A 57,671-nucleotide genomic window follows, 5' to 3' on the forward strand; every position below is an offset into this window, starting at 1 on the left:
AGCTATATCAAGTACAACACTCCAAGCATCAAATCCAAAGTTACTTCCAATAACGGTTTGTGAATCTGGAACTAAATTTGTTTGCGAAGTAATTATGGCTCCAGGAGCGCCAGAACCATCGTCTGCGTAAATAAATACATCAACATTATCAGCATTAACTCCAGAACCTTCAGCTCCAATAAATGCTGTTATTGTAATTGACTCTAAAGTCATATTCTCACCGTCAACAACAGTTAAGTCATGAGCAACAATACGTCCTAGGTTTTTAAGGAAACTCTTTCCATTTTCAAAACCATTGCTTGGCCCTGTAGTAGCACAAGGACCTCCTGTTCCACCACCACCTGCAGCAGTTACATTAATAGTATAATCTTCGGCTTGTCCGTAGTTTGAACCTGGATCACAAGAATCTGTAGCATAACTAGAGAGAAATTTCTTTATAACTCGCATTCTAGTTGGTCCTTCAAGAACCCCTGCAGGAACATCAATTGTGCCAGTAGCTTGTTGTCCGTCTGTACCAGTAGAACCACTTATTGTTCCAATTTCATATCGTTCACTCGCATTATCCAAAATTCCATCTTGATTCCAATCTATAAATACAGTAAAACTATTTGTAAAAGTACCACCTGTATTACCCTCTAAGGCAATTGGATAAGACATTCCTTCTTCCATATCACCGCTAATTGCTGTAAAATCTTCGTGCGCAGGAGACCCATCAATCGTAGCATCAGAAACATTACTAATTCCTGCTACCTCAACCAAGGTAATAGGTTCTACAGCATTGTTAAATTCTATAGGCCCACAATATGGAGCAGGGAAAGATCCTCCACCTCCACCAGAAAGAACTTCAACTTCCCATCCACAAGTATTAACTACTGAAGTGGCATAAAATTCAAAAGTTAAAGCACCAGTTGTAGATGTAAATACAGCTGATCCATTTGCAGCTATCATCCCTGCAAGTTCATCTGTATCGCTATTTAAATTGCTATCGTAAATTTGAGGTGAACTTGTGTCTGGACCATCATAAATATTTAAGTAATCAAAATTCCCAAATACTCTAAACGATAAAAATTCTACAGAAAGATCAGTACCTGTCAATGTCGTAATTGTAGCACAACCACAGTTAGGATAATCACCAGGGTCTCCTGAGGATGTAGTAGAACAATCCCCACCCGGTCCTCCAGTCGTACCATCAGATGGATCATAAAAGAAATCCCCTGGTACTACTGCAAAAGTTTCAGTTGCACCTGCAGTAGGTACAATTTGAGATAAAACTCTATTTTGAGTAGCCTGGTTTTGAACGTTAAAGTTAGGAGTACCTCTTTGCTGTGCAGCAGCTTCAGCGGCTAAAATCTCTGCTTGCTCTAAAGACGTAAGACCAATAGCGTTTTGATACCTTGGATTACTGTTAACATATCCATTTGCAATGGCCTGTTCTGAAAGTGTTAGTGGCGCATCCGATATTCTTGCAGAATTACCGTTATTAGAAGATCTTTGGTAAAATGGGTTCGTATTTACCGTACCATTTAACCGTGAATATTCTAAAAGACTATTCGGTGCGTCAGAATTGATAGTTGAGTTTACACCTCTTACACTATTTGTAGTGCTATTTTGAGCTTTAAAATAGGATCGCAACATTTGCTGCTCCTCTGCCGTAAAATGATCGGAAATAGAACCATTATACTTCCCGACATTATTATACCTTACCAACAAATCCTGTATGGAGGAGTTGGATTTCTTCTGGACTTCTGTCTTCGTGGTACCGGTAATGGTCGTGGAAGTAGAAGGCTGAGTAACCTGGGCATTCATCGTAAGTGCAAGCAAGCCGATGAAGCACCCAATGAGAGTACTTTTCTTCATAATTTGATAAGTATTTAGTTAATAATACTTTAAATGTATTTAAAATATTGTTAACAAACAAAAGATACAATAACAAATTTGATGATAAAAAGAAAATCCTGTACAGTAAACTGCACAGGATTGATAATTTCGTAAAAAAATTAGAATTTTTAATTCCCTTCAACAAAAGCTTCCATTACCGCATCGCTTACTCCCATATTAGAGAATCCTCCATCGTTATACAAGTTCTGTAAGGTTACTCTTTTAGTAAGATCACTAAACATTGCTACCGTATAATTTGCACAGTCAAGAGCAGTTGCATTTCCTAGTGGCGACATTTTATCAGCATAGCTCATAAAGCCATCAAAACCTTTCACTCCTTGTCCAGCTGTAGTTGGAGTTGGAGATTGAGAAATTGTGTTTACACGCACCTTTTTATCACGCCCAAAGAAATACCCAAAGCTACGCGCAATGCTCTCTAAATACGCTTTATTGTCGGCCATATCATTATAGTCTGGAAACACACGCTGGGATGCCATATAGGTTAGCGCAATAATACTACCCCACTCATTCATAGCATCTTTCTGATATAACACTTGCATAGTTTTGTGAAATGAACCTGCCGAAATATCCCATCCTTTATGCGTAAAGTTGTAATTCTGATTTGTATAATGGTTACCTTTTCGAACGTTTACCGACATCCCTATTGAATGCAATACGAAATCTAATTTACCCCCTAAAATTTCAGTTGCCTTAGTAACTAGATTCTCAAGGTCTTCCAAGTTTGTTGCATCTGCCGGAATAACTTCAGAATTTGTTTTTTCAGCAAGTTTTTTTATTTGACCCATACGCAGAGCGATAGGCGCGTTAGTAAGCACAAAGCTCCCACCTTCTTCATGTACGCGTTCAGCAGTTTTCCATGCTATAGAATTTTCGTCAAGAGCTCCAAAGATGATTCCACGCTTTCCTTTAAGTAAATTATAAGACATATTTTAAATGTTAATAGTTATCAATATATTATAGTGTTATACCAATATAAAAGTACACACTTTGAATCGTAAAGATACATTTTAATTCAATAATTCTTTGGCATTAGCCATCGCTGCTTCGGTTACTTTTTTGCCACCAAGCATTTGGGCAATTTCTAGAATTCGTTCATCTGTATTTAATACCTTAAGATGAGTAGATGTTATATTTTGTACATCTTCCTTGTAAATCTTAATATGCTGCTGGCCCTTTGCTGCTATTTGTGGTAAATGCGTAATACTAATCAATTGCATTTTATCACCCATATTTCGCATTATAACAGCCATTTTGTTTGCTACTTCTCCCGAAACCCCTGTATCTATTTCATCAAAAACAATAGTTGGTAGTTTTTTATATGAAGCAAGCACTGCTTTTATGGCAAGCATTATTCTACTCATTTCACCACCGGAAGCAACTTTTCTTAAGGGGCCAAATGCTAAACCTTTATTTGCAGTAAACAACAACTGCAATGAATCGGTACCATTCCCTTTAAAAGTTTCTGAAGCCACAAGTTCAAATTTAAATTGTGCATTCGGCATACCTAAAGGAACTAGTGTTTCTTCAAGCTTTTTCTTTAAAACCGGAATAGCCTTTTCTCTTTTAGTATGGAGCGAATTTGCAGTTTGTAAAGCCTTAGACCGTAGCGTAGATATTTGCTTTTCTAAGTCTTCAATTTCAGCATCTAAGCCTAAAGTTGTATTTACTTTTTCTTCAAGATTTTTTTCTATCACAAGTAATTCTGCGACTGTAGCAACAGCATGTTTTTGCTGAAGTTTATATAGAGTTTGTAATTTTTCATTTATCCTAAAAAGTTCTTCAGGATTAGCTTCAATTTTCTCTGAAGTATTTGCTGCTTCAACTCCGATATCTTCAAGTTCGAGAATAACGCTGTTTAAACGCTCCCATAAACTTTCAAATGCTGTTGAAAACCCTTTAATCTTCCCTAATACTACTCGAGCTTCTTTGGCCGTAGAAATTGAACCAATTTGCTCTTGGTCTAACAACTGATTTACAGTGACAAATGCTTCTTTAATAGATTCGGCATTATTAAGAGTTTCGTACTCTTCTTCCAATTCCGTTTGATCGATTTTATCAAGCCCTGCTTGCTGTAATTCGTTATAGAGAAAACTATTGTAATCTAATTCTTTAGCAGCTTCTTCTTTTTGGTGTTTTAGACCAGTTAGTTTTTCTGAAACATTTTTATAATCTAAAAACTGTGATTGGTAAGTGCTTAATAATTCATCATTACCAGCCAAAGCATCAATCACCTCCATCTGAAAACTTTCAGAAACCACTTCCAAAGTTTCATGCTGACTATGAATATCTATTAAAAACGGTGCTAAGGCCTGAAGTTGAGATAAAGCCACTGGAGTATCATTTACGAATGCTCTTGATTTACCACTAGGCAAAATCTCTCTTCGAATAATAGTATGAGCGTCGTAATCTAAATCATTTTCTTCAAAAATGGATTGTAAATCATAATTTACAATTGAAAAATGACCTTCAATTATACATTTTTTTGAAGAATCTTTTATATTGCTTAGGTCTGCTCTTTTACCAAGAAGCATAGCTAAAGCACCTAGAAGTATCGACTTTCCTGCTCCAGTTTCACCGGTAATAATAGTTAATCCCTTTTGAAGATCTACACGTATATCTTCAATAAGCGCATAGTTTTTTATGGCAAGGGTAGTTAACATATTTTAAATGTATGACATTAAAATTAAGTGGTGAGAGTTTAAGAAGTTAGATTAAGTAAGAATTAAAATTCTCGCGTTTAACCGTATGTAGCTTAACGTTGAAATTAATACTTAATCTCGGACCAATTACTGCGTTTTGTAGGAGCAAGTCTATTTAAGTTTTCTACTAGTTTAGTAATATCAACTTTGGGCCCTCCACTGAAAACAGCTTGAATTTCATCAGTTTTTGCATCAAAGAAAGTACGAACTAAATATGAATTTGGACGTCTATCGCTAATTCCTTTTAATCTGTTAATAGCATCGGCTATAACTTTTTTACCTTCTAATTGATTAGACTCCATTTTATCCATTCCTTCACGGTGATACATATACATTGCATCGTGAAAATCTTTATAAACAGAAGATAATAAGGCATCGTTATAACTATATCTTGTTTGGTTACCATCAGTAGCTTTCCAACCAGAATAACTACTAGAAGCCGCAGTACTCGTTATTTGTTTAGCGATTTCAAAATAAGGCCTTCCCCCTTCAGGACTAAACGTATCGGCATCAAGCCCAATTACTGTATAAACGTGAAATGCAATAACCGAAATAAGATTAGAATCGAATGAGTTAAGATTAAGCGCTAATGGTTCAAACTCCTTATATCTAAATGTAACCTGCTTGTCGTAATAGTTGTAAACAGGAGAGTCATATGTAGAGCCATAAACAGGTCTAGAAGATTGTATTTGAAGTGTTCCGCTAAAAGTTTCACCTTCGTAACTATTGACTACCAAGGTCATATTACAATCAATTCTTTCTTGATTTTTATAAACTTTATCTGTCCATTTTGTATTGTTTATAAACTCAAGTAATTGACTCTGTAGTGTACTAAAAACCTGTAGGTTTGGTTGTCCCGTTTTTTCAGCATCAACAGTTACCGTACAATTTAATTCTTGCGCGGTTGCAGGAACTATAATTGCGGTGCATAGTATAAAAAATAATAGTTTACGCATGGATGTTTTCTATAATATATTCTAAAATATCTTTAGCTACTTCTATTTTAGGTTTAACAGGGAAAGGCAACATTTTATTGTCTTTAGCTATTAAAGTAACTTTATTGGTGTCCGATTTAAAACCAGCACCTTTATCTCGTAGCGAATTTAGCACAATTAAATCTAAATTCTTTTTTTTGAGTTTCGATTTTGCATTTTCTTCCTCGTTTTGAGTTTCCAATGCGAATCCAACTAGAAATTGCTTTTTCTTAATCGCACCTAGTGAAGCAAGTATATCTTTTGTTTTTGTAAGCTCTATTGTAAGATTATCCGTTTTCTTTTTAATCTTTTCTGAAGAAACCTCTGCAGGTCTGTAATCTGCAACTGCTGCACTTAGTATTGCGATATCACTTGCATCGAAATATTTATGAGCCGCTTGATACATTTCTTCGGCCGAAGTAATGCGAATTAATTTTACAAAATCATTTTCCAGCTTTAAGGAAGATGGTCCTGAAATTAGAACAACCTCAGCACCTAATTCCGCTGCTGTTTCGGCAATGGAATATCCCATTTTCCCGCTAGAGTGATTTCCAATAAACCGAACAGGATCGATTGCTTCGTAGGTTGGGCCAGCTGTGATTAATATTTTCTTAGCTCGAAGTGGAAGCTTACCAAGAATATCATTTTCTAAGAAAGAAACAATTTTCTCAGGCTCTGCCATTCTTCCTTGGCCTACTAACCCACTCGCAAGTTCACCAAAAGCCGCAGGAATCTGAATATTCCCAAAGCTTTCTAATTTTTCAAATGTTTGATTTGTAGTTGGATGCTGATACATATCCAAATCCATTGCCGGAGCATAATAAACAGGACATTTTGCAGAAAGATAACAAGCGAGTAACAAATTATCGCAGCCACCATTTGCCATTTTAGAAAGCGTATTTGCAGTAGCTGGAGCAATCAACATTAAATCTGCCCAAAGTGCTAACTCAACATGGTTATTCCATTGTGCCTCACGGTTGCCTTCGCTGTCAGTATCTTCAATTGTAAAAGATGAAAATACTTCGTTTTTAGAAAGCGTGGCAAGCGTTAAAGGTGTAACAAAATCTTTGGCAGAAGAAGTCATTACAACTTTTACGTTAGCTCCTTTTTTAACAAGAAGCCTAACTAAAAAAGCTGCTTTGTACGCGGCAATCCCGCCGGTAATGCCAAGCAAGATATTTTTCCGGTTCAAAACAGACATTATCTAATTTTTCAAATTATAAATATATAGCTCAAAGCTAAAATAATTTTCAACTTTGAGCTATTTTCTTTAAACTTTTACTCTACTACTTCGTCAGCTGTATTTCTGTAGTAAATTTTATTTTCTAACCATTCTTGCACTGCTAAAGCGTGTGGTTTTGGTAATCTTTCGTAGAATTTTGAAACTTCTATTTGTTCTTTGTTTTCAAAAATCTCCTCTAAACTATCGTTATAAGTTGCAAACTCATCTAGTTTTTCTAAAAGCTCTTTCTTAATATCGGCATTTATTTGCGTCGCTCTTTTCGAAATAATAGAAATAGCTTCGTAAATGTTGTTTGTTGGAGCATCAATTAAGTTTTTGTCTAAAGTGACAGTGTTAACAGGTGCTTCTGAGTTTTTAATATCCATAGTAAATTAATTAAATAGTAGGTGTTGTTTCTTCGGTTACAGTTCTGCGCTCTATATCTTCATATATTTCAACAGCTTCAGAGGCTAAATCTGTATCCTTGTAATATTTCATGAAATTTTTATAATGTCCTTTTGCAATATCTAATCGCTCTTGCACCAAACTTGGAATACTATTTATTGCAAGTTTATAAGCTGAAACGAAACGATTAAAAAACGCTTCTCTTCTATAAATAGATCCAGGATTATCTGTTATAAAATTATCAAAAGCTTCAATTGCAGACTTGTAATCCTCTACATGCAGATATTGTACTGCAGTTTTAAATTCTTTTTTCTCAAGTTTTTCACGCAATTCAGCCACAAGTTCGTTAGCTTCCATTCTCTTATCAGAGTTTGGATATGTGTTTATAAATTCCTGAAGTTTTTCCAAACCTTTATGAGTATCTCTTTGGTCTAATGAAAACCTAGGAGAAAGTTCGTAAAAACTTTTTGCCGATTTAAACGACGCTACCTCAACACTATCACTTTGTGGATAAGCTTGTGTAAAACGCTCAAACTGATAACCAGCAAGGTAATAATCTTCTAAATTGTAGTACGTATTGGCATAGATAAACATTAGTTTTTCACCTTGTGGTTTACCTCTGTATAACGGAACAATTTGTTCCATCAATTTTAACCCTTTACGATATTTACCCATTTGATAGAGCGAATCTGCAAAAGCGTATTTCTTACCAATGTCATCCTTACGCAACACCTCTTGGTATTGACTACAAGATGAAAGTAAAATTGTAAGACAAAGTATTATAAAAAAAGGTAATCTCATAGGCTTAAAAAACATCGTGCAAAAATAGGCAATTAAACGGGATTCAACAAAACTTATTATTACGCTAAATTATTGCCCTAAAAGCTATTATTTACACACCTTTTGAAAAATTTAACGCAATATCGAATTCTTATAGATCTAGAACTCCTGAATGAAAGAATCTATTTTAGCTCTCAATCCATCACTTACACCAACCAGAGGTAGCCTTACAGTATCATTACAAATTCTTAGTTTTTTGAATACAGCTTTAATTCCAGCTGGATTTCCTTCTGCAAAAATATAATCGATTGCAGGGGCAATTTTATAGTGAATTTCATAAGCTTCATCTACTTTTTTATCAAGACCAAGCATTACCATTTTTGAAAATTCTTTTGGAAATCCTTCTCCTATAACCGATATAACTCCAGCACCACCCGCAAGCACCATAGGCAAGGTAATCATATCGTCGCCAGAAATAACTAAGAAATCTTTTGGGCAGCCAGAAATCAATTTCATAGCCTGAACAATATCTCCTGCAGCTTCTTTAATACCCACAATTTTATCAAAATCATTTGCTAAACGAATTACAGTTTCAGGCAACATATTTGATGCTGTTCTACCAGGTACATTATATAAAACCACAGGAAGTGGAGCTTCTTTTGCTACGGCAGCAAAATGCCGATATATTCCTTCCTGCGTTGGTTTGTTGTAAAAAGGAGACACTGAAAGTATTGCAGTAAAAGCAGAAAGATCACGTTGATTCATCTCAGCAATAACCTCTTTAGTGTTGTTACCTCCAATACCTATTACCAAAGGGAGCCTTCCACTATTTGTAGAAACTACGGTGTCAATAACCAACTGTTTCTCTTCTTTAGACAAGGTCGCACTTTCTGCTGTAGTTCCTAGAACTACTAAGTAATCAATACCATTATCAATATTGAAGTTTACTACATTTTTAAGTCCTTCTACATCAATCGAAAAATCACTCTTAAATGGGGTAATTAATGCAACTCCAGTCCCTATTAATTCTTTCATGTTAGTATTTTATTATTTATTAAGATCACAATGTAATCTATATTTTTTTTAAGACTTTTAAATATTTAGTTACCTCAGTTTTAAAGTCAGCTATATTTTTAGGATCTACAGCCAACATCAAGTCAAAAAGTCTTTCATCTGCTCCATTAAATCCTATTTTAAACTTTGCTTTGCTTTGTGCAATTAAGGCATCTAAAAAATCATTTTCCGTATTTGTAAATCCAATTAATACATCAAAATCGAAATCCAAAAATTCTCTAGCTATTTGATTATTAATATTACCTCTCCAGTTAAACTCTTTGTTGGTAATTTGGTTTTGCCTTAAAGTGGGCAGCTTTTTTCGGGTTTCCATAAAAGTAAAGACTTTGATATCTTTTCTTTGCAAACCTAGGGAGGCTCCAAAATCGTAAAACCTTTGAAGGTCGTCAAAATACGACTCATCAACCAAAAAACCTAAGGACCTTAAAGGCGTATTTCTCTGAGAAAAATCGCGTGATTCTAAGCTTTTAGCAGTTTGATTTTTTAAAGATTTAAGTTTGATTTTTTTCAGCATCGAAAGCATAATTTTGCCTCTCAAAAATAATATAATAAAGGATTATTAGACCTTGAAATTGAAATACATTTTTGAAGTTTTGAATTCCAAATTTAACACGATTTATTTATAAAAGCTTTTATTCTATATTTCCTATTAGAAATTAATCATTTCAAGAAATTCGTCTTCAGAGATAATTGCCACTCCTAGGTTTTCGGCTTTGGTTCTTTTACTAGGGCCCATATTGTCTCCCGCTACTACAAAATTTGTTTTAGAAGAGATAGCGCTTGAAACTTTCCCTCCATTATCCTCAATTAGCTTTTTGAGTTCATTACGCGAAACCTTTGTGAAAACACCAGAAACCACAAAAATCTGTCCGCTTAAAGTGTCTGTTTGATTGGCAAGCTCATCGGCAGAAATTTCTAGCTGAACGCCGTAGCTCTTCAATCTTTCAATGGTAGTAAGGTTCTCTTCTGAAGCGAAAAACGACACTACACTTTGAGCAATTCGCTCTCCAATTTCATCTACAGTAACTAAATCTGCTTCCGAAGCGTTAATTAGAGCATCAATCGTTTTGTAGTGTTTTGTTAGTTTTTTAGCCACTGTTTCTCCAACGTAGCGAATTCCTAAACCGAATAGAACTCTTTCAAAAGGTATTTGTTTTGAAGCTTCAATCCCGTTTACAATATTCTCGGCACTTTTTTGTGCCATTCGCTCTAACGGAATAATCTGTTCAGCTTTTAAAAGATATAGATCTGCGTAGTTATTAATCAATCCATTGTTTACCAACAATGCAACTGTTTCACCTCCTAGCCCTTCTATATCCATCGCTTTTCGCGAAATAAAATGTTGAATTCGACCAATAATTTGAGGTGGGCAACCTTCGGTATTAGGACAATAATGTTGCGCTTCACCTTCTGTACGCACTAACGGTGTACTACATTCTGGACACTCAATTATATATTGAGTGGACTGCGAATTAGGATCTCTTTTGGTAAAATCTACACCAATTATCTTCGGAATAATCTCTCCTCCTTTTTCTACAAAAACTGTATCGCCTTCTCGAACATCGAGTTTTTCAATCTGATCTGCATTGTGAAGCGAAGCTCTTTTTACAATAGTTCCAGCCAATTCAACCGCCTCTAAGTTTGCAACAGGAGTAATTGCTCCCGTTCGTCCAACTTGATAAGTAATTTGATTTAAAACCGTGGAAACCTGCTCTGCTTTAAATTTGTAGGCCATTGCCCAACGTGGAGATTTTGCTGTATAACCTAACTCTTCTTGTTGTTGAAGATTGTTAACTTTTACAACCACCCCATCTGTTTCATAAGGTAATTCATGACGGTGAATATCCCAATAATTAATAAAAGTCAACACCTCATCCAAACTTTTTGCCAGCTTGGCTTCATTTGGCACTTTAAAACCCCATAGTCTTGCTTTTTCTAAACTCTCAAATTGGGTTTTTATAGGAAGCCTTTCCCCCACTAAACTATACAACAAACACTCTAACGGACGTTTTGCCACTTCGGCACTATCTTGAAGTTTTAAACTACCCGATGCAGTGTTTCGCGGATTTCTATAAGGTTCCTCTCCTGCTTCAACTCTTTCAGCATTCATTTTTGTAAAACCCTCAAAGGGCAAAACAATTTCACCTCGAATTTCAAATAATGACGGATAATCTCCTTTTAATTGTAAAGGAACTGAACGTATGGTTTTTACATTTGCCGTAACATCATCCCCCTGAAAACCATCACCACGAGTAACCGCTTTTACAAGCTTACCATTTTCATAAGTAAGACTTATTGAAGCTCCATCGTACTTTAGCTCACAAGTGAATTCCACATTGCCATCCACCATTTTTGCAATACGCTTTTCCCAGTCTTCTAAATCTTCTTTTGAGTAAGAATTATCCAAAGAATACATTCTAAAAGTATGCGGAATGGTTTTAAAATTTTTAGTGATTTCACCACCAACTCTTAATGTTGGCGAATTTGGATCGTGAAATTCTGGATGTGCTTTTTCTAAATCTTGAAGTTGTTTCAGTTTTTGATCAAATTCAAAATCGGAAATAGTTGGATTATCAAGCACGTAGTAGTTGTAGTTATGCTCTCTTAATTCGTTGCGAAGCGATGTAATTTGCTGTTCAATATTCATACAACAAATATAAAACTAAAGGACTATTATAAAAGCGAAGAGACCTAATTTACATATCGAAAAAAGCAAAATTCCTCCAATTAATTCTTTAATCCTTAAATTAAAGAACAAATTTAATCTAAATGACTCTTACGTTCTATCTTCATTCAACCATTTTGGCTGTTCGGTAGGCTTAAATTTCTCCATTTTATCAAGAAGTTGCTGAGGATTAGAATCCACTAGAAGCAAATTGTAGTTATCCATAGACAGGAATCCCTTACGCACCATGGTTTCCAACATTTTTATAAGATCGTTATAAAAACCATTGACATTTAATAACCCAATAGGTTTTGAATGTAAACCAAGCTGAAGCCAAGTAATAATTTCAAAAAGCTCTTCTAAAGTTCCCATTCCACCAGGCAGTGCAATAAAGCCATCGCTATTTTCCTGCATTTTTAATTTGCGTTGATGCATATTATCAGTAGTTATGAGCTCAGTAAGTCCTAGGTGAACAACTTCCTTTTTTTTCAAAAAGCTTGGAATAATCCCTATAACCTTTCCTTTGTTTTCCAAAACGCTTTTTGCTATAACTCCCATCACGCCAATCTTCGCAGCTCCATATACCAATGTTATATTTCTTTCAACAAATATTTTTCCTAGTTTTTCAGCAGCAGCAGTTATTGCAAGGTCATTACCTTCACTGCTTCCACAGAAAACACATAATTTTTCAAGTTTATTCATAGTCAAATCTTTTTGCTCAGTTTTATTGGCTTTTTGTGCAACGGATATCGAATTTTAAGTAGACTACTTAAAACACTTCATCATGCGATCTTTCCCAAAAATATCCTTTTTCATCTCGATTTTTTTAAATCCTTCATCCTTTAAAAGCTGAATCATTTCATCAGCAAGGTACTCATTAATCTCGAAAAATAGTTTTCCACCAGGCTTTAAATGTATTTTTGCTAAGCGTGAAATTGATCTATAAAATAGCAATGGATCACTATCAGTCACGTATAACGCTGAATCCGGCTCATGCCTTAGAACATTTTCTTGCATCATTTCTTTTTCCAATTCCCGCACATAAGGTGGATTAGAAACTATAATATCGTAAAGTTTTGGAAGCGCTGTTACTTTTAAAATATCTGTTTGAAAAAAATCAACCCTAACATTATTAATTTCTGCATTCTCAGTTGCGACCTGTATTGCCTTTTCTGAAATATCCAACGCGGACACTTTAGCATATGAAAGATTTTTAGCCAAAGAGACAGCAATACAACCACTCCCAGTACCTATATCAAGTATAGAAACGGACTCAGAATGCTGAGTGGTAGATTTATGATTAGAAATTATATAATCTAATAACTCCTCTGTTTCTGATCGAGGAATTAAAGTGTATTTATTCACTTTAAATGGAAGCCCATAAAATTCTGTTTCTCCTATTATATACTGAATAGGCTCGTGATTATTCAGTTTAAACAATGCCACTTGAAACCTATCGTAATCGTTTGCTGAGACTTCTGTTTTGGGGTTTAAAGCAATATCAACCCGAGAAAGATTCAGGTATTCTTCAGCAAGTATATAGAAAAAAGCTTGAATTTCTTCCGAAGGATAAAGTCCTGAAAGTTGTTCGTGAAAGTAGTTCTTTAATTCTGAAATTTTCAAAAGCTGTCTTAATTTTTACTTGAAATTGATTTTTGATAATTATATAAAACTTACAACGTTTTCAGCATATGTATTTGGCAAGAATAATGCCCCGTGTCCCCCATTCTAGCCTTAATATATTTAAATCCCGATTGCTTGTAGAGTTTCTGAGCATGAGTCATATATTCCATAGTTTCGAGATATATCTTCTCATAACCAAAATCACGCGCTTTAGACAAACAAACTTCCATCATTTGCGCCCCAATACCTCTTCCTCTTGCTTCGGGTAAAAAATACATTTTTTGAAGTTCACAAACATTTCCATCAAAATTATCCAGTTTAGCAATTCCCGCGCCTCCTATTACTTTACTATTTACTTCAACTACAAAGTATGCAGTTTTGGGTTTCTTATAGGTTTCATACATACAATCTAATGCAGTATCAGCGTAGGCAGTACCAATTTTTGGCACGTTGAAATCCTCCAAAATACTACGTATTACTTTGGCAATTTGAAGATTATCACTCTTTTTAATAAGACGAATAATTGGTGTGTTCATTCTAATTAAAACCTTGTATTTTTACGCTGTGAAGATACACGAAAAATATATGTTGCGATGTATACAACTCGCTAAAAACGGATTAGGAACCACCTATCCAAATCCTTTGGTGGGAAGCGTTGTTGTACACAATAATATGATTATTGGCGAAGGTTGGCATTATCAAGCAGGACAACCACACGCTGAAGTTAACGCCTTAGAAAACGTAGAAAATCGAGAACTCTTAAAAGACGCTACAATATATGTAAGTTTAGAGCCTTGCAGTCATTTCGGAAAAACTCCACCCTGCGCCAATCTCATTGTTGAATCGGGGATTAAAAAAGTAGTAATTGGGAGCTTAGACCCTAACCCTCAAGTTGCCGGCCGTGGAATAAAAAGACTAATAGAAGCTGGATGCGAAGTGATTGTTGGAGTTTTAGATAAGGAATGTGACGAACTTAATAAGCGGTTTTTTACGTTTCACATGAAAAAAAGACCTTATATTTTCTTGAAATGGGCGCAAACATCGGATGGCTTTGTCGCCCCGAAGAGCGAAACACGAAATGAAAAAAAACCAGTCTGGATTACAAATACATTTTCACGACAAATTGTACATAAAATGCGAGCCGAAGAACAGGCAATTTTAGTCGGCACTAATACTGTTTTAGAAGACAATCCAACCCTCACAGTAAGAGATTGGTATGGCAAAAATCCAATACGAGTTATTATCGATAAAACCTTAAAAATTTCGCCAGAGGTTTCAGTTTTTGATGGGAGTGTAAAAACTATTGTTTTTAATAATAAAGAGAGCAAAATTTCAGATAATATTGAATTTGAGAAATTAGATTTCAAAAAGAATATTCCACAACAAATCTGTGATGTTCTTTTCAAAAACAATATTCAATCTATAATTATTGAAGGAGGATCAAAGACCTTACAATCTTTCATTGATACATCACTTTGGGATGAAGCGTATATTTTTACAGGTAAGAACACTTTTAGTGAAGGCATAAAGACTCCTATTTTTAAAGGTGATATTTTTTCGGAAAAAATGATAAAGGAAGACACATTAAAAATTTTTAAAAACCCTAGCATTTGATAGCACTTCTCTTTAGTATACTATCTTCCACAATGATTTTTGTGGTTTTTAAGCTCTTTTCACGGTTTAAAATCAATACTTTTCAAGCCCTTACCTTTAATTATGTTACTGCTTGTATCTGCGGAATCATACTTCAGGAAGATTCAATAAAATTTTCTGACGTACCACATTTTGAATGGTTTCCATTTGCCCTTGGTTTAGGTGGATTATTTATTTTGGTTTTTAACCTAATGGCGATAACAACACAGCGCAGTGGACTTTCGGTGGTTTCAGTAGCCACAAAAATGAGTGTAGTTATCCCAATTCTATTCGGGTTATTATACTATAAAGAAAGTCTAGGGCTTTTTAAAATTATTGGAATTATCCTCGCTTTGGTTGCTGTGTACCTGGCTTCTATTAAAACTAAAGAAGGAATTAAAATAAAATTATCAAATTTTATTTTTCCTGTTCTTGTATTTTTAGGGAGTGGCACTATTGACACGACTATCAAATATTTAGAAGGCGAGTTTATTGCCAAAAGCGATATCCCAATATTTTCAGCAACAATTTATGCAATGGCTGGCCTTATTGGATTTGGAATACTAATATTTCAACTAGTTAAAGGAAGTTTTACGTTTGAATTTAAAAACCTTGTTGGTGGAATTGCTTTAGGTATTCCAAACTATTTCTCGGTTTACTTTTTAGTTGAAGCCCTACGCAGCAATATACTAGAAAGCTCTGGAGTTTTTACCGTTAATAACGTTGCAATTGTAATGACTTCAACAATATTAGGTATTTTACTATTTAAGGAAAAACTATTGAGAAAAAACTGGATTGGAATTGGGTTGGCTGTGCTAAGTATATTATTTATAGCTTTGGAAAAATGGTAGTTTAAAAAATTAAATACACACTTTTGGAAACGGAAAAAGACACATACAAAACCATTTTAAAACCATCGAAAGAAGTTCTTTATAAAGAGAAAGGAAGTAAGTTTTTTGGCTATGCTTTTCCTGTTACTTCAGAAGAAAAAATTAAAGAGCATTTAGAAGACCTTAAAAAGCAACATTACAGTGCACGACATTGGTGTTATGCTTGGCAATTAGGAAAAAGTTACGAACAGTATCGCGCAAATGATGATGGAGAACCTTCAAATAGCGCTGGAATGCCAATTTACGGTCAGTTGCAATCTTTTGACGTTACTAATATATTGGTGGTGGTTGTGCGCTATTTTGGCGGAACAAAACTTGGCGTGGGCGGATTAATTCAAGCGTATAAAACTACTGCGCAAATGGCATTAGAAACTTGCAGAATTCACACTAAAACTATAGACGAAATCTTTTTCATACAATGTGAATATCCTGAAATGAATACTGTAATGCGAATTTTAAAAGACGAAAACATCAAAATCGTAAATCAGAAACTTGAACTGAGTTGTGAGTTCGAAATTTCTGTTAGAAAAAAAGATGCAGATAGAATTTTTGAACTTTTTGAAAACACTTACAAAGTAAAAATCATCAAGGAAGAAGATAAAAAAGAATAGTCTCAAAAAAGCTAACGTCTAATCCAAAATTAGATGATTTTTTAATTACAGCAACTTGGAATAGTCATGGAAAGTATTGCACTTTTCAACAACCTGTATCAACAATTTACAGCTTAAAAAGCTAATTGCAAATTTCATAAACCTACCTAAATGTCAATGTTTCTTTTTTTATAATTACGATTTAAATTTATCAATTTTAAAACAGTTTAGATTGATTATAAATTTTATAAAAAATTTGAAAACAGAAACTTTATTTTTTCAGAAAAAAGAAATTAATTTCGAATAATTTTTCCGCAAAAAATGTTTAACAATTGACTGAAAAACACAAACAGTTATCGCGCTTACAACCAGAAACTTAAAACACATCCCACTGCCTATAAGTCTTTACGTTTAATTCGTTTAAAACCTAAAACTTAACTGACTAAAATAAAACAAGCAACTAATTAATTTATTTCAAACGCTTTCTTATTTTTACAATTGTCTTCTTGCAAATATTTGGGTGTTTGATAAAAGTTTTTTGTAGCTTTATCGAAAGTGGAGTATGACGAAAAAAATTGAATATTTCAACCCCAAAGTGGTTTTTTTTATAACTATTTTGTTCACATATTTGCACTGTTAGGAAATAGGTCGGAAACTCTCCATCCGTTATTTTTTAGCCACATCTAAAATTAAAATAAATTATTCAAGATTAAATTATGAGCAAGACTGCGGAATCGGTTTGGAATAACTGCTTGGCTTTTATAGAGGACAACATTTCCTCTCAAGCATATAAAACATGGTTCGAACCAATTAAAGCCGTTAAACTAGCTGACTGCTCTCTCAGCATACAAGTGCCAAGTAAGTTTTTTTACGAATGGCTAGAAGAGCACTATGTGAAAATATTAAAAGTTGCTCTTACCAAAGAATTAGGTAAGAACGCAAAGTTGGTTTATATAATCCGTATGGAAAATACATATGGTAATAAGCAACCCTTTACTGAAAAAATTCCTAGTGCAAACCGCAGCAATTTACGATCACAAGAAATTGATGTACCATTAAAAAATAAAAGTCCTGAATTAAAAAATCCATTTGTAATTCCTGGAATTAGAAATGTTAAAATAGAATCTCAATTAAATCCTAATTACAACTTTGAAAACTTCCTAGAAGGAGAGTCTAATCGTTTGGCACGCTCTGCAGGTTTAGCAGTGGCAAACAAACCAGGGGGAACATCATTTAACCCATTGTTGATATTTGGAGGAGTTGGTTTAGGAAAAACTCACTTAGCCCACGCTATTGGCGTTGACATAAAAGATAAATATCCAGAAAAAACTGTTCTGTATATTTCTGCTGAAAAATTCACACAACAATATATAGAATCGGTTACTAAGAATAATAGAAACGACTTTATTCACTTCTATCAAATAATAGATGTGTTAATAGTTGATGACATTCAATTGCTTTCGGGTAAAGCTGGAACACAAGATGTTTTCTTCCATATTTTCAATCATTTACACCAAAATGGAAAGCAGGTTATATTAACAAGTGATAAAGCACCTGTAGATATGATCGATATCGAACAACGACTACTATCACGCTTTAAGTGGGGGTTATCTGCAGAATTGAATCACCCAGATTACGCCACAAGAATTGCAATTATAAAGAGTAAATTATACCGTGATGGTGTTGATATGCCTGAAGAAATTATAGAGTTTTTGGCAAACAACATCAAAACCAATATTCGTGAACTTGAAGGCGCTATTATTTCTTTAATAGCTCATTCATCATTTAACAAAAAGGAAATTACAATTGATCTTGCTCGTAAGATTGTAGATAACTATGTGAAACACACCAAACGTGAGGTTTCTATAGAATACATCCAAAAAGTAGTTAGTGATTATTTCCAAATGGACGTAAGCACGCTTCAGTCTAAAACGCGAAAAAGACATATTGTACAAGCTAGACAATTAGCGATGTTCTTTGCTAAAAAACTAACCAAAGCATCACTAGCTTCCATCGGCTCACAAATAGGTCAGCGAGATCACGCAACTGTATTACACGCATGTAAAACTGTTGATAATCTTTCTAGTACCGACAAGCAGTTCCGTAAATATGTTGAAGATCTAAACAAAAAGTTGACTTTATAATTTGGTTCTCATTTAGAATTAAACACATAATTGTTTACCTTATTTTAAAAATTTTTAAATTTTCATTTTGGCAAAAACAAAAATTTTAATGGTATGTTTAGGCAATATTTGCCGTTCGCCTTTAGCCGAAGGTATTTTAAAAGCTAAAGTTGATTCGTCAAAGGTAATTGTAGACTCAGCAGGTACTGGTAGCTGGCACGTAGGAAGTAAACCAGACAGCAGAAGTATTGCAGTGGCTAAAAAAAATAATTTAGACATAACCGATCAACGCGGAAGACAATTTAGCGTTAGTGATTTTGATGAGTTTGACCACATATACGTCATGGATAACTCCAACAAAGAAAATGTGTTGGATCTTGCGAAAAATGAAGAACATAGAGGTAAAGTAAAACTTATTTTAAACGAGATTTTCCCTGGAGAAAATGTAGATGTTCCAGATCCCTATTACGGAGGAGATTCAGGCTTTGATGATGTTTATAAGATGCTGGAAGAAGCCTGCGAAGTAATTGCTAATAAGCTTTAATGGATATTTATAGCTTTTTAGTAGTTATTAATATATAACGCTTATATGTATTAACACTCAATCTTACCTAATTTGAGGAATACATACTTTCAGATAACAAGGAAATAAAGGTATCAAGTTTAAGGTCTGGTATATACCTCACCAAAATAACTTCTGAAAAAGAACAAATTGTTGTCAAAAGATTAATAATTCAATAATATCAGTAATGAATCCCGAAAAAGGAAAATTATACCTTATCCCCTGTCCAATGGGAGATGTTCCTCCATTAGCTGTACTTCCTATTTCTATTAAAAATACTATTGAAAAAATAGATCATTATATTGTAGAGCATCAAAAAAACGCTAGAAGGTTTATAAAAAGTATTTCCCCAGAGAAAGAACAATTTTCTTTAAAGCTTCAAGAAATAAACAAATACACTCAGCCTGAGGAAATTCCAGCTATGCTCAATCCCTGCTTAGAAGGATTTGATGTGGGAGTTATAAGCGATGCTGGTTGCCCTGGTATTGCCGACCCTGGTGCAAGAGCGGTGCATTACGCTCACGATAAAGGTATAAAAGTAGTACCTCTAGTAGGACCATCTTCTATTTTACTAGCCATGATGGCTAGTGGATTGAACGGACAAAACTTCACCTTCAATGGATATTTGCCTATCGACAAAAGTGAAAGAAAATCTGAATTAAAGCGCCTTGAAAAGCTGTCTAAAGATTTCGATCAATCACAGCTTTTTATTGAAACGCCATATCGCAACAATCAGATGCTTCAAAGTTTGACAGACATCTTAAATCCACAAACTAGAATTTGTGTTGCTTGTGATATTACTTTGCCTTCAGAGTATATTAAAACAGCTCCAACGAGTGTGTGGAAAAAAATAAAGGTGGACCTTCATAAAAGACCCACCTTATTTATCATTCACGGATAGTATTTTATTACATTATCCTTGGTTTTCTGTTAGGCACAATATGTGAAGTATCATAACCTGAAAATTTTCGTAGATAGTAACGGATTGAAGTACCATTTGCATCTTCAAAACCAACCGCACCACCACTTCTAAGGAACTTTTTTACATTTCCTGCTCCTGCTAAATGCGCTGCAGCTAGGATACCAGATTCTGTAACTTTAACCCCTCCCACTACTTTACCTACAGTTCGTTTAATATCTTTACGTAAAATCCACTTGTTTAAAGAAGTGTAAGCCATAAAAGCTGCTTCTTGTTGACGAGTGTTATAAAGAAAGTTATCAGCATCTCTAAGTCCCATCATTTTCAGGGTATTTTTTGAAAACTGATATTTTCCCATATACCCATAAGGGTTAACCACGTGATAATCCCCTCTAGATTCTTTAAAACCAAGAGCTTCTTTAAATCCTAAGTAAGATTTTCCTAAGAATAAATAGTACTTAGGTTTCAGAGGAGCGTCTAATGGAATTACTTCCTCTTCGGTGGGCACATTGTAGTTCAACTCCATCCCTTCAGTACTAAAAACTGAAAGATCGTAGTTGCTTTCATTCGAATTAAAACCTGTCCCCACTATTACGGTAACAACAAGTAAAGTGATAATAAAATAATATCTTTTTTTCATTCATTCTAAAATTCAGAAGTACTGCTACCTCTTATTTTGAGGGCGCAAAGATAACGCTTTTTTTATTAACTTGATTTACAGCATGTTAAAATATTGATAATAAAAAAACCAGGCTTGTCAACCTGGTTTCTTCAATAATTATAATGTCGCTTTTGCGTTATTATCAGGAAGTATTTCAGAGATATCATAGCCTCCAAAGCGTTTCATGTACTTAGTGATTGGTACACGATTTGCATCTCTAAAGACAATCTCTCCCTTACTATCCAGAAATTTTTTAACATTTCCGGCACCTCCTAGATGAGCCGCAGCCACTAGGCCCGATTCGGATATTTTAATACCACTAATTGTTTGGCCCACATATTGGTCGATATAATCTCTCAAAACCCATTTGTTTTTAGAAATTAAAGCCTTAAAAGCTCTTTCTTGTAACAATGGGCTATTCAAAAATTGAGTAGTATTATAAATTCCTACCCAATTAAGAGTTGAACGGCCAAACTGGTATTTGCCCATATATCCTAATCTGTTTACGGCTTTGTAATTTCCACTGCTTTCACTAAAGCCGAGGTCATAACAGAACCCAAGGAACGACTTGCCAAGATAGGGAATCCTATCTTGAGAATTCAAATTCACTTCATATTCGTAGGGAACATGGGCTACGTCACCTACAATATCTGTAGTGAATATAGAACTGCTATAATCTTCTTTCTTAGAAGAGAAAGCCATAGCAACAAAAATTGCAACAGCTAGCAGCGCAGACAATTTCATAAAACGTTTCGTCATGTTTTATTTAGTTTTAAATTATAATTATTGCGTCATCGCCGTGTGCGAGACGAAATAAACTTTTTAAAAACAAACATTGTGATCGACAAAATTTGTTCGTCGCGTATTATGAAAATATTGTGCCAAATATCATCGCAAACAATTCAACCATACCTGATGGTCAATTGATTACATCAAAAAAGTTACAATAATTAGAAAAAACTAAAGCGGTCTTAACAAAATTTAACCTTGTTTTTTAAAATGTTTTAACAGAAGAAAGAGACTATTACCTTTTTAAACCTTGGCTGTTTACCCATCGCACATACTCCGTCTTATTGCGATTGTGCTGAGCAAGGGTTTTAGCAAATTTATGGTAACCGAAGTTAGTAACATCTGCTACAAAATAATAATAGTTGTGCTGCTCGGGGTTCAAAACTGCATCAATAGAAGAGATATCAGGCATTGTAATTGGACCAGGCGGAACCCCTGCATATTTATACGTGTTATAAGGCGAATCAAGTTCTAAATCTTTATATAATACACGTTTAATCACTCGATCATAATCATTTGCCTCACGTTTTAAAGCATATATAACTGTAGGATCTGCTTGAAGTAACATCCCCACTTTTAATCGATTAAGATAAACCCCGGCAACTCTAGGGCGTTCATCTATTTTTGCAGTTTCCTTTTGAACAATTGCTGCTAAAGACATTACCTGCTCCTTTGTGAGGTTTTGTTTCTTAGCCTTTTCGATTCGTGAATCACTCCAAAAACGTTCGTATTCTTTTTTCATTCGTTCACGAAAAGTTTCTGCTGAAGTGTTCCAATAAAACTCATAGGTATTTGGAATATAGAGCGAAAGTGCTGTATCATCATTTAATCCTACTTCTTTTAAAAATTCAGGATCACGCATAGCGGTAATAAGTGAAGTGCTATCCGCTTCAATTTGTGCAGAAATGTGTCCTGCCAAATTTTCCAATCGTTCCTGATTATTGAACTTTATATTTATAGGAATATTTTTACTTCTAAGAGTATTTATAATATCGTTATTACTCATCCCTTTTCTAATAATAAAATGACCAGCTTTAATATTAGAAGAGTATTGTTTTCTGTTTGCTATTGCTAAAAAAGAATCTGGATTATCTATTAGCGGTTCTAATTCCTCAATAACATCATGAATTGTGGCATTGGTTGGAATATATACGTGAGCTTCATTATTGTTGAATGCAGTATTTGGCGTAAAAGCTGTGTTGTAAACGTACCAAGCAAACCCACCCATAGCAACGGCACCTAATAATACTATGGCTACTAATATTTTTTTTATGTACATTTTATTTGATTAAAAATTAACTGGTTATTGTTATTAAGAAAGCAGGTAGCTTCAGTAAGCCTTAGTTTGCAGTGCATCATAAAGGTTAAGCTTGAATTCTTTGATAAATATATTCACTTTTGAATTTCCTGTCGGAATAAATCCAATCTTTTTTAAGTCCGTTTTGTAAGAATCCCGCTTTTTCAAAAAGTTTCATACTCCCTATATTATCTTCAGTAATGCCTGCGTGAATTTGATGAAGATTTAAATGTTTAAAAGCATAATTACAGGTTAGTTCTAACGCTTCATAAGCAAAACCTTTTCGTTTATTTTCATCAGAAAATATAACAATTCCCACCCCTGCTCTTAGATGTTTGGGATCAAAATCGAAAAGATCTATAAAGCCGATAATCGATTCGTCATCACTTTTACAAATTGTTAGACGCAATTGCTTTACATCGTAGATGTCGCGGTGACTGTTTTGTAAATATTGTTGAAGGATAAATCTAGAAAACGGTGTAGTAGTGTTACTAACTTCCCAAAGCGATTCGGTGTTTTCTAAAATATAGAGGAAATCTATATCGGAAGGTTCTAAAGCACGTAAATATAAATTCTCTCCTATTAGTGTCTTCATTTCCAAATTCCTTTAAAAACTTGAGTTGCTGGCCCTTCTAGATATACATTCTTATAACCTTTAGCAGTTTTTTCAAAACTAACCTGAAGGTTTCCTCCTGGGGTAATTAATGTTATATCGTTACTTGATGTCTTTCCAGTTTCAAACATTGCTATTGCTACAGCTGTAACACCTGTTCCACAGGATAGTGTTTCATCTTCAACACCGCGTTCATATGTTCTAACTGAAAAAGTGTCAGGATTTTCTTGTTCAACAAAATTTACATTTGAACCATTTTTACCATAAATATTATTGCGGATTTCTTTTCCTTGTCCAAAAACATTGAAGGTCTCAAGGTCGGAAACCAACTGAACGTGATGTGGCGACCCAGTATTTAAATAGATATAGTTTTCTGCAGTAGTTATCGTGTTAATATTATTCATCTTCAAAGAAACCCAATCACCTTCAACTGATGCTTCATGCAAACCATCTACAGCTTCAAAATTTGTGTTTTTTGAAATAATCCCCAAAAACTTTGCAAAGTGCACTATACATCTTCCACCGTTACCACACATTGTACTTAAGTTTCCATCACTATTATAGTACACCATTGTAAAATCTGCCGATGGATTGTTTTCTAATAACAATAAACCATCCGCACCAACTCCGAAACGACGGTCACAAATTTTTGCTACAAGAGCCGTATCTTCTTTCGGGAAGAACAAATCGCGATTATCTATAATCACAAAATCATTTCCTGTTCCTTGGTATTTATAAAAGGTGAATTCCATATCTGCGCAAAGATATAAAAAGCCACTACGAGTTGAAGGATAGTAATTGAGTTAAATACAAGTTAAATCAGATATTATGGCACACTATTTTCAGATAATGCTTGTTAAATTTGTTAAGCTGTGATAAAATTTGTTAGCAAAATGATTTTTCAATACATCTTACTCTTAGACAAGAAACATCTGAATTGCAGAATAATACAGCGTAAATGAAAAATATATTGAATTTAAAAAATTAGTATTAATTAAAAAATGTTATACAATGAAACAAACATTCCGTTTATTTCTAGTAGCGCTATTTGCGGGCGCCATTACACTAGGAGGCTATAAGTATCTAGAAGGCGAAGAGCGTATTTCATTTGCTCCGCAAGAAACATCAAAATTTATCCCGACTACCTATTTAGGAACTGCAGCTGAAATGAGTACCGATTTTACTGAAGCTGCTGAAAAAACAGTTCATGCGGTAGTTCACGTGAAAAATATTACTGTAAGTAGACAACCTACTAATATATTCGAGTTTTTTCAAGGTGGTGGTCAGCCAAGAGCTATGGTAGGTAGTGGTAGCGGAGTAATTATTTCGCCTGATGGATATATTATTACTAACAACCACGTAATTGCCAATGCTTCGAACCTAGAGGTTACTTTGAATAACAATAAGGTTTATAAAGCAAAACTAATAGGTACAGATCCTTCAACAGATATTGCACTTTTAAAAATTGATGATGATGAGGAACTTCCATTTATCCCCTTTGGAGATTCAAACAATATAAAGATTGGCGAATGGGTTCTCGCAGTAGGAAATCCATTTAATCTTACTTCAACAGTAACGGCAGGAATTATTAGTGCTAAAGCTCGGGATTTAAATCAATTTGATGGGAATCCACAGTCCTTTATTCAAACTGATGCTGCTGTAAATCGCGGAAATAGTGGAGGTGCTTTAGTAAATACGAGAGGTGAATTAATTGGGATAAATACCGCAATAACCTCAGAAACTGGGAGTTTTGTTGGATATTCCTTTGCTGTACCTTCAAACAATGCACGAAAAGTGATTGAAGATATTCTTGAATACGGTAATGTACAACGCGGAATTTTAGGTATACAAGTTGGCAACATAAATCCTCAAATCGCTGAAAAATATGGAATCACAGATACGGAAGGAGTTTTTGTTGGAGGCATAGAAAAAGGCAGCGGTGCAGACAAAGCTGGAATAAAAGAAGGTGACGTTATTAAGCAATTGGATGGATTTAAAGTTTCAAAATTTGCTGATCTTTCAGGGTATTTAGGTTCTAAAAGACCTAATGACATAGTTGAAGTAACTGTACTTCGAAACGGAAATGTGAAAACTCTAGCTGTTAAGCTTATAAAGCTAGAAACATTTTCAATGGATGATTTAGGATTAGAAGTAAAGAATATTACTGCTGAAGAATTAAAAGAACGCGGACTTAAAAACGGAGTAATTGTAACTCGTGCACTTACCCCTGAAATCGCACAATACAAGCTTGAAGGAATAATAATTACAAAAATCAACGATGAAACCGTAAAAGACATTGATGATGTAAAGCGAATTATGATGAATCGCAACACCCGCACACCTATTAAAATGACTTTCATGGATACAGCAGGAAGTATTAACACCTTTATATTTAGATAGATTATTTTCCAACAAAATTTGAATCAACTAAATGAAAAGGATTCTTGTTGGTTGAACGCAGTCGAGAACGTATAAGTGATATTTAACTTTTGGTTCTCGACTGTTCTTTTACAGTCTTTTATATACTTTTCAAGTATTGATTTTTATTTACTGTTTATATTTCTTCAAAATGATGAAAAAGAGTACTTTTGCAACAAATTTAAACCCTTAAATCCTTCCTTATGAGTTTTGATGACGTTTATGAAAAAGAACTGTCTTTTCAAACTGATCGCCGAAAAGCTTCAGTAGAATTTATTAAAATCATTAGCGACCTTTGGTACGATAAGTCCATTGAACTAGTTCTTTTCCGTAACCAACTTATAGACCGCAATGTGAGCGAAATATTAAACCTTCACGAATATGCGGGTGAATTTGTACAAAAGCCAATTTCAATTTTTGACTCTGTTGAAATTGCTCAAGCAATAAAAACGCTAGATCTTCCACCAGCTAAATTAGATATTGGAAAACTTACTTACGAATTCCACTTGGAAGACGATAAGTATTCAAACGCTCTTGCGTTTGTATCAGCAAAACTAAAAGACGCAAAAGAAGCTAAAACTGTTGTTCCTAAAGACGTAGTACTTTATGGATTTGGTCGTATTGGTCGTTTATTAGCTCGTGAGCTAATGGGCCGCACTGGTCAAGGTAATCAACTTCGTCTTCGTGCAATTGTAGTTCGCGGGAATGTAGATCAAACTGTATTAGATAAGAGAGCTTCATTACTTCAAAACGACTCTGTTCACGGTGAATTCCCAGGAACTGTTCGTACAGATCTTGAAAACAGTGCGTTAATTATTAATGGTACTAGAGTTCATATCATTTCAGCAAACAATCCTGAAGATATCGACTATACTAAATATGGAATTGAAGACGCCTTAATTATTGACAACACAGGAGCTTTCCGTGATGAAGAAGCTTTAGGCCGTCACTTAAAAGCTAAAGGTGCTTCAAAAGTATTATTAACTGCACCAGGTAAAGGAGTTCCAAATATCGTTCACGGTGTAAACCAAAACGAGCACGACCCTAACACAACTGATATATTTTCAGCTGCTTCTTGTACTACCAACGCTATAACGCCTATTTTAAAAGCGGTAGAAGATTCTTTTGGTGTAGTTCGTGGTCATCTAGAAACTATTCACGCATACACAAACGATCAAAATCTTGTAGATAATATGCACAAAAAATACCGTCGTGGTCGTGCTGCTGCATTAAACATGGTTATTACCGAAACTGGTGCTGGAAGTGCTGTTGCTAAAGCATTACCAGAATTAGCTGGTAAACTTACAAGCAATGCTATTCGTGTTCCTGTTCCTAATGGTTCACTTGTAGTATTAAACCTTGAGCTTGCTAAGCCAACTTCAGTTGAAGATATTAATTCTGTAATGAAGAAATACGCTTTAGAAGGTGATTTAGTTGAGCAAATTAAATACTCGTTAAGCAATGAGTTGGTATCTAGCGATATTGTTGGTTCTTCTGCTCCTGCCATTTACGATAGTAATGCAACTATCGCTACTGAAGATGGTAAAAACGTTGTACTATACATCTGGTATGATAATGAATACGGATATAGTCACCAAGTAATTCGCTTGGCGAAATATATTGCACAAGTAAGAAGATATACTTATTACTAGTAGTTAAATACAAGGGTAGATTTTAAATTCCCTTAGTTTATATCTTTGCGTCCTCACTGATTCTGTGATAAATTATCTCGAAATCATTAGGACGCAAAGTTTTTTTTATGACTTCAGTAACCGAACGTTAATAGGCTTTCTCTCAAATTTGTTTGATCATATATAGACGTATATACCACTCGAGATTGAGCGATTATACTTCAAAAAAAAGTGATTTATAATTTCATTTAAATTTTAAATTCTAATTTTCGCTTTTATCTTCCTTTTTTATTTAATAATCATTTAAATAAAACGCTAAATAATATTTCAGAATAATACAGTAAAATTGAAGATGTAAATGTTTTTATATTTCGCGGGGCTTCCAATATAAAAGAACTACACTTAAATAAAAACACTACAAAATCTCAAAAAACGCTTCTTAACATACCTTAAACTGATATTTTTATTGAAAGGAAAATGTTGTTTAAAACCTAATTAGTGAGTGATGTTGTTTTGAATAATCCAGAAGTGGCCTTTTCTTTAAAAAAAAATGAAACTAATGAAATAAGCATAAATGATTTGCCATTATCGTTTATGGAGCTCATAATGACAGACATTAACCGTCTGGAATTTTAACAGGGAAAATTGACTTTCTTAGAAAATTATAAGCAACTCAATATAATTTTTGAAATTAACGATTTAGCTCTTTACCCCGACAATTTGAGTAAGGTTGTTAAAAAGAAAGAACTACTTCCCCCTATCCGAACATCAGGTTTCACGCTTAGCAATACCAAGGTATTCTTAGAAGGTTATATAAATTTTTCAAAAAAGATCCCTGACATGAATCTGGTTTTTACAGCAGGTAACCCAGAAACAAGTAGTTTAACCGATTTCACAATTCACTACACAGGTTTAGAGTTTATGTAACGTAAATTCAGTATTAAATGTGAGGTAACCGTTATAAATGAATCATCAAAGGTTATGCTAGACAAATGTTTTCAAATACGGAATCAACAAGAAAGGCAGAAAATTTACAGTTGAATTCTGGGGTGGATATTCTGAGATTTTTAATTTTCTTTTAAAGAATCAGAACGCTGAAACATTCGAACAAACAGTGTTTTATGAAGGCAGTTTAAAAAATAAAAAATCGGATGCTTGGTTTCGTTTTGATGAATTTTTAAAAAGGCGTATTTATAAACTTTTTCTAAAAGCAACTACAAAATTAAAAATAAACTTATGAAACTTATGCCACAACAAGAACGTAAGGTATATAAGATGGTCCGAGATGAAGAACGCGCTAAACGCAAAAAGGAACGAGAAATCAAAAATAGTTGATTTTAAGAGTCAATTCCTTACTTTTACCCTATTAAAATCACTCATCAATTAAGTTTATCCTAATGCGAATCGATATAATTACCGTCCTACCAGAATTACTTAAAAGTCCGTTTGAAGCATCTATTTTAAAACGTGCCATAGAAAAAGGGTTAGTAGAAGTTCACACTCACAATCTTCGCGATTGGTCTACCAATGCTTATAAACAAATTGATGATTATCAATATGGTGGTGGTGCTGGAATGGTAATGATGATTGAACCCATTGATAAATGTATATCCGAATTAAAAGCAGAGAGAGATTACGATGAAATAATCTATATGACCCCAGATGGTAAAACTTTTAACCAACAAGTTGCTAATGAGCTTTCGCTAAAAGGAAACATTATTATCCTTTGCGGACACTACAAGGGTGTAGACCAACGTGTTCGCGATCATTTTATCACTAGGGAAATTTCTGTGGGCGATTTCGTGTTAAGCGGTGGCGAACTTGCTGCAGCCTTAGTTTGCGATGCAGTTATCCGATTGCTTCCTGGCGTATTAGGTGATGAAACTAGTGCTTTGACAGATTCTTTTCAAGATAATTTATTAGCACCACCTATCTATACCCGTCCAGCAGATTACAAAGGCTGGACTGTCCCTGAAGTTCTTACTAGTGGTCATGCTGCAAAAATTGAAGAATGGCGTGAAGAACAAGCTTATAAACGCACAAAAGATCGCAGGCCCGATTTATTAGATTAACATTTTATAAAACTATAAACTAATTAGTTTCTTATACCAAAGCACTTACTATTTAGTATAGTATTTTGTAAATTTGGTAATCACAAATAGGAATATAATTAAAATGAAAATATATACAAAAACTGGTGATGCAGGTACTACAGCTCTTTTCGGTGGCACACGCGTTCCTAAGCACAATATTAGAATTGAAAGTTACGGAACTGTAGATGAGCTAAATTCGTATTTAGGGTTAATTCGCACACAAGATATCGATTCTCGTAGTAAAGAAATTCTCACATTTATTCAAGATAGGTTATTTACACTCGGAGCAATTTTAGCTACTGATCCTGCGAAAGCTACTTTAAAAAGCGGAAAAGAGCGGTTAAACATCCCTAAAATTAAAGAAGAGGACATTGTCTTATTGGAAACGGAAATGGACAAAATGAATGATACACTACCCCCTATGACGCATTTCATTTTGCCAGGTGGTAACACCACAGTGTCATATTGTCACATTGCCCGTACGGTATGTCGTCGAGCTGAACGTAGAGCAACGCTTTTAAATGAAAATGAACCTGTTGACCACAGTGTGCTTATGTATTTAAACCGACTATCTGACTACCTATTTGTACTGGCACGAAAGTTGTCTAACGATAGCAACGCGGAAGAAACAAAGTGGATTCCGGAAAAATTATAATTGAATTAATTAAAAACTAGAAATAGCAGTATAACAGCATTTTAGCAAAAACAACTTATTAACAATGCCATGTACAACTGCTTGATAATCAAAGTTTAAAAAACGTTCTTTAAAATATTGTAGAAATAATTTAGTTTTTACTTGACTTTCTAAACTAAAAAATTATTTTTGCAGAAAACTAAAACCTAAAGTGCTATGTACTGGACATTAGAATTAGCATCATATTTAAGCGATGCACCCTGGCCCGCAACCAAAGATGAATTGATTGATTACGCGATCAGGACTGGTGCTCCACTAGAAGTAGTGGAAAACCTTCAGGCAATTGAAGACGAAGGAGACTCTTACGACTCTATTGAAGAGATTTGGGCGGATTATCCTACCGACGACGATTACCTTTGGAACGAGGATGAGTATTAATACCCAAAACGTTTTGGGAAACATTAAAAAATAATATAAAAAGTCTCTTCAAAGGGGCTTTTTTTTTATTCAAATTTTATTGAAAATAAACCACTATTCACGAATGCAAAATATAGTATTCGTGTATTTTTGGTGAAAAAACAATTATTGCAGATTCACAGTTGTAGGATTCTGAAATAATTCAACATTGACGAAATAGTGCTCTGCATCTGCATCACTTCAAAATAAATTAATATCATGGGAATATTAGATAATGTATTAAAAATATTTGTTGGCGATAAGTCTAAAAAAGACATCGGCCAAATACAACCGTTGGTGAACGAGGTAAAAAAACACGAAGCAGCCCTTGAAAAATTATCCCACGATGAGCTACGCGCAAAATCAGAGTTCTTTAAAAAAGAAATAAAAGACGCTCAAGCTGATATCCAAAAGCAAATTGATGATCTTGAAAAAGAGTCTGAAAACGAAGATGATATCAATAAGAAAGAAGAAATCTATAATCAAATAGATAAACTTAAGGACGATCGCTACGAGGTAGAAAAAGCGACTCTTACTAAAATTCTTCCTGAAGCTTTTGCTGTTATGAAAGAAACCGCAAAACGCTTTAAAAACAACGAAACAATTACTGTAACCGCTTCACCTTTCGATCGCGAGATTTCAGCAAATAAAGATTACGTAACGCTTGATGGCGATAAGGCTATTTGGAAGAACTCTTGGGATGCTGCCGGAAAACCTATTACCTGGGATATGGTGCATTACGATGTTCAGCTAATTGGTGGTATTGCACTCCACGAAGGGAAAGTTGCAGAAATGCAAACTGGGGAAGGTAAAACGTTAGTTGCTACCCTACCTATGTACCTAAATGCACTTGCTGGAAATGGAGTTCACCTCGTAACCGTAAACGATTATCTTGCAAAACGTGATAGCGCTTGGATGGCACCTTTATTCAATTTCCACGGAATGACAGTGGATTGTATAGATTATCATCGCCCAAATTCAGAAGAAAGAAGAAAAGCATATTTAGCCGATATTACGTACGGAACAAACAACGAATTTGGTTTCGATTACCTACGTGATAACATGGCGCACTCACCAAACGATCTTGTTCAACGCCCACATCACTACGCAATTGTCGATGAGGTTGATTCTGTATTAATTGATGATGCGCGTACACCACTTATTATTTCAGGACCAGTTCCAGAAGGTGATCGTCACGAATTCAACGAATTGAAACCACAGATTAAAAATATCGTTGAAGTTCAGAAAAAATATTTAACAGGTGTTCTAGCCGAAGCGAAGAAACTTATTAAAGAAGGAAACGAAAAAGAAGGTGGTTTCCAATTACTACGTGTTTATCGTGGATTACCAAAAAATAAAGCACTTATTAAATACCTTTCAGAAGAAGGTGTTAAGCAAATTCTTCAGAAAACGGAGAATCATTATATGAGTGATAACAATCGCGAAATGCCGAAGGTAGATGCCGAGCTGTATTTCGTGATTGATGAGAAAAACAATCAGATAGAACTTACCGACAAAGGTGTAGACTATCTATCAGGCGAAGGAGACTCTAATTTCTTCGTAATGCCAGAAATAGGATTAGAGATAGCTCAAATTGAAGCTAAAGGTCTTTCGAAAGAAGACGAGGTAGCAGCAAAAGAAGAGCTTTTTCGCGAATTCTCTGTTAAGAGTGAGCGTATCCACACTATGAATCAGCTTTTAAAAGCTTATACGCTTTTTGAAAAAGACGATCAATATGTAGTGATGGATAATAAAGTTATGATTGTAGACGAACAGACCGGTCGGATAATGGATGGTCGTCGTTACAGTGATGGACTTCACCAAGCAATTGAAGCGAAAGAAGATGTGAAAATTGAAGCAATGACTCAAACATTTGCGACAGTTACACTTCAAAATTACTTCCGTATGTACCGCAAATTATCTGGTATGACGGGTACAGCTGTTACAGAAGCAGGAGAACTTTGGGAAATCTACAAACTTGATGTGGTAGAAATTCCAACCAACCGCCCAATTGCACGTTTTGACCGCGAAGATAAAATTTATAAAACTAAACGTGAAAAATACAATGCTGTTGCCGAAGAGGTTACCGCACTTTCACAAGCAGGACGTCCGGTACTAATTGGTACCACTTCAGTAGAAATTTCAGAATTGTTAAGTAGAATGTTGAGTATTCGTAATATTCCTCATAACGTACTTAACGCGAAACTTCACAAACGTGAAGCAGATATCGTTGCTGAAGCTGGTAAAGCTGGTATTGTAACTATTGCTACAAACATGGCAGGTCGTGGTACCGATATTAAGTTAAGCAAAGAAGTAAAAGATGCCGGTGGACTAGCAATTATAGGTACCGAGCGTCACGATTCACGTCGAGTTGATAGACAGTTGCGTGGTCGTAGTGGTCGTCAAGGAGATCCAGGAAGTTCACAATTCTACGTTTCCTTGGAAGACAACCTAATGCGATTGTTCGGAAGCGAGCGTATTGCGAAGATGATGGATAGAATGGGCTTGAAAGAAGGCGAAGTTATTCAGCATAAAATGATTTCAAAATCTATTGAACGTGCCCAGAAAAAAGTAGAAGAAAATAACTTTGGTGTTCGTAAAAGACTACTTGAATATGATGATGTAATGAATGCGCAACGTGAAGTTGTTTACAAACGTCGTTACAATGCATTATTCGGAAACAGACTTCGAGTAGATATCGCAAATATGATTTTCGATACTTCTGAAGTGATCACTGAGTCTAACAAAATGGCTCAAGATTTCAAGAATTTTGAGTTCGAACTTATTCGTTATTTCTCAATGAGTTCTCCAATTACTGAAAAGGAATTTGAGAAAATGGATAGTAAGACCATTGCAGGTAAAGTTTACAAAGCTGCTTATGTTCATTATCAAGATAAAATGGCGCGTAACGCTGAAATGGCTTACCCAGTAATTAAGAATGTTTACGAGACTCAAAAAGATGTATACAAGCGAATCTTAGTGCCATTTACTGATGGTGTAAAAACATTAAATGTAGCGACAGATCTTGAGAAAGCATATGAAACTGAAGGAAAGCAATTAGTTAACGATTTTGAGAAAAACATCACCCTTGCTATTATAGACGATGCTTGGAAAACACATCTACGTAAAATGGATGAACTTAAGCAATCGGTACAACTTGCGGTTCACGAACAAAAAGATCCTTTATTAATTTATAAGTTTGAAGCTTTTGAATTGTTTAAGGAGATGATTGAGAAAGTAAATAAAGATGTTATTTCTTTCTTATTCAAAGGTGAGCTACCACAAGAAAACCAACAGCAAATTCAAGAGGCACGTGAAGTTAAACGTAAGGAAAAGCTAAGTGAACAGAAAGATGAAATCCCAAATATGGACGAGCGTGCTGCTCAATCTCGTGCGGCCGGAAATACGCAATCACAACAGCAGCAGGTAACTGAAACTATTGTACGCGAACATCCAAAAATCAATCGTAACGACAAAGTAACTATCAAACACGTTATGAGCGGCGAAAATAAGACCCTGAAATACAAACAAGCCATACCAATGCTAGACAAAGGTGATTGGGTATTGGTAAATGAATAATCGATATTAATTTCTTATAAAATATTAAATCCCGAAACTATTCTTTTCGGGATTTTTTATGTTTAAAAAAGCTATCTTTAGTTTAATTTTCTCAAAATAAGAGCGATGAAAAAAATTTATATAGAAATAAAATGGGCTTTTATTTATAGCATTACACTTTTAGCTTGGATGCTTTTAGAAAACACCCTTGGGTGGCATCAAGAAAGAATTGCAGATCAGTGGTGGCTGACATTATTATTTATTCCTTTCGCAGTTTTTATTTATTTACTAGCAGTAAGAGAAAAACGAAGAAGAGTTTACGACAGAAAAATGACTTGGCCTCAAGCATTTCTTTCAGGAGCAATTTTAAGTGTTTTTATAGCACTCCTCACTCCTATTAGTAGTTATATTATAAACAACTACATTACTCCTGAGTTATTTTTTAATGCTATGGATTACTCCACAAAAAATGTAGGAATGACGCAATCGGATGCAAATGAGTACGTTTTACTTACTACTTATTTATGGCAGTCTCCCATTGGAGCCTTAGCTTTTGGATTAGCAACTGCAGCAATTGTGGCGTTATTTGTTAGAAAGAAGTAAAAGCCATTGTTTTTGAAAATGGTAACTTTGACGTAAACTAGTCCTAATAGGCTATTTTCTATTTTATGCGATTTTTATTCACTTTTTTAATGGCTTTTTTTATTTCTGCTGCGACCCATGCTCAGGAAAATATTGCCATTAATGATTTGCTTAATGAAGCAAATGCTTCTACGTATTCTCATCCTGAACAGGCAGGAAAAATTGCTTCGTATATAGTTTCCCAAAATGAAAGCGATAAAATTCACGCACAAGCTAAATTAATACTTGCTAAGAGCTATTACGTTCGTGGAATCTACAACACAGCAATAAAAAATGCTTTGGAAGCTAAAGTTCTTGCTCAAAAGACTAACGATGAGGCTATAAAGTTTGAAACCCTAGTTTTCGCCATAAAATTGCTGCGAATTCTAGATTTAGAAACTGTAGCTGAAAAATATACAAACGAATTAATTACCTTAAAAAAGCATACAAAGAATAATGAGCTTATCCTAAAAATTGATGGGAAGTTAAAACAAGACGATGCTCTTGTACTTCTAAAAAGTGGCAAGTATTTGAAAGCTGATAAAAGCTTAAAAAACGCAGCCTCTTTGATTTCTAAAACTAAAGATAGTATTGCAAAAAATGAAATTGATATTGCAAAGTTTGATTTGCTACTAAAAAGTGAAAAACAACAGCCAAAGGATATAGCTTTAAAAGATTTTGAAACAATAAGCACTTCCGATTTTGAGAAGATACAAGTTTTAGATATTATTGGAAGACAGTATTTTCACGACAAGGAATACCAAAAAGCTATTTCAGGTTTTGAAGATGCTTTAGCCCTTTCTATTAACCTCCCTAATATTCAATTCAAAAATAAAAGCTTAGAAGGCTTATCTCTAAGCTATTTAGCTCTGGAAGACACTGATAGCTTCTTTAAATACAAACAGCAATCAAATTTGGTTTCAACACAAATTGTAACCGATAAAAATCTAGCTACAAATACAGTCTTTAATTTCATTAATTCATATTTAAATGATATTTCAGAAAGTAAAGTTCAACAATCTTATACTTCAATTTACGTTTTAGGTGGTTCATTAATTCTCCTGATTTTAATCGGTGTTAGTATAAATTATATGTACACCTCAAAAGCGAAAGAATATTTAACGATTTATAAATATATTTCTCCTAAACAAACTGATGAAAAACCTCAACCTAAAGTTGAGAACATTGATAAAAGCTCTATTATCCCAGAAGAAACAGAGCAAATGCTTCTTCAGAAGCTATCCAAGTTTGAAATGGGAAAAAAGTATACTAAACAAGAAATGAGTATTGCATTATTAGCTTCTCAATTTGATACAAATACTAAATATCTCTCAGAAGTAATTAATAGGCATAAAGGAAAAAACTTTAATGGATACATCAACGAACTGCGCATCAACTACATCATAGAAAAGCTTAAAACAGATCCTATTTATTTCAACTATAAAATAAGCTATCTAGCCGAAGAATGTGGTTTTTCATCACATAGTAGTTTTACTACCGTTTTTAAATCCGTTACCGGTATTTCCCCTACCAAGTTTATGAATTACCTACAGCATCAAAAAGAGTCGGCATGAGAGTAGAAAGTTTCTTTAAAGTCGTTTTGTGTTTTCATCTGTTGTTATTAGGAGTGGTTTCTACTGCTCAAAAAGACTTAGATAGTAGTATTACTGCCTCAAAGAATAAAATATTCGAAGATCCAGATAGGGCTATTTCTATTGGGAATGAAATTTATCTAAAAGCAACCCAACCAGAAACGAAGGTAAACGCTTTAATGCTTATAAGCAACGCTTATCTTTCTAAAAGAGATAATTTAAAATCGCTAGAATACGCTTTAAAAACCCGTGAATTTTTAAATGAAATAAGCAGTTTAAGAACTCGTATAAACGTTTTGAATACAATTGGAATGCAACATCAGCAACTTCGAATATACGACAAGTCTATTGAGTATCTAGATGAGGCGCTGCAATTGTCTAAGCAAATAACAAATCCAGATAGTCTATTTTCGGTTTTAGGATACAATTACACCATTCGCGGCTTTATTTATCGTGAACAAATGAGTTGCGAAATTGCTTTAAGCTATTTTGATAAAGCTTTTAATGAATTCGAAAAAAAACCCGAAGACAAAACCATGATTGCTAACTTGAGTACAATTACTTACAACAAAGGCAATTGTTTTCTTCAGCTTTCACAAGTTGATTCGGCTCGCGTGAATTTTAACAAATCTATAATTTACGCAGATGAAGTTGGTGCAAAAAGTTTATATGCTTTTGCTAAAAAAGGTTTAAGTGAAGTTTATACAATTGAAGGAAAGTATACCGAGGCCATAAAAGAATTAAAAGAAGCTGAGGAGGCTTCGAGTAATGTTGGCGATTTAATTTTAAATCAAGGTATCTATAAAAATTTATCCGATAATTATCTTGCAATAAACGATCATAAATTTTACAATTTATACTTCAAAAAGTATTCAGAAGTCCAAAAACGAATTACTAAAAAAGAACAAACAACTATTAACTCTTCAATAAATAATCTAATAGAAGATAGTTACTCATCCACTGAAAAAACACTATCAAATTTAAAAATTGTTCGGTGGGTGCTAATAATATTACTATTAATTTCAATTATAATTTTTGGAAGTTTCAGTATCAAAAATCATAAAAAATACAAAGAAGCTAAGGAAAAATTAGAAACTTTGAAGGCATAAACTTTGAAATCCTATTTCTGCGTTTAATATCTGTAAACGAACTTATTAAAGAGCTTTTATACTTTCAAATTTCGTGAATTTAAAAAGGACTACCCTTTTATTAAGGTAATTTAAGTCCTATATTCGACATCGTAAAATTTAAGCTAATTTATCTAATATTTAAGAATGAAAAAAAATACTTTTTTAATCAAAAGTTTGTTTTTAGGAGCTGCACTTTTTTTTGCCTCTAATACACAAGCGCAAGTAGAATTAAAAATACTTACCGAAATGGGTACTCGTTTTAGCGATGTAAACGATGACGGGAAAGGTGTAACAACAGCACAGTATTACGATTTTGCAACAGGAGAATTAACCCCAATGGAACCAGAAGCCCTATTATTAACTTCCATTAATAATGATGAGAATGTTGCCGGAATTATAGAGGTTAACAGTAATATGGAAGCTGGTTATAAAATTAATGGAGAGTGGAAAGGTGTTGGTTTTACGCCACAACAAGATCCTTCGAACGATCAAAATTTCCCATATGGGATTTCTGATGATAGTCGCTATATAACTGGTCAAGGTAATGAAGGTGTAAATTATGGAGGTTTTCTTTTCGATACACAAACTGAAGAATTAGTTGTAAGATTAGATCCTCAAGGTGAAGCAGGAGCTTCTTATGGAGTAAATAATAACGGAATCATGGTTGGCTGGGTTGATCGTCCTGACGGAGGTGGAACTTTACGCGTACCAGCTTATATAACTACAGATGGTGAGTTCCATACTATTCCCGAAAATCAATCCCCAACAGTGTCTTGGGATAATGCAATTTACGGAATTAACAATAACAACGTAATGGTAGGAAGTTTTGATTTAGAACCATTTATGTACGACCTTACAGCAAACACTTTCACTAGTTTCGAAATTCCTCAAGACGCATTGAGCGCAGCTTTCTCTACAATATCAGATAACGGAGTTGCAGTAGGATATGCCGAAGTAGACTTTCAAGTAAGAGATGCTATAATTTATCACCCAACATTGGGTGAGCAACCATTGTATTTAAAAGACGTATTGGCAGACAATGGAATAACAGTCGATACTCCTGACGGCTATTTAGGAACGGCAATTTCAGTATCATCTAATGGAAAGTACATTGCCGGGTGGTTAAATGGACCACCGATGAATGCCGAAGGATGGATGGTAAATCTTGACGATTTAATACTTGGAACTGCTACATTACAAACTACAACAGTTTCTTACTACCCTAATCCAGTAAAAGATGTTCTAAACTTAAATACTAAAGAAGCGATTAGTTCGGTTGCCGTTTACAATGTAACAGGTCAGAAAGTTGCTAACGTAAGTATAAGCGAAAACAATACTCAAGTAGATTTTTCAAATCTTGCCTCTGGTGTTTACTTTGTAGAAGTAAAAAGCAATGGAAGTGTAGAAAATTTAAAAGTAATTAAAGAGTAATTAGACTCCCCCTCTAGTTTTTATTAACAAAAAGCCTCTTTTTAAGTTTTAAAAAGAGGCTTTTTTATTGTTTTTCCTAAAATACTCTCTTATAGGAATTAAGGTTCCTATAGCTAGCATCTTTTTTGGTATAAACAATTTAATAAAAGTCATTTACAGATTATCTTAGATATGGTAATCAGTCGAATAATTTGTTTTTTAATAAACTTGAAATTCTCACAAAACTATGGGATTCTCAATATCCTTAACAAATACTCACAATAAACGTTAAATCACTAGAATTTTTTTATAATAAAAATAAGATAACATTACAAAACATTTAAGATATAAAATTTCAATTGCCGCTTATTTATAGTAACTTTGATAAAATTGAAAAAATATGAAACAGAAATACGCAGACTTTGATAAACTTAACCGTTTATTGGTGGCATGTTTTGAAGCAGAAAAGTTATATTACAATGCTGCTTTAGATGCCCAAACCACAGAATTAAAGCGGTTTTTGAACTATATGGCGGTTGAGAGAAATAGAATGAGCCATGATATTAGCAACGAACTTCATTCGCGTGATATTGAACCTTTAAAAGAAGATTCTAACAAGGGTAATTTAGACCGTACTTGGCAAGAAATAAAAGAAGCTTTAGAAAATTTTCACGCTGAAACAATTGTAAATTCTTGTATTAGCCGAGATCGCAACAATATTAAACGATATGACGAACTTTTGGAACGAAGGGAATTACCAGATGGTATTCTTAAATTACTAGAAAAGCACAAGTATCAGTTAGAATGGTACATAAAACAAGCTAAACAACATACTCAAACATCCCCTTTTGCGGAAGGTGATAAAGAAGATAATCAAAACGAACAGAAAGATTCCAAAGTCATTAATCTCAAAGCTATGTAATAAAAAAAGCCCTGACTCACAGGGCTTTTTTTTATTGTTTAATTTTAAAATTACTCGTCCAGCAGTAAATTTAAAGTTACGGTAATATTATCACGAGTTGCTCTGGAATATGGACAAACTTCATGTGCCATATTCACTAAATTTTCACCAGTTTCAACATCCACTCCTGGTAGGTAGCAATCTAAAGTTGCTTTTAACTGAAGGTTATCCTCCTTTGTCTTTCCAATTTCAATATTGGCCGTTACACTCACATCACCTTCAAGTTTTACATTTTCTCTTTCTGCAACTAACTGTAGTGCGCCACCAAAGCACGCAGCATAGGCACTTCCAAAAAGCTGCTCTGGGTTAGTACCCTTTCCACCATCACCTCCAAGTCCCTTAGGAGTTGAAAGTTCTAAATCTATTTTTTTATCCTCTGATGATACGTGACCTTTTCTTCCTCCTACCGCTGTAGATGAAGCTTCATATAACTTTTTCATTTCTTTGTAATTTTGTTAATATTAAATTCCAATATACTATGTTAAACCCGTTTTTAAAAAAACATATTCATAAATTTGTCCTAAATTCACGGTGTGGCTAAGAAAATTAAAAATACAAGTGCATTAAAAGAGAAAGAAGGCGTTACACAACCTAATACATTGAATATGGAGGTTGTTAATAAACTTCGAACTCTAAAAAAGAAGGAATTAAATGTTGATGGTTTAATTTCAGGAATCTTAAATGGAAATCAAACTGCCTTAAGCCAAGGAATTACTATAATCGAAAGCAAGGCTAAAAAACACCAACTTCTAGCTAAATCGCTAATTGAAAAGTCTTTGCCCCACGCAAATAAATCAATCCGTATTGGGATTACAGGGGTTCCAGGGGTTGGTAAAAGCACCTTTATTGAAAGTTTTGGAAAGTTATTAATTTCCAAAGGCAAAAGAGTCGCAGCACTTACGGTAGATCCTAGTAGCAGTATTAGCAAAGGAAGTATATTAGGTGATAAAACCCGAATGGAAGAATTGGTTAAAGAGCCTAATGCCTTTATTAGACCTTCCGCAAGTGGAAGCACTTTAGGTGGTGTAGCGAGAAAAACGCGTGAAACAATTATTTTGTGTGAAGCTGCAGGGTTTGATGTTATTTTAATTGAAACTGTTGGTGTTGGTCAAAGTGAAACAGCAGTTCACTCTATGACCGATTTCTTTCTTTTGTTAAAACTTGCTGGTGCAGGTGATGAATTACAAGGAATAAAACGCGGTATAATGGAAATGGCAGATTCCATAGTTATTAATAAAGCTGATGGAGAAAACCTCAAGGCTGCTAAGATGGCTAAAAATGAATTTAACCGCGCCCTGCACCTCTACCCTCCCAAAGAAAGTGGATGGAATCCAAAAACTCTTTTGTCTAGCGCATTGAATAACGAAGGCATTGAGGAAGTCTGGGAAGTTGTTTCTAAATATTTTGAAAAAACTCAGGAAAACGGGTATTTTCAACATAAAAGAAAAGAACAGAACAAGTTTTGGCTTATGCAGACTATTGAAAGCAGGCTGAAAAGTAATTTTTATGCTCGACCTTCAATTAAAATTGAATTAGAGAAGCAATTAATCGCTATCGATGAAAATAGAACTACCCCTTTTGAAGCTGCGGAAAAGTTATTAAATCTATAATAATCTTACTTAAAATTCTTTTTAAACCATTCAACTTGAGCTTCTAAGCCTTTGCGTAAATCTGTTTTTGGATTGTAATTTAAAAGATTTCTTGCCTTATCGATATTAGCCTTAGTTCTCGATTGATCCCCGGCACGAGGTGGTTTCTTATCAAAATTTATTTTTTCTTTGAGAATATCTTCAACCGTTGAAATTCCTTCAGCAGTTGTACTTTCTGTTTCAGTACCTAAATTGAAAATCTCCCCATTACAAATAACTTCTTTACCGATAACGCTTATAATTCCGTCGACAATGTCTTGCACATAAGTAAAACTACGAAGGTGCTTTTCACTTCCATTAAATAAAGGAAACGGTTTATTATTTAAAGCACAATCTATTAATCTTGTGTATAGTTTATCAGGTCTTTCTCGAGGTCCATATACCGAAAAAAGTCTTAGAGAAGTTGCTTGTAATTTCATTTCACGGCTTTTTGCCAAAGCTAATTGCTCGGCGGCTAATTTTGTAACCCCATACCAAGACGCAGGTTTTGCAGTAGTTGTTTCAGGAAATGTAGCTTCAAGACCGTATATCGATGAAGTTGCAATATTTACAAAAAACGGTTTTTGTGATAAGCTTTCCGCAAATTCTAATAAACGTTGAGTTCCCAAAATATTATTACTGCAATAATCTTCGAAAGTGGAAGTATTTGAAATGCCCGGATGTGCAGCAAAATGAAATATATAATCTAGGTTTTCAGGAATTTTGCTGCTTAAATCATCAGTCCGTAGGTCTAGTTTTAGAACTTCAATATGTTTTTCGGCTAAGGCTTTCGCATTTAACTCTTTTAACTGTATATTGTAATAAGGTGAAAAATTATCAACCCCAATTACATCATGACCCACAGCCTTCAATCTTTCTGCAGTATGTGAACCTATAAACCCGGCAGCTCCTGTAACAAGTATTTTCATTTATTTATTTTTCAATCAAGACTGAAGAAAATCCCAAACCACAACAAGTACAATATTTAAATCTCATTTTATTGCTCTTAGGGCTTGTGTACACTTTTCTTTTCCTTGCAAAATAACATCTTTTTAAACAAACACTTTTACCTTTCGCAACTTTACTTTCATTAAACAAAGTAAAATTTTGACGATGCTCGATATTCATCAATTAATAAACCTATAAACTTCTCAACTAAAAACTTACATTTGCAAAAATCTTTTCAATTTATTACATGTACGAATTCACAATCATTGTACCCGTTTATAACGAGGAAGAAAACTTAGAAAGAGTTGAAAAGGAACTATTAGCATATACCAAAATCGCTTCTAAAAAGACATCCATACTGTTTGTTAACGATGGTTCAAGTGATAATAGCCAAACTTTAATTGAAGCTATATGTAAAAGGAATAATGCTTTTAATTTTATTTCTTTCAAAGATAATCGAGGGTTAAGCGCAGCAATTAAAGCTGGATTTGACACTGTTGAAAGTCCGTTAGTGGGTTACATTGACAGTGATTTACAAACCGACCCAGAAGATTTCAACCTACTTTTAAAACACATTGGTGAGTACGATCTTGTTACTGGGGTTCGTGCCGATAGAAAAGACAAGTTTGTAAAAAACATGTCGTCTAAAATTGCAAACGGTATCCGCCGCACATTTACTCATGATGGAATGGACGACACAGGATGTCCTTTAAAAGTTATAAAAACAGACTATGCCAAACGTATTCCTATGTTTAAAGGGCTTCATCGTTTTTTACCTGCAATGATTTTATTACAAAACGGAAAAATTATCCAAGTTCCTGTTAAGCATTTTCCTAGAATGGCGGGTACGGCTAAATTCGGGCTATGGAATCGTTTGATTGGGCCTTTAATAGATTGTTTTGCGTACTTATGGATGAAAAAGAAATACATCAATTACGAGATTAAAAGTAAAGGATGAGTAGCTGGCTTATTTATAGCATTGGTTTTTTAGCTCAAATTCTTTTTAGCGGAAGACTATTACTTCAATGGATTCTTTCCGAAAAAAGCAAGCGAATTATCACTCCTTCCACATTTTGGAAACTAAGTTTATTCGCTTCATTTCTACTTTTTGTTTACGGATATCTAAGAGACGACTTCGCAATAATGTTAGGGCAAGCGCTCACTTATTACATCTATATTCGAAATTTACAACTACAAGGGGAATGGCAGAAATCTCCTAAGTTATTGCAACTATTTCTAATTATATTTCCGGTGCTTATTGTAATATTCGCTTATAACAACGGCCAATACGACCTCAATAAACTCTTTAATAACCAAAATATTCCGTTTTGGTTACTTTTACTTGGTATTGTTTCGCAGGTTTTGTTCACTCTAAGATTTATTTATCAATGGTTTGTATCAGAAAGAACAAGAAAATCTCAGCTTCCTGTAGGATTTTGGAGAATGAGCGTAATAGGAGCTTCACTAATTTTAATCTATGCCATATTTAGAAAAGATCCTGTGTTATTTGTTGGGCATATAGCTGGATTGGTAATTTATGTTCGAAATATTTTCATTTGGAAAAAACAAGTTGATAATGAAAATTGAAAGAAATTATTTAGTGCTTCTTATAATTACTTGCGCAGCCATTTTCTTTGTAAACTTAGGCTCTTTGCCTGTAAATATAATGGAAGCTCGCAACTTCATTACGGCACGCGAAATGCTTACCGACGGCAATTGGTTGCTAACCACAATAAACGGAGAGCCACGCTATCAAAAACCTCCATTGCCCACTTGGTTAACGGCTTTTTCTGCAGCAATTTTCGGAATAAAATCAGTTTGGGCTTTACGTCTTCCCGCAGCCATTATGTCGCTTGTTCTAGTTTTAATCTCATTCAAATTTGCACAAAAACTTACATCTGAAAAGCTGTATTCTTTTATCAGTGCGCTGGTTATGGCAACTTCATTTTATATAGTGGCATCTGCACGCGACGGCCAATGGGATATTTACACTCATGGATTTATGATGTTGTGTATTTATATGTTGTTTCGCTTTTTTTCTGATGACATAACTAGACATCGTGAAGAAAATAACCAATATCGAAATGCACTTTTAGCAGGACTGTTTTTTGGATTTTCATTTTTAAGCAAAGGCCCTGTTTCATTTTATGCATTACTTCTACCTTTTCTAATTTCGTTTGGGATAGTTTATAGGTTTAGAGATTTAAAATCAAGATGGCTTCCTTTATTGCTATTTGTTGTAGTTGCAGCTATTATTTCTAGTTGGTGGCACTGGTACACCCTTACTTTTGATCCTGTAGCAATAGAAATCACCAAAAAAGAAACTACCAACTGGATTAGTTACGAAATAAAACCGTTTTATTACTATTGGAGCTTTTTTACTCAAAGTGGCGTTTGGACTATCCCAGCATTTGTAGCATTACTATATCCTTATTTAAAAAATCGCGTATTCAATAAAAAAGCTTATCTCTTTACTTTTCTTTGGACGATGATTTCAGTTGTCTTACTTTCTTTAATTCCAGAAAAAAAATCGAGATACTTATTGCCCGTCCTTATTCCAATGGCACTAAACACTGGATTTTATATTGAATATCTTTTCAGAAAGTTTAAGGAATTAACTGAAAAACGAGAAACAATTCCAGTTTATTTTAACTTCGGACTTATCGCTTCTATAGGAATAATTTTTCCAATTGGCGGATATCTGTTTTTGGAAGATGGTCTCGAAGGAAATTGGCTTTGGTTTGTGCTCCTTTCAATAACTCTTGTGATAATTGGAGTTTTTATGTTCCGAAACCTTTTCAGAAGAAAAATATCAAATGTATTTTATTTAACAATTGCATTTATTGTTGCAGTTATTTGGTTTGGACTACCACTAAGTAATGCTATTACAAACAATCCTGAATACAAATCATTTTCAGAATTATATACTTTTGGCAAAACTGAAGGGTTACGTATTTATGAGTTTTCTGATATGACTCCAGAACTTATTTGGGATTACGGTGAAAAGATGACGATTTTAAAAGAAGATGATAATGTTATGATTCCAGAAGAAAGCAAGTTTGGTGTTATGGTTTCTGAAAACAATCTAGAGAATTTCAATAATACTTTTGTCGATTACCACAAAGAACTTGTAAAGCGATACGATATGAATCCAAAAGATTCTGACAGCCGCACTCACAAAAACAGATTGTATAGAGATTTGTTTATTGTATCGAAAAAATAAATATTTCAAACCTGACAAGTTTTAAAAACCTGTCAGATTTACAGAAAGTTAAGAATTAAATTTTCGTTGTAAAAAAGAGGTTTCGACTGCGCTCAACCTGACAGCATTTAGGTATTAAACTTTCGTTGTCCCCACAGCTGCAACAAATAAAAGCCCCAGCCTAATAGACCACCAATGGCCATTCCTGTAATAACATCTAAGGGATAGTGAACACCTAGGTAAATTCGGCTGTACCCAGTCATAACTGCCCATATTAAAAGGAGAAAAGGCAAATATTTATACCATTTTTGAAGACTCAATCCTAGAAATACGGCTGCTGCCATTGAACTTGCTGCGTGTGCTGAAAAGTACCCATATCTTCCACAACCATCTGCAACGTAGCGCATAGTTTCTTTAAGCTCGGCTACCTGGCAAGGTCTAGGACGTTTAATTCCGTATTTAAAAAGATTAGCTAGTTGATCTGTTGCAGTAATCATTAAAGCTACACTTATAACTATTACAAGCATTCCTTTTAATCCGTAATGCTTATATATTAAATAAAGTAAAACTGCGTATAAAGGAATAGATGACCATTTTTCAGTTACAAAACGCCAAAACCCATCCCAAGAGGTATTTCCTAGGTTATTGAGAAATAAAAATAGTTCGGTGTCGTATTCTAATAATTGGTCGAGCATTTTTTTAATTCTTTTGTAAAAATTCAGGAATTCGCTTTCAGCACGAATAAAATAACAGTTTAATATTATTTGTGTAGTTGTAAAAGTTAATTAATCTTCTTCGTACAAGGCAATCTCACGATCATAAAAATCGGTAGCGCCTTGGATTAAGTTTTCTGCTTCAGCTTCTAATTCGTTTTGATCTTCCTTGTCAAAATCTTCCAGCCATTCTACTTCATCATTTTCAAGGTTTATGATAAAACGCGGAAATTCTGTGTGAATCACAAAAATTGCATTAGGGTAATCGCTATTGTCGCCAAGTAAGTATTTTGGGAAATCCATTTTTAGTTATAAGTTTAGAGTTATGAGTTTTTTTAATCAGGATTCAGTTAAACATTTTCCTTCTGTTATTATTTTGCAGCCAACCTAATTAATTTCTTCGAAAGATAGTTAAATCTGATGAATAACATAATTCCGCTCGCACTTAGACCGGCCAGTAATCCTATCCAAATTCCCATACTTTCTAATGAAGTGTGCATACTTAAGTAATACGAAACTGGGAATCCAATAATCCAATAAGATATAAAGGTTAATACTGTAGGAATTTTCACATCTTGCATTCCACGTAATGCCCCTAGAGCAACCACTTGTAACGCATCAGTAAATTGGAATATAGCAGCAATTATCAATAACTGTGAAGCTAATATTACTACTTCATTGTTATCGGCAAATTGTGCTAAATTATCATAATCAAGGAATATTTTTGGTAATTCACCATTAAAAATGATAAACCCAGCTACAAACACCAGCGATAAAATAGAAGTCAATAAGAAAATAGAAATGGCTACACGACGTAACTCAACATAGTTTTTTAAACCTTTTTGATTACCCACTCGTATCATTGCAGCTACACTAAATCCCATTGCTACCATAAAGGTCATAGATGAAAGATTTAGTGCTATCTGATTGGCAGCCTGTGGATTCTTACCCAATATTCCCGAAAGCCAAACAGCAGAAGTAAAAATCCCTACCTCAAAAAACATTTGCATAGCCGAAGGAAAACCAAGGTTTAAAAGTTTTTTAAGCATTGCTTTACTAAGGGTGAAAATCTTAATTTCGGTAACAAAGAAGCGCGACTTTTCTTTTCGACTTAGCAAATACCATAAAGAACCTACCAACACAACACGCGATGCCAAAGTGCCAATTGCAGCACCAACAACACCTAGCTCTGGTGCACCAAACTTTCCAAAAATGAACATATAGTTTAGTAAAATGTTTACCAAGTTTGCTATAATTGTAGCATACATAGGCAGTCGTGTCATCGACATTCCATCACTAAACTGTTTAAATGCTTGAAATATAATCATTGGAACCAATGATGCTGCAACCAAAGTAAGATACGGCATAGCTAAGTCCACCACCTCTGGGGGTTGTTTCATCATATACATCAAAGGTTTTGAGAACATCACTAAGGCAAATAAGGCAATCCCCAAAGCAATACACAAAAACAGTCCGTGCTTAAACGAAGATTTCCCTTTCTCTCTATTTCCTTCTCCATCAGCTTCAGCAACCAATGGCGTTATAGCTGTAGAAAACCCAATACCTAAGGACATTGCTACAAACATAAAACTATTCCCAAGTGAAACAGCAGCAAGTTCGGCACTCCCCAACTGCCCCACCATAATATTATCTACCAAGGCCACCACCTGATGTCCCAGCATACCCAAAATAACTGGGGTTGCCAGTTTGGTGTTGTATTTGAATTCGCGAGTATAATCTGAAAGTGCCAAAATTTAAATTTTGCGCAAAGATAGTAGTTGTCTAATTTAGAATAGCTTTGTATTTTAAAAATTATGAATTCATACTTCATAATTCAGAATTAAAAAGAAATGGCCAGACGTATCCCAAAATCTATAACCGATAAGAAAGAAAAAACTAGCGTTAAAGACTCCTTTAAAGCGCTAAAAACGATTCCTAGATTTTTTAGAGAAATATTTAAAAGTAGTCCGAAACTTTTCTTACTTAATATCATCAGTAGGTTAATCAATGCTTTTACTCCTGTTGTAATTCTTTGGGTAGGTAAAATGATTATTGATGAAATTATACTTCAAGTTTCGTTAGAGGATAAAGATTTTTCTCAATTATGGAATTTGGTGCTTGTTGAATTTTCTGTGGTAGTCCTTTCAGATTTGTTGGGCAGGTTGATAAATCTAACCGATGGACTTTTAGGAGACCTCTACTCCAATGACTCTTCCGAAAAGATAATCAGAAAAACTGCCGAACTGACTATTGCCCAACTAGAAGATCCTGAGTTTTACGACAAACTAGAACGTGCTAGAACCCAAACCAACAGTAGAGTTGAATTAATGAGTAACGCTTTAGGACAGGCTGAAAGCGTTATCTCTATATTTTCATTAATAGCAGGATTGGTATATTTTGAACCTATTTTAATTTTAATACTTATACTTAGTATTATCCCTTCTTTTATTAATGAAGCCAAATTTAGCAGTACCCGCTATTCACTTGCGAGAAGTTGGACTGCAGAAAGAAGAGAATTAGACTATTTGCGCTATATTGGAGCTAATAACCAAACCGCTAAGGAAGTTAAACTTTTTGGACTTACCGATTTTATTGCTGAGCGATTTAAAAATCTTTCCAATGAATATTATCACCTCAATAAAAATCTTTCGTTAAAACAAAGTTTATATGGTTCGTTGTTTAACATTTTGGGAATTTTGAGTTATTATGGCGCATATGTTTATATTATTTTAAGAGTGCTTACTGGAGCTATTTCCATCGGAGAACTTACTTTCCTTTCGGGATCATTCAATAGATTACGGAACAATCTACAAGGCTTTTTCTCTCGATTTACTCGTATTTCGGAAAGTGCGTTATACCTTCAGGATTATTTCGATTTCTTAGATTTAAAAATCGAACGAACTTCCGAAGCGAAAACACCTATTCCCGAAACCATAACACAAGGTTTTCAAATAAACGATTTACATTTTGCTTATCCCGGTAGTAAAACTGAAGTTTTAAAAGGTGTTACTTTTACAATGAAAGCAGGAGAAAAAATGGCTTTTGTAGGACAAAATGGAGCTGGTAAAACCACACTTATAAAGCTCTTCCTACGTTTTTACGAACCTACTCAAGGTGAAATTTTACTAGATGGAATAAACATCAATAAGTTTGATGTTGACGATTACCGAAAACGTTTTGGCGTGATTTTCCAAGACTTTTTTAAATATGAATTTACCCTCCGTGAAAACATTGCTGTAGGCAACATTTCCGAAATCGATAATGATGAAACCATAGGTTACGCGGCCAGTAAAAGTTTAGCCGAACAAGTGGTAAGCGAAATGGAAGACGGTCTAGAACAACGTCTTGGAAGGCGTTTCTACCAAGGGCAAGAACTAAGCGGTGGACAATGGCAAAAAGTAGCCCTCGCTCGTGCCTACATGAAAGACGCCGATATTATGGTACTAGATGAACCTACCAGCGCTCTTGATGCACAAGCAGAATACGATGTTTTTGAACGATTTATCGCACTTACCAAAGGAAAAACTAGTATTATTATCAGCCATCGTTTTAGCACGGTACGTATGGCAGACCGAATTCTGGTGTTGCAAAACGGACAAGTATTAGAGCTGGGCACTCACCAAGATTTGATGGCTAACCCTAAATTGTACTCGGAGTTGTTTAAGTTGCAGGCAGCGGGGTATCAGTAGGATTTAAGAACGAAATTGAAGTTGAAATTGAAGTTGAAATTGAAGTTGAAATTGAAGATGAAAATGATTTTATAAATTAGACGTAAAAGCAGTGCAAATGAAACAGCTCCCAAAGTTCACAACAGCAATAAGCTTTCTAATACTTTTAGCAGTTGTTTTTGCTTTATATCAAGGTAGAAAAAGTGAATGGATTAGAATACAAAACATCAATAATTTTCTACCCGATTTCTATTCTCATATTTCAAATTTCTGTTTAAGCTATATACTGTACTCAGGGATTGGATATTTCTGGATTATGGCAGGTGTAAGATTTAAATATATAGTAGGCTTAGGAATCGTAATATTAGCAAGCAATTTTACATTCGAACTTTTTATAAATGTTTTAAATACTCCAGATATTATAGACGCATATTATGGCACTGCAGGAACTGTAGTGGCATTTTTGTTTCTTTTAGTCAGTTATAAGTTCGGTTTTAAAGTAATAAATCGAGAATAGTTCTTTTAATTAATTAAAGAATATATCCGAATCACCCACGATTCTTCTGTAAAAACTTTAATTTTAGCCCAACAGAATCAAAACTCGCATTATGCAATCTAAAGCTACCACAGCAGACCAATATATTTCTGAACTTCCTGAAGATCGACAGGAAGTAATGAAAAAACTAAGAGAAGCGGTAAAGTCTAATCTCCCTAAAGGTTTTGAAGAAAATATGCAATACGGAATGATTAGCTATGTGGTTCCCCACAGTATTTATCCAGACGGCTATCATTGTAAACCGACCGATGCCCTACCGTTTTTAAGTATTGCTTCTCAAAAAAATCATATTGCATTTTACCATTCTGGAATTTATACAGATCCTGAACTTTCAGATTGGTTTGTTAATGAGTATCCTAATCACGCCACAGGAAAACTTGATATGGGCAAAAGTTGTGTTCGATTTAAAAACTTTAAAAACATTCCATTTAAACTCCTAGGTGAGCTTAGCTCAAAAATAACAGTTGAGCAATGGATTGAAAAATATGAGAGTGTCATAAAGAAGTAGAAATTACTTCTTTGCAACCTGACGTTCATTTCAAAACCTTCGCTATTTTTGCATTCTCAAATAAAGAGGCAAATGGCTATATCAGACTATATTCTCAACTCAAATGAAACTACTATTGGATTAGATGAAATCCATTTGAGTGATTTTAACAAAAATGCTTTATCCCAGTTATTAAAAGAATTTAAGCATTTGGAGATTTTAAGCAAGTATAAACTTCCTATTGATAATAAAATATTTCTTTTTGGCCATACAGGTTGTGGCAAAACAACTACTGCTAAAGCCATTGCACAAGCTTTAAACAAAAAAATAATTATCTTAAATCTTGGAACTGTGGTCTCTTCCCGATTGGGCGAAACCGCCAAAAACATTACAGATGTTTTTAAAAAAGCTATGCGCGAAAAGGCGGTGTTGTTTTTAGATGAATTTGATTCCATCGGAAAACTTCGAGATCACGACGACAAAGATTCTTCAGAAATGAAACGTCTTGTAAACACTGTTATTCAGCTTATTGATGAAATGCCTAATGAAACCATGTTAATCGCTGCAACAAACCATCCTAAGGTGATTGATTCAGCTTTGTTAAGAAGATTTCAATTAAGACTGGAGTATGTTTTGCCAACCGATAAACAACTAGATAACTATTACGATACGCTGTTAAAACCTTTCCCTGAGGAATTTCGAAATATTAAACGCAGCTATAACATTTCGTATGCTGAAGTAAAAGATATAACCTTCAGCGCAGTAAAAAATGCCATTATAGCAAGTGAAGAGGCTAAGGAAAAAGCAGGGATCCGTGAAAATATTGAGCAAGAAGCTAAGTAAAGAGAGAACAGTGAAGATTGTAGTATCTTTACAGTTCTAAACAACTACTCGTGCATCCAAAAAACCCATTCAATAAAGATTATAATTTCAATAATCTTATAGCAAAACATCCCCCATTAAAGTCTTACGTATTTGTAAATGAATACGGAAATCAAACAATAAAATTTGCCGACAGCCAAGCTGTAAAAGCACTAAACACTGCTCTACTTAAGGAGCATTTTGGTGTAAACTATTGGAATATTCCTGAAAATAATCTCTGTCCTCCAGTTCCTGGGAGATTAGACTACCTATTGCATGTTTCAGATTTAGTTTCAGAGAAAGACATCCATTTATTAGATATTGGTACTGGAGCAAACCTTGTTTATCCTATTCTGGCAAGTACTCATTTTAATTGGAAATGTACAGCCAGCGAAGTAAATACAGATTCTTTAAGTAATGCACAGGAAATAATTGATAAAAACGAAGCTTTAAAAAGCATTGAACTTCGACACCAACAGTTCAAAAGCAATATTTTAAAACATATAATTTTGCCTACCGACACTTTTGATGTTGTAGTTTGTAACCCACCTTTTTTTAAAAACCGAACTGATGCCGAAAAGAGCAACTTAAGAAAATTTAAAAATTTAAAGCTCAGGGAGAATAAAACTCAAAATTTTGGCGGTTTAAGCAATGAACTTTGGTACAGAGGAGGCGAAGAAGCCTTCATTAAAAAAATGGCTGAAGAAAGTGTTCAGTTTAAAGATCAAGTACATTACTTTACCTCTATTGTTTCACAAAAAGAAAACCTTAAAAACATAAAACGCGCCATCAATAAAACGAAACCAACTGAAGTGAAAATTATTGAGATGGAGCAAGGCAATAAACACAGTCGCTTTGTTGCTTGGACCTTTAAATAAATTTCTTTTTTAAAATTCGTTTATCTTTTGAATCCAAAAGTGCCAAATATTTTAAACTCATTCCTTAAAGCTCCCGTTTTAAAAATTACCACGGAACAGTATCCTTTTTCTAATTTTGATTTTTTAGCGGAAAAAGTATCTGATAGTAAATTCATTTTCCCATCAAATCTAGTTCTCGGTATGCAAGCGGAAGCTTGTTTTAAAGCAATTTTAAGGATGTCTGAAAAGCATGAATTGCTACTTGCAAACCTTCAAATTCATGCATCGAAGACTGTCAATAATCAAAAAGAAACTTTAGGAGAAATAGATTATATTGTTAAGGATTTAATTACTAAGGAAGTCAGCCATATAGAGTTAGCCTGCAAGTTCTATTTATACGATAAAAACTATAGCACTACAGAGGAAGAAAAATGGATTGGTCCGAATAGAAAAGATACTCTTTACGACAAACTGGAAAAGGTAAGGCTTAAGCAATTCCCTTTACTTCATAACCCTGAAACCATTCAAAATTTAGAAGCCCTAAATGTTGAATTTCCTACTTCGCAGAAATTATGCATAAAAGCATTTCTATTTCTCCCCAAGGAAATTAGCAGTGACTCATTCCCAAAAAGTTTCACTAACTGTATTGTAGGATATTGGATAAAGCACCAGGATTTCAATAAGGAGGATAAAATTGCCAAGTACGCCATCCCGGCAAAAAAAGAATGGCTTTTACCAATTGAAACTATTGAAGAATGGTATACTTTTTCGGAAATTGAAACCCTGATAAATGAACAGATTCAAAATAAAAGGTCACCCTTAATTTATAAAAAAACGCCCCATACAATGGAGCGTTTCTTTGTGGTTTGGTGGTAGCTTTTTTTTTTAATCGTCAATACCCAACAAAATTAAGTTTATTTAGCTCCGTAAGTATCCATTAGATACATCAAGCTTGCCATAGTTGCAGCACCGAGTTCCAGCTCCCGCTTATTAATTTTATCGAAAGTGTCATTTTCGGAATGGTGAATATCGAAATATCTTTGCGAGTCTGGCTGTAGCCCAGCAAGTACATCAATATTTCCTTTCATTGGGCGAATATCTGCACCACTATAACCTTCGGTAAATAAATGAATAAAATAGGGCTCAAATAAAGGTGCCCAAGAGCGAATTTGTGCAACATTAGCCGCATCAGTTTCAAGAGAAAAACCTCTTGGTGTAAACCCACCGCTATCACTTTCTAAGGCAAAAACGTGTTTTTCATTTTTACTTTTAATTTCCTCAGCATATTTTCTTCCGCCGCGCAAGCCGTTTTCTTCATTCATAAACAACACAACGCGAATGGTGTGTTTTGGTTTGTAGTTAAGCTTTTTAAATAGGCGTAAAACCTCCATACTTTGCGTTACTCCTGCCCCATCATCGTGTGAGCCATCGCCATTATCCCAACTATCTAAATGACCGCCTACAACCATATATCGATCTGGGTAAACACTACCTTTAATTTCACCTATTACATTGTACGACAAAACATCGTCCCAAATTTTACAGTTTTGTTTAAAATAGAATTTCAAATTTGGGTCAAGTTTTAATAAGCTGCTAAGTAATTCTGCTCCGTTTGTACTAATGGCAGCCGCTGGAATATATTTAGATTCTGGGGTACTTCCATAGCTCATAGCACCAGTGTGAGGTGCATCGTCCATTTTATGTGAAAGGGAACGAACAATTACACCTACAGCTCCGAATTTTGCCGCGTGTTCGGCTCCAGAAAAGCGTTGATCTGATGCTCCACCATAAGCATAACCCGTATGGATAAATTCGGGATTCATTGGCCTATTAAAAAATACAATTTTCCCTTCAATCTTTTCTTTTCCTAATGCTGCCAATTCGTCGAAGCTATGAACTTCAATCACTTCAGCTTTTAAACCTAGATTTGGTGTGGGTATGGAACCACCTAAAGCGCTAATATGTGTTACAGTTTTAATACCTGAACTTCCTTCGATATATGCGTATTCTTTAAAACCGCGCGTCCATTTTGGGACCATTACAGGCTGTAGCCAAACTTTGTCTAAACCAAGCTCGTTAAGTTGAGCTTCGGTGTATTTTACAGCGTATTCCGCTTCAACTGAACCAGAAAGTCTTCCACCAATTTCGTTGGATAAGTAATCTAACCATTCATAAGCTTTTCCATCGGTTAAAGCTGTATTATACAGCTTCTTCAACATAATTGAATCCTTAGTAGGATTTTGTGAAATTGCTAAAAATGAAAAAAGAAATGTAAAAATTATAGTGGGGAAAAGTTTTATTTTCATTGTATTTTGTTGAGAGTATTAGTCATTTTTAAGCCTATCACGATATTCTGAAATTTTCGATTTTATATCATCATCCAATTCAGGCTCTTTAATATCAGTGTATTTTTGTAATTCTTGAAGCATTATTTCTGCCACAATATACCGTGCAGCTTTTTTATCATCTGAAGGAATTATATACCAAGGTGCTTTAGGTTTTGAAGTACGGTTAATCGCTTCTTCGTAATATTTTTGGTATTCACTCCAAAGTTCGCGCTCATCTAAATCACCTGGAGAAAACTTCCAGTTTTTATTTGGTTTGTTTAAACGACGCAATAGGCGATATTTTTGTTCCTCTTTTGAAAGATTTAAAAAGAATTTGAAAATAATAGTGCCATTTTCCTGAATGGTTTTTTCAAAATTATTTATTTGCTGAAAACGTTTGTCCCAAAATTCATCGGTGATGTCATCCAAGCTATTTACATCTGGTAAATTTTCACCTAGAATATATTCTGGATGTACACGTGTAACCAAGACGTTTTCGTAGTGGGTACGATTAAATACACCAAACTTTCCACGTTCAGGTAGCGCTATATAATGACGCCATAAATAATTGTGGCGTTTCTCTAAAGACGTAGGTGTCTTGAAGCTATGAACTACTACTCCACGAGCATTGAAATCTTTAAAAACTTCACGTATTAAACTGTCTTTTCCTGCTGTATCCATTCCTTGAATACACACTAAAACACCATATTTCCCGTGAGCATAAAGTGTATCTTGAAGATCTCCAAGTTTCTTTCGAGTTTTTTTCAATGCTTTCTTTAACTTCTTTTCTGAAGCATCTAAATCTACTTTTGTTTTTGTGTCTTTTATAATTATACTTTCAGAAACCTTAAAGTCTTCGATTTTTATGTCTTTCATATTTAATATTTTTAAAGAGAAGAATGTCAACCCCTCTACAATTACTATTTGAATTCCGCTGTTAGCACATCTTATTTACTAGCAAATAACTTTACATCCTCTTCGCTTATTTCTTTACCACCAAGGATAATCAAGCGCTCTACAACATTTCGCAACTCACGAATATTCCCTGTCCAATCAAAATCTTGTAATAGTTCAATAGCTTTTTTAGAAAATTTCTTTTTAGCCGTTCCGTGATCTGTTGATATTTTTTCTGAAAAATACTCAACTAATAATGGAATATCGTCTCTTCTATTGTTTAAAGAAGGAACTTTTATTAAAATAACCGCTAATCTGTGATATAAATCTTCACGGAAATTGCCTTCTGCTATTTCTTTTTTTAAGTCTTTATTGGTAGCAGCAATAACACGAACATCTACTTTTATGTCTTTATCACTTCCTACTCTTTGAACTTTATTTTCTTGTAAAGCTCTTAGCACTTTAGCTTGGGCAGATAGACTCATATCTCCAACTTCATCGAGGAAAATAGTTCCCTTATTAGCGGCTTCAAATTTTCCAGCTCGATCTTTATTTGCAGACGTGAAAGCACCTTTAACGTGACCGAAAAGCTCACTTTCTATCAATTCACTTGGAATGGCAGCACAGTTTACTTCTATCATTGGCCCCTTACTTCTGTCGCTTTTTTGATGAAGCCAATGTGCTACAAGTTCTTTTCCTGTTCCGTTTGGTCCTGTGATTAAAACGCGGGCTTCCGTTGGAGCCACCTTTTCAATCATATCTTTTATTTTCTCTATTTCTGGAGAATCCCCAATCATCTGATAGTTTTTAGATACCTTCTTTTTAAGACGAGTATTTTCAACTACTAATTCTTTTCGATCAAGAGCTATTCGTACAGTATTTAGTAAACGGTTTAAATCTGGTGGTTTTGAAATATAATCGAAAGCTCCTAATCGCATGGTGTTAACAGCTGTATCAAGATCACCGTGTCCAGAAATCATTACCATTGGTATTTCGGGCTTTATCTTTTTTACAGCTTCTAAAACCTCAACACCATCCATTTTTGGCATTTTAATATCACACAGCACAAGATCAAAATCTTCTTTTTTAATAATCTCCATTCCCGCAAGACCGTCTTCAGCTTCAAAAACTTCATAATCTTTATTCTCTTCAGTAAGAATTTTAACTAAAACTCTTCTGATTGCTGCTTCGTCTTCTATAATGAGTATTCTTGACATTTTTAATATTTAAATTTTATTCCTGCCCTAAAATAAGGCGATTTTCTTGAATTTATCTGATATATCTTATCTCCATCACCATCTTCCAGTCTAAAATTGTTATAAACCGAATGCGCGGCATATGCATAAAACACTAAGTGATCTGTAAAAAAATGTTCGTAACCCAATCCTGTTAAAACTATAGTTGTTTGAATACTTTCTGCAACTTTTGTTCCTGAACTTTGTATAGAAATGGGCACAAAATTTTGTTGTAAATTGGCATAATCGTTATCTAAAGTTGCAAACGCCTGAATTGCATCTTTATGATTATCATTTAAATAATGCCTGATATTTGTTTTAGGCACACCGATTGTAAAAGTCCAATTAGGATGAAATTCTTCATAATAATTCAA

The 57,671-nt window shown here is 34.4% G+C and carries 56 protein-coding genes (1 of these 56 running past the window's edge); 29 read left to right on the forward strand and 27 right to left on the reverse strand.

Going from position 1 to position 57,671, the window contains the following annotated elements:
* From K8344_RS06545 to K8344_RS06605, 13 genes are all read right to left on the reverse strand, one after another.
* Positions 1–1,857, reverse strand: a 1,857-nt coding sequence (locus K8344_RS06545; RefSeq protein WP_237607942.1) for a GEVED domain-containing protein, incomplete at its 3' end; no start/stop codon positions are given.
* A gap of 149 nt (positions 1,858–2,006) precedes the next feature.
* On the reverse strand, positions 2,007–2,825 hold the full coding sequence (locus K8344_RS06550) for an enoyl-ACP reductase FabI (RefSeq protein WP_237607943.1): 819 nt from the start codon (positions 2,823–2,825) through the stop codon (positions 2,007–2,009).
* Between the two features lie 81 nt (positions 2,826–2,906).
* Positions 2,907–4,559 (reverse strand): DNA repair protein RecN, encoded by a 1,653-nt coding sequence (recN, locus tag K8344_RS06555; protein WP_237607944.1) that lies wholly within the window; start codon positions 4,557–4,559, stop codon positions 2,907–2,909.
* A 104-nt stretch (positions 4,560–4,663) separates the two neighbouring features.
* Complete coding sequence (gene porD, locus K8344_RS06560) at positions 4,664–5,554, reverse strand: type IX secretion system protein PorD (RefSeq protein WP_237607945.1); 891 nt, start codon at positions 5,552–5,554, stop codon at positions 4,664–4,666.
* Complete coding sequence (coaBC, locus tag K8344_RS06565; RefSeq protein ID WP_237607946.1) at positions 5,547–6,773, reverse strand: bifunctional phosphopantothenoylcysteine decarboxylase/phosphopantothenate--cysteine ligase CoaBC; 1,227 nt, start codon at positions 6,771–6,773, stop codon at positions 5,547–5,549. The genes porD and coaBC overlap by 8 nt, the downstream gene beginning before the upstream one ends.
* Before the next feature lie 77 nt (positions 6,774–6,850).
* Positions 6,851–7,180: a DNA-directed RNA polymerase subunit omega gene (locus K8344_RS06570; RefSeq protein WP_237607947.1), complete on the reverse strand. Its 330-nt coding sequence runs from the start codon at positions 7,178–7,180 to the stop codon at positions 6,851–6,853.
* A 10-nt stretch (positions 7,181–7,190) separates the two neighbouring features.
* Positions 7,191–8,000 (reverse strand): outer membrane protein assembly factor BamD, encoded by an 810-nt coding sequence (locus K8344_RS06575; protein WP_237607948.1) that lies wholly within the window; start codon positions 7,998–8,000, stop codon positions 7,191–7,193.
* 138 nt (positions 8,001–8,138) lie between these two features.
* The gene (dapA, locus tag K8344_RS06580; protein WP_237607949.1) at positions 8,139–9,014 is read right to left on the reverse strand and encodes a 4-hydroxy-tetrahydrodipicolinate synthase; all 876 of its coding nucleotides are present in this window, start codon (positions 9,012–9,014) and stop codon (positions 8,139–8,141) included.
* 37 nt (positions 9,015–9,051) lie between these two features.
* Positions 9,052–9,567 (reverse strand): DUF6913 domain-containing protein, encoded by a 516-nt coding sequence (locus tag K8344_RS06585; RefSeq protein WP_237607950.1) that lies wholly within the window; start codon positions 9,565–9,567, stop codon positions 9,052–9,054.
* Positions 9,568–9,702: 135 nt separating this feature from the next.
* Positions 9,703–11,700, reverse strand: a complete 1,998-nt coding sequence (gene ligA, locus K8344_RS06590; protein WP_237607951.1) for an NAD-dependent DNA ligase LigA — start codon at positions 11,698–11,700, stop codon at positions 9,703–9,705.
* 129 nt (positions 11,701–11,829) lie between these two features.
* Positions 11,830–12,420, reverse strand: a complete 591-nt coding sequence (locus K8344_RS06595) for an LOG family protein (RefSeq protein WP_237607952.1) — start codon at positions 12,418–12,420, stop codon at positions 11,830–11,832.
* A gap of 63 nt (positions 12,421–12,483) precedes the next feature.
* Positions 12,484–13,341, reverse strand: coding sequence for a peptide chain release factor N(5)-glutamine methyltransferase (gene prmC, locus K8344_RS06600; protein WP_237607953.1), 858 nt, complete (start codon positions 13,339–13,341; stop codon positions 12,484–12,486).
* A 50-nt stretch (positions 13,342–13,391) separates the two neighbouring features.
* Positions 13,392–13,877, reverse strand: coding sequence for a GNAT family N-acetyltransferase (locus tag K8344_RS06605; protein WP_237607954.1), 486 nt, complete (start codon positions 13,875–13,877; stop codon positions 13,392–13,394).
* Between the two features lie 28 nt (positions 13,878–13,905).
* Here K8344_RS06605 and ribD point away from each other — a divergent pair, with 28 nt between their 5' ends.
* The 7 genes from ribD (at position 13,906) to K8344_RS06635 (ending at position 20,039) form a co-directional block, all read left to right on the forward strand.
* Positions 13,906–14,955, forward strand: a complete 1,050-nt coding sequence (gene ribD, locus K8344_RS06610) for a bifunctional diaminohydroxyphosphoribosylaminopyrimidine deaminase/5-amino-6-(5-phosphoribosylamino)uracil reductase RibD (protein WP_338144591.1) — start codon at positions 13,906–13,908, stop codon at positions 14,953–14,955.
* Positions 14,952–15,824 carry a DMT family transporter gene (locus K8344_RS06615; protein WP_237607956.1) on the forward strand — a complete coding sequence of 291 codons (873 nt, stop codon included), beginning with the start codon at positions 14,952–14,954 and terminating at the stop codon, positions 15,822–15,824. Before ribD ends, K8344_RS06615 begins: the two co-directional genes overlap by 4 nt.
* 23 nt (positions 15,825–15,847) lie before the next feature.
* Entirely contained in the window at positions 15,848–16,474 is a 627-nt protein-coding gene (locus K8344_RS06620) for an IMPACT family protein (protein ID WP_237607957.1), read from the forward strand.
* Between the two features lie 695 nt (positions 16,475–17,169).
* Positions 17,170–18,597 carry a chromosomal replication initiator protein DnaA gene (gene dnaA / locus K8344_RS06625; RefSeq protein WP_237607958.1) on the forward strand — a complete coding sequence of 476 codons (1,428 nt, stop codon included), beginning with the start codon at positions 17,170–17,172 and terminating at the stop codon, positions 18,595–18,597.
* Between the two features lie 88 nt (positions 18,598–18,685).
* Positions 18,686–19,120: a low molecular weight protein-tyrosine-phosphatase gene (locus tag K8344_RS06630; RefSeq protein WP_237608110.1), complete on the forward strand. Its 435-nt coding sequence runs from the start codon at positions 18,686–18,688 to the stop codon at positions 19,118–19,120.
* Positions 19,121–19,203: 83 nt separating this feature from the next.
* Complete coding sequence (locus K8344_RS14295) at positions 19,204–19,317, forward strand: T9SS type A sorting domain-containing protein (RefSeq protein ID WP_420908348.1); 114 nt, start codon at positions 19,204–19,206, stop codon at positions 19,315–19,317.
* Positions 19,318–19,325: 8 nt separating this feature from the next.
* Positions 19,326–20,039, forward strand: coding sequence for an SAM-dependent methyltransferase (locus K8344_RS06635; RefSeq protein ID WP_237607959.1), 714 nt, complete (start codon positions 19,326–19,328; stop codon positions 20,037–20,039).
* A gap of 7 nt (positions 20,040–20,046) precedes the next feature.
* On the opposite strand, the gene K8344_RS06640 is transcribed toward K8344_RS06635, so the two are convergent.
* The 5 genes from K8344_RS06640 to dapF all read right to left on the reverse strand — a co-directional run bounded on the left by K8344_RS06640 (position 20,047) and on the right by dapF (position 24,169).
* Positions 20,047–20,697, reverse strand: coding sequence for a peptidoglycan-binding protein LysM (locus K8344_RS06640; protein WP_237607960.1), 651 nt, complete (start codon positions 20,695–20,697; stop codon positions 20,047–20,049).
* A gap of 138 nt (positions 20,698–20,835) precedes the next feature.
* Complete coding sequence (locus K8344_RS06645) at positions 20,836–21,477, reverse strand: hypothetical protein (protein ID WP_237607961.1); 642 nt, start codon at positions 21,475–21,477, stop codon at positions 20,836–20,838.
* 265 nt (positions 21,478–21,742) lie between these two features.
* Positions 21,743–22,786 (reverse strand): endolytic transglycosylase MltG, encoded by a 1,044-nt coding sequence (mltG, locus tag K8344_RS06650; RefSeq protein ID WP_237607962.1) that lies wholly within the window; start codon positions 22,784–22,786, stop codon positions 21,743–21,745.
* A gap of 85 nt (positions 22,787–22,871) precedes the next feature.
* Complete coding sequence (locus tag K8344_RS06655; protein ID WP_237607963.1) at positions 22,872–23,399, reverse strand: GNAT family N-acetyltransferase; 528 nt, start codon at positions 23,397–23,399, stop codon at positions 22,872–22,874.
* Complete coding sequence (dapF, locus tag K8344_RS06660; protein WP_237607964.1) at positions 23,396–24,169, reverse strand: diaminopimelate epimerase; 774 nt, start codon at positions 24,167–24,169, stop codon at positions 23,396–23,398. Before dapF ends, K8344_RS06655 begins: the two co-directional genes overlap by 4 nt.
* A 259-nt stretch (positions 24,170–24,428) precedes the next feature.
* On the opposite strand from dapF, the gene K8344_RS06665 reads away from it, so the two are divergent.
* The 12 genes from K8344_RS06665 to K8344_RS06720 all read left to right on the forward strand — a co-directional run bounded on the left by K8344_RS06665 (position 24,429) and on the right by K8344_RS06720 (position 39,882).
* The gene (locus K8344_RS06665; protein WP_237607965.1) at positions 24,429–25,817 is read left to right on the forward strand and encodes a trypsin-like peptidase domain-containing protein; all 1,389 of its coding nucleotides are present in this window, start codon (positions 24,429–24,431) and stop codon (positions 25,815–25,817) included.
* Positions 25,818–26,038: 221 nt separating this feature from the next.
* Entirely contained in the window at positions 26,039–27,487 is a 1,449-nt protein-coding gene (locus K8344_RS06670) for a glyceraldehyde-3-phosphate dehydrogenase (RefSeq protein ID WP_237607966.1), read from the forward strand.
* 624 nt (positions 27,488–28,111) lie between these two features.
* On the forward strand, positions 28,112–28,393 hold the full coding sequence (locus tag K8344_RS06675) for a hypothetical protein (protein ID WP_237607967.1): 282 nt from the start codon (positions 28,112–28,114) through the stop codon (positions 28,391–28,393).
* A gap of 470 nt (positions 28,394–28,863) precedes the next feature.
* Positions 28,864–29,538: a tRNA (guanosine(37)-N1)-methyltransferase TrmD gene (trmD, locus tag K8344_RS06680; RefSeq protein WP_237607968.1), complete on the forward strand. Its 675-nt coding sequence runs from the start codon at positions 28,864–28,866 to the stop codon at positions 29,536–29,538.
* A 103-nt stretch (positions 29,539–29,641) separates the two neighbouring features.
* Positions 29,642–30,214: a cob(I)yrinic acid a,c-diamide adenosyltransferase gene (locus tag K8344_RS06685; protein WP_237607969.1), complete on the forward strand. Its 573-nt coding sequence runs from the start codon at positions 29,642–29,644 to the stop codon at positions 30,212–30,214.
* A 195-nt stretch (positions 30,215–30,409) separates the two neighbouring features.
* Positions 30,410–30,631 carry a DUF2795 domain-containing protein gene (locus tag K8344_RS06690; RefSeq protein WP_014782927.1) on the forward strand — a complete coding sequence of 74 codons (222 nt, stop codon included), beginning with the start codon at positions 30,410–30,412 and terminating at the stop codon, positions 30,629–30,631.
* Between the two features lie 237 nt (positions 30,632–30,868).
* Entirely contained in the window at positions 30,869–34,228 is a 3,360-nt protein-coding gene (gene secA, locus K8344_RS06695) for a preprotein translocase subunit SecA (RefSeq protein ID WP_237607970.1), read from the forward strand.
* 105 nt (positions 34,229–34,333) lie between these two features.
* The gene (locus K8344_RS06700; RefSeq protein WP_237607971.1) at positions 34,334–34,810 is read left to right on the forward strand and encodes a DUF4199 domain-containing protein; all 477 of its coding nucleotides are present in this window, start codon (positions 34,334–34,336) and stop codon (positions 34,808–34,810) included.
* Positions 34,811–34,899: 89 nt separating this feature from the next.
* Positions 34,900–36,402 carry a helix-turn-helix domain-containing protein gene (locus K8344_RS06705; protein ID WP_237607972.1) on the forward strand — a complete coding sequence of 501 codons (1,503 nt, stop codon included), beginning with the start codon at positions 34,900–34,902 and terminating at the stop codon, positions 36,400–36,402.
* Positions 36,399–37,529, forward strand: a complete 1,131-nt coding sequence (locus K8344_RS06710; RefSeq protein WP_237607973.1) for a tetratricopeptide repeat protein — start codon at positions 36,399–36,401, stop codon at positions 37,527–37,529. The genes K8344_RS06705 and K8344_RS06710 overlap by 4 nt, the downstream gene beginning before the upstream one ends.
* Before the next feature lie 165 nt (positions 37,530–37,694).
* Positions 37,695–38,981, forward strand: a complete 1,287-nt coding sequence (locus tag K8344_RS06715; RefSeq protein ID WP_237607974.1) for a T9SS type A sorting domain-containing protein — start codon at positions 37,695–37,697, stop codon at positions 38,979–38,981.
* Positions 38,982–39,360: 379 nt separating this feature from the next.
* Positions 39,361–39,882, forward strand: a complete 522-nt coding sequence (locus K8344_RS06720) for a DUF2383 domain-containing protein (RefSeq protein ID WP_237607975.1) — start codon at positions 39,361–39,363, stop codon at positions 39,880–39,882.
* A gap of 50 nt (positions 39,883–39,932) precedes the next feature.
* On the opposite strand, the gene K8344_RS06725 is transcribed toward K8344_RS06720, so the two are convergent.
* Positions 39,933–40,361, reverse strand: a complete 429-nt coding sequence (locus tag K8344_RS06725; RefSeq protein ID WP_237607976.1) for an organic hydroperoxide resistance protein — start codon at positions 40,359–40,361, stop codon at positions 39,933–39,935.
* A gap of 93 nt (positions 40,362–40,454) precedes the next feature.
* Between K8344_RS06725 and meaB the strand changes: the two genes are divergently transcribed.
* Positions 40,455–41,531 carry a methylmalonyl Co-A mutase-associated GTPase MeaB gene (meaB, locus tag K8344_RS06730; protein ID WP_237607977.1) on the forward strand — a complete coding sequence of 359 codons (1,077 nt, stop codon included), beginning with the start codon at positions 40,455–40,457 and terminating at the stop codon, positions 41,529–41,531.
* 5 nt (positions 41,532–41,536) lie between these two features.
* Here the strand turns inward: meaB and K8344_RS06735 are convergent, their stop codons facing one another.
* Positions 41,537–42,478 (reverse strand): NAD-dependent epimerase/dehydratase family protein, encoded by a 942-nt coding sequence (locus K8344_RS06735; RefSeq protein WP_237607978.1) that lies wholly within the window; start codon positions 42,476–42,478, stop codon positions 41,537–41,539.
* A gap of 266 nt (positions 42,479–42,744) precedes the next feature.
* On the opposite strand from K8344_RS06735, the gene K8344_RS06740 reads away from it, so the two are divergent.
* From K8344_RS06740 to K8344_RS06750, 3 genes are read left to right on the forward strand one after another with little or no spacing between them, the layout of a single operon-like run.
* Positions 42,745–43,455 (forward strand): glycosyltransferase family 2 protein, encoded by a 711-nt coding sequence (locus K8344_RS06740; protein ID WP_237607979.1) that lies wholly within the window; start codon positions 42,745–42,747, stop codon positions 43,453–43,455.
* Positions 43,452–44,084 carry a lipid-A-disaccharide synthase N-terminal domain-containing protein gene (locus K8344_RS06745; RefSeq protein WP_237607980.1) on the forward strand — a complete coding sequence of 211 codons (633 nt, stop codon included), beginning with the start codon at positions 43,452–43,454 and terminating at the stop codon, positions 44,082–44,084. Before K8344_RS06740 ends, K8344_RS06745 begins: the two co-directional genes overlap by 4 nt.
* Positions 44,074–45,720, forward strand: a complete 1,647-nt coding sequence (locus tag K8344_RS06750; protein WP_237607981.1) for an ArnT family glycosyltransferase — start codon at positions 44,074–44,076, stop codon at positions 45,718–45,720. The genes K8344_RS06745 and K8344_RS06750 overlap by 11 nt, the downstream gene beginning before the upstream one ends.
* A gap of 107 nt (positions 45,721–45,827) precedes the next feature.
* On the opposite strand, the gene K8344_RS06755 is transcribed toward K8344_RS06750, so the two are convergent.
* The 3 genes from K8344_RS06755 to K8344_RS06765 form a co-directional block, all read right to left on the reverse strand.
* Complete coding sequence (locus K8344_RS06755; protein WP_237607982.1) at positions 45,828–46,394, reverse strand: phosphatase PAP2 family protein; 567 nt, start codon at positions 46,392–46,394, stop codon at positions 45,828–45,830.
* A gap of 90 nt (positions 46,395–46,484) precedes the next feature.
* Complete coding sequence (locus K8344_RS06760) at positions 46,485–46,715, reverse strand: hypothetical protein (protein WP_237607983.1); 231 nt, start codon at positions 46,713–46,715, stop codon at positions 46,485–46,487.
* 68 nt (positions 46,716–46,783) lie between these two features.
* On the reverse strand, positions 46,784–48,163 hold the full coding sequence (locus K8344_RS06765) for an MATE family efflux transporter (RefSeq protein WP_237607984.1): 1,380 nt from the start codon (positions 48,161–48,163) through the stop codon (positions 46,784–46,786).
* A 99-nt stretch (positions 48,164–48,262) separates the two neighbouring features.
* On the opposite strand from K8344_RS06765, the gene K8344_RS06770 reads away from it, so the two are divergent.
* The 6 genes from K8344_RS06770 (at position 48,263) to K8344_RS06795 (ending at position 53,717) form a co-directional block, all read left to right on the forward strand.
* A complete protein-coding gene (locus tag K8344_RS06770) occupies positions 48,263–50,101 on the forward strand; it encodes an ABC transporter ATP-binding protein (RefSeq protein ID WP_237607985.1) in 1,839 nt (612 codons plus the stop codon).
* 97 nt (positions 50,102–50,198) lie between these two features.
* Positions 50,199–50,597, forward strand: coding sequence for a hypothetical protein (locus K8344_RS06775; RefSeq protein ID WP_237607986.1), 399 nt, complete (start codon positions 50,199–50,201; stop codon positions 50,595–50,597).
* A 91-nt stretch (positions 50,598–50,688) separates the two neighbouring features.
* Positions 50,689–51,144: a DUF1801 domain-containing protein gene (locus tag K8344_RS06780; RefSeq protein WP_237607987.1), complete on the forward strand. Its 456-nt coding sequence runs from the start codon at positions 50,689–50,691 to the stop codon at positions 51,142–51,144.
* A 72-nt stretch (positions 51,145–51,216) separates the two neighbouring features.
* On the forward strand, positions 51,217–51,966 hold the full coding sequence (locus K8344_RS06785) for an AAA family ATPase (RefSeq protein ID WP_237607988.1): 750 nt from the start codon (positions 51,217–51,219) through the stop codon (positions 51,964–51,966).
* A 50-nt stretch (positions 51,967–52,016) separates the two neighbouring features.
* Positions 52,017–52,862 carry a 23S rRNA (adenine(1618)-N(6))-methyltransferase RlmF gene (gene rlmF, locus K8344_RS06790; protein WP_237607989.1) on the forward strand — a complete coding sequence of 282 codons (846 nt, stop codon included), beginning with the start codon at positions 52,017–52,019 and terminating at the stop codon, positions 52,860–52,862.
* Between the two features lie 27 nt (positions 52,863–52,889).
* Entirely contained in the window at positions 52,890–53,717 is an 828-nt protein-coding gene (locus tag K8344_RS06795; RefSeq protein WP_237607990.1) for a DUF1853 family protein, read from the forward strand.
* A 38-nt stretch (positions 53,718–53,755) separates the two neighbouring features.
* Here K8344_RS06795 and K8344_RS06800 read toward each other — a convergent pair whose 3' ends face one another.
* The 4 genes from K8344_RS06800 to K8344_RS06815 all read right to left on the reverse strand — a co-directional run.
* The gene (locus tag K8344_RS06800) at positions 53,756–55,147 is read right to left on the reverse strand and encodes a M20/M25/M40 family metallo-hydrolase (RefSeq protein ID WP_237607991.1); all 1,392 of its coding nucleotides are present in this window, start codon (positions 55,145–55,147) and stop codon (positions 53,756–53,758) included.
* An 18-nt stretch (positions 55,148–55,165) separates the two neighbouring features.
* Positions 55,166–56,044, reverse strand: coding sequence for a PPK2 family polyphosphate kinase (locus K8344_RS06805; protein WP_237607992.1), 879 nt, complete (start codon positions 56,042–56,044; stop codon positions 55,166–55,168).
* Between the two features lie 71 nt (positions 56,045–56,115).
* Positions 56,116–57,279, reverse strand: a complete 1,164-nt coding sequence (locus K8344_RS06810) for a sigma-54-dependent transcriptional regulator (protein WP_237607993.1) — start codon at positions 57,277–57,279, stop codon at positions 56,116–56,118.
* A gap of 2 nt (positions 57,280–57,281) precedes the next feature.
* Positions 57,282–57,671 carry the end of a DUF6268 family outer membrane beta-barrel protein gene (locus tag K8344_RS06815; protein ID WP_237607994.1) on the reverse strand. It continues 531 nt past the right edge of the window, so the window shows 390 of its 921 coding nt (coding positions 532–921); the start codon falls outside the window, past its right edge — the gene reads right to left on this strand; it ends in the stop codon at positions 57,282–57,284.

The organism is Aequorivita xiaoshiensis (assembly GCF_022008395.1).
Classification (GTDB): Bacteria; Bacteroidota; Bacteroidia; order Flavobacteriales; family Flavobacteriaceae; genus Aequorivita; species Aequorivita xiaoshiensis.

Bases quoted from the DNA above. Each gene is read 5' to 3' on its own strand.
- K8344_RS06755 (WP_237607982.1), bottom strand. From the start codon at position 46,394: ATGCTCGACCAATTATTAGAATACGACACCGAACTATTTTTATTTCTC.
- K8344_RS06630 (WP_237608110.1), top strand. From the start codon at position 18,686: ATGGTATGTTTAGGCAATATTTGCCGTTCGCCTTTAGCCGAAGGTATT.
- K8344_RS06705 (WP_237607972.1), top strand. From the start codon at position 34,900: ATGGCTTTTTTTATTTCTGCTGCGACCCATGCTCAGGAAAATATTGCC.
- coaBC (WP_237607946.1), bottom strand. From the start codon at position 6,773: ATGTCTGTTTTGAACCGGAAAAATATCTTGCTTGGCATTACCGGCGGG.
- K8344_RS06685 (WP_237607969.1), top strand. From the start codon at position 29,642: ATGAAAATATATACAAAAACTGGTGATGCAGGTACTACAGCTCTTTTC.
- K8344_RS06700 (WP_237607971.1), top strand. From the start codon at position 34,334: ATGAAAAAAATTTATATAGAAATAAAATGGGCTTTTATTTATAGCATT.
- K8344_RS06735 (WP_237607978.1), bottom strand. From the start codon at position 42,478: ATGAAAATACTTGTTACAGGAGCTGCCGGGTTTATAGGTTCACATACT.
- K8344_RS06605 (WP_237607954.1), bottom strand. From the start codon at position 13,877: ATGAACACACCAATTATTCGTCTTATTAAAAAGAGTGATAATCTTCAA.
- mltG (WP_237607962.1), bottom strand. From the start codon at position 22,786: ATGTACATAAAAAAAATATTAGTAGCCATAGTATTATTAGGTGCCGTT.
- K8344_RS06720 (WP_237607975.1), top strand. From the start codon at position 39,361: ATGAAACAGAAATACGCAGACTTTGATAAACTTAACCGTTTATTGGTG.
- K8344_RS06550 (WP_237607943.1), bottom strand. From the start codon at position 2,825: ATGTCTTATAATTTACTTAAAGGAAAGCGTGGAATCATCTTTGGAGCT.
- K8344_RS06780 (WP_237607987.1), top strand. From the start codon at position 50,689: ATGCAATCTAAAGCTACCACAGCAGACCAATATATTTCTGAACTTCCT.
- K8344_RS06745 (WP_237607980.1), top strand. From the start codon at position 43,452: ATGAGTAGCTGGCTTATTTATAGCATTGGTTTTTTAGCTCAAATTCTT.
- K8344_RS06800 (WP_237607991.1), bottom strand. From the start codon at position 55,147: ATGAAAATAAAACTTTTCCCCACTATAATTTTTACATTTCTTTTTTCA.
- K8344_RS06655 (WP_237607963.1), bottom strand. From the start codon at position 23,399: ATGAAGACACTAATAGGAGAGAATTTATATTTACGTGCTTTAGAACCT.
- K8344_RS06670 (WP_237607966.1), top strand. From the start codon at position 26,039: ATGAGTTTTGATGACGTTTATGAAAAAGAACTGTCTTTTCAAACTGAT.
- K8344_RS06805 (WP_237607992.1), bottom strand. From the start codon at position 56,044: ATGAAAGACATAAAAATCGAAGACTTTAAGGTTTCTGAAAGTATAATT.
- K8344_RS06690 (WP_014782927.1), top strand. From the start codon at position 30,410: ATGTACTGGACATTAGAATTAGCATCATATTTAAGCGATGCACCCTGG.
- trmD (WP_237607968.1), top strand. From the start codon at position 28,864: ATGCGAATCGATATAATTACCGTCCTACCAGAATTACTTAAAAGTCCG.
- K8344_RS06710 (WP_237607973.1), top strand. From the start codon at position 36,399: ATGAGAGTAGAAAGTTTCTTTAAAGTCGTTTTGTGTTTTCATCTGTTG.
- K8344_RS06740 (WP_237607979.1), top strand. From the start codon at position 42,745: ATGTACGAATTCACAATCATTGTACCCGTTTATAACGAGGAAGAAAAC.
- K8344_RS06775 (WP_237607986.1), top strand. From the start codon at position 50,199: ATGAAACAGCTCCCAAAGTTCACAACAGCAATAAGCTTTCTAATACTT.
- dapA (WP_237607949.1), bottom strand. From the start codon at position 9,014: ATGAAAGAATTAATAGGGACTGGAGTTGCATTAATTACCCCATTTAAG.
- K8344_RS06635 (WP_237607959.1), top strand. From the start codon at position 19,326: ATGAATCCCGAAAAAGGAAAATTATACCTTATCCCCTGTCCAATGGGA.
- recN (WP_237607944.1), bottom strand. From the start codon at position 4,559: ATGTTAACTACCCTTGCCATAAAAAACTATGCGCTTATTGAAGATATA.
- K8344_RS06575 (WP_237607948.1), bottom strand. From the start codon at position 8,000: ATGAGATTACCTTTTTTTATAATACTTTGTCTTACAATTTTACTTTCA.
- K8344_RS06645 (WP_237607961.1), bottom strand. From the start codon at position 21,477: ATGACGAAACGTTTTATGAAATTGTCTGCGCTGCTAGCTGTTGCAATT.
- K8344_RS06640 (WP_237607960.1), bottom strand. From the start codon at position 20,697: ATGAAAAAAAGATATTATTTTATTATCACTTTACTTGTTGTTACCGTA.
- porD (WP_237607945.1), bottom strand. From the start codon at position 5,554: ATGCGTAAACTATTATTTTTTATACTATGCACCGCAATTATAGTTCCT.
- K8344_RS06770 (WP_237607985.1), top strand. From the start codon at position 48,263: ATGGCCAGACGTATCCCAAAATCTATAACCGATAAGAAAGAAAAAACT.
- ligA (WP_237607951.1), bottom strand. From the start codon at position 11,700: ATGAATATTGAACAGCAAATTACATCGCTTCGCAACGAATTAAGAGAG.
- K8344_RS06725 (WP_237607976.1), bottom strand. From the start codon at position 40,361: ATGAAAAAGTTATATGAAGCTTCATCTACAGCGGTAGGAGGAAGAAAA.
- secA (WP_237607970.1), top strand. From the start codon at position 30,869: ATGGGAATATTAGATAATGTATTAAAAATATTTGTTGGCGATAAGTCT.
- K8344_RS06760 (WP_237607983.1), bottom strand. From the start codon at position 46,715: ATGGATTTCCCAAAATACTTACTTGGCGACAATAGCGATTACCCTAAT.
- K8344_RS06595 (WP_237607952.1), bottom strand. From the start codon at position 12,420: ATGAATAAACTTGAAAAATTATGTGTTTTCTGTGGAAGCAGTGAAGGT.
- K8344_RS06785 (WP_237607988.1), top strand. From the start codon at position 51,217: ATGGCTATATCAGACTATATTCTCAACTCAAATGAAACTACTATTGGA.
- dapF (WP_237607964.1), bottom strand. From the start codon at position 24,169: ATGGAATTCACCTTTTATAAATACCAAGGAACAGGAAATGATTTTGTG.
- dnaA (WP_237607958.1), top strand. From the start codon at position 17,170: ATGAGCAAGACTGCGGAATCGGTTTGGAATAACTGCTTGGCTTTTATA.
- K8344_RS06570 (WP_237607947.1), bottom strand. From the start codon at position 7,180: ATGGATATTAAAAACTCAGAAGCACCTGTTAACACTGTCACTTTAGAC.
- K8344_RS06585 (WP_237607950.1), bottom strand. From the start codon at position 9,567: ATGCTGAAAAAAATCAAACTTAAATCTTTAAAAAATCAAACTGCTAAA.
- K8344_RS06750 (WP_237607981.1), top strand. From the start codon at position 44,074: ATGAAAATTGAAAGAAATTATTTAGTGCTTCTTATAATTACTTGCGCA.
- K8344_RS06715 (WP_237607974.1), top strand. From the start codon at position 37,695: ATGAAAAAAAATACTTTTTTAATCAAAAGTTTGTTTTTAGGAGCTGCA.
- K8344_RS06665 (WP_237607965.1), top strand. From the start codon at position 24,429: ATGAAACAAACATTCCGTTTATTTCTAGTAGCGCTATTTGCGGGCGCC.
- K8344_RS06810 (WP_237607993.1), bottom strand. From the start codon at position 57,279: ATGTCAAGAATACTCATTATAGAAGACGAAGCAGCAATCAGAAGAGTT.